Origin of the sequence: Caulobacter sp. Root655, assembly GCF_001427665.1 — a bacterium.
Lineage (GTDB): Bacteria > Pseudomonadota > Alphaproteobacteria > Caulobacterales > Caulobacteraceae > Caulobacter.
In genome coordinates, this window is record NZ_LMHC01000023.1 from 341729 (window position 1) to 398137 (window position 56409).

The 56409-nt window shown below is 69.8% G+C and carries 52 protein-coding genes, 1 tRNA gene and 1 pseudogene (2 of these 54 only partly in view); 27 read left to right on the top strand and 27 right to left on the bottom strand.

Annotated features, from left to right (window positions below):
- The 3 genes from ASD79_RS16515 to ASD79_RS24715 form a co-directional block, all read right to left on the bottom strand.
- On the bottom strand, positions 1 to 1402 hold the 5' portion of the coding sequence (locus ASD79_RS16515) for a transglycosylase domain-containing protein (protein WP_056723543.1). Its footprint begins 494 nt before the window's first position; only the first 1402 of its 1896 coding nucleotides appear in the window; the start codon lies at positions 1400 to 1402; its stop codon lies off the left edge, out of view.
- 298 nt (positions 1403 to 1700) lie between these two features.
- A complete protein-coding gene (locus ASD79_RS16520) occupies positions 1701 to 2723 on the bottom strand; it encodes a sensor histidine kinase (protein ID WP_056724085.1) in 1023 nt (340 codons plus the stop codon).
- Between the two features lie 100 nt (positions 2724 to 2823).
- Positions 2824 to 2994, bottom strand: a complete 171-nt coding sequence (locus tag ASD79_RS24715) for a hypothetical protein (protein ID WP_200952319.1) — start codon at positions 2992 to 2994, stop codon at positions 2824 to 2826.
- A 513-nt stretch (positions 2995 to 3507) separates the two neighbouring features.
- Between ASD79_RS24715 and ASD79_RS16525 the strand changes: the two genes are divergently transcribed.
- Positions 3508 to 5148, top strand: a complete 1641-nt coding sequence (locus ASD79_RS16525; protein WP_056723544.1) for a pectate lyase — start codon at positions 3508 to 3510, stop codon at positions 5146 to 5148.
- A 94-nt stretch (positions 5149 to 5242) separates the two neighbouring features.
- On the opposite strand, the gene ASD79_RS16530 is transcribed toward ASD79_RS16525, so the two are convergent.
- On the bottom strand, positions 5243 to 5674 hold the full coding sequence (locus tag ASD79_RS16530; protein ID WP_056723546.1) for an N-acetyltransferase: 432 nt from the start codon (positions 5672 to 5674) through the stop codon (positions 5243 to 5245).
- Between the two features lie 131 nt (positions 5675 to 5805).
- On the opposite strand from ASD79_RS16530, the gene pcaF reads away from it, so the two are divergent.
- On the top strand, positions 5806 to 7008 hold the full coding sequence (gene pcaF / locus ASD79_RS16535; RefSeq protein ID WP_056723548.1) for a 3-oxoadipyl-CoA thiolase: 1203 nt from the start codon (positions 5806 to 5808) through the stop codon (positions 7006 to 7008).
- Between the two features lie 5 nt (positions 7009 to 7013).
- Positions 7014 to 7156, top strand: a pseudogene (locus ASD79_RS24010) (hypothetical protein); the annotation flags it as partial.
- Here the strand turns inward: ASD79_RS24010 and ASD79_RS16540 are convergent.
- Positions 7137 to 7592 (bottom strand): hypothetical protein, encoded by a 456-nt coding sequence (locus ASD79_RS16540; RefSeq protein ID WP_056723551.1) that lies wholly within the window; start codon positions 7590 to 7592, stop codon positions 7137 to 7139. The pseudogene ASD79_RS24010 and the gene ASD79_RS16540 sit on opposite strands and share 20 nt — an antisense overlap.
- Positions 7593 to 7657: 65 nt before the next feature.
- Entirely contained in the window at positions 7658 to 7957 is a 300-nt protein-coding gene (locus tag ASD79_RS16545) for a hypothetical protein (RefSeq protein ID WP_056723553.1), read from the bottom strand.
- A gap of 115 nt (positions 7958 to 8072) precedes the next feature.
- On the opposite strand from ASD79_RS16545, the gene ASD79_RS16550 reads away from it, so the two are divergent.
- From ASD79_RS16550 to spt, 8 genes are all read left to right on the top strand, one after another.
- Complete coding sequence (locus ASD79_RS16550; RefSeq protein ID WP_056723555.1) at positions 8073 to 8837, top strand: pseudouridine synthase; 765 nt, start codon at positions 8073 to 8075, stop codon at positions 8835 to 8837.
- 96 nt (positions 8838 to 8933) lie between these two features.
- Entirely contained in the window at positions 8934 to 9563 is a 630-nt protein-coding gene (gene lptC / locus ASD79_RS16555) for an LPS export ABC transporter periplasmic protein LptC (protein WP_056723557.1), read from the top strand.
- The gene (locus ASD79_RS16560; protein WP_056723559.1) at positions 9560 to 10729 is read left to right on the top strand and encodes a hypothetical protein; all 1170 of its coding nucleotides are present in this window, start codon (positions 9560 to 9562) and stop codon (positions 10727 to 10729) included. Before lptC ends, ASD79_RS16560 begins: the two co-directional genes overlap by 4 nt.
- A complete protein-coding gene (locus tag ASD79_RS16565) occupies positions 10726 to 12084 on the top strand; it encodes a lipopolysaccharide biosynthesis protein (protein ID WP_056723561.1) in 1359 nt (452 codons plus the stop codon). Before ASD79_RS16560 ends, ASD79_RS16565 begins: the two co-directional genes overlap by 4 nt.
- Entirely contained in the window at positions 12084 to 13799 is a 1716-nt protein-coding gene (locus tag ASD79_RS16570) for a fatty acyl-AMP ligase (protein WP_082584990.1), read from the top strand. Before ASD79_RS16565 ends, ASD79_RS16570 begins: the two co-directional genes overlap by 1 nt.
- Positions 13800 to 13802: 3 nt before the next feature.
- The gene (locus ASD79_RS16575) at positions 13803 to 14768 is read left to right on the top strand and encodes an NAD-dependent epimerase/dehydratase family protein (RefSeq protein WP_056723563.1); all 966 of its coding nucleotides are present in this window, start codon (positions 13803 to 13805) and stop codon (positions 14766 to 14768) included.
- Positions 14769 to 14848: 80 nt separating this feature from the next.
- On the top strand, positions 14849 to 15100 hold the full coding sequence (locus ASD79_RS16580; protein WP_035036900.1) for an acyl carrier protein: 252 nt from the start codon (positions 14849 to 14851) through the stop codon (positions 15098 to 15100).
- A 3-nt stretch (positions 15101 to 15103) separates the two neighbouring features.
- Positions 15104 to 16321 (top strand): serine palmitoyltransferase, encoded by a 1218-nt coding sequence (gene spt / locus ASD79_RS16585; protein WP_056723565.1) that lies wholly within the window; start codon positions 15104 to 15106, stop codon positions 16319 to 16321.
- A 42-nt stretch (positions 16322 to 16363) separates the two neighbouring features.
- On the opposite strand, the gene ASD79_RS16590 is transcribed toward spt, so the two are convergent.
- The 3 genes from ASD79_RS16590 to ASD79_RS16600 are packed head-to-tail and all read right to left on the bottom strand — an operon-like array spanning position 16364 to position 19268.
- Positions 16364 to 17296: a hypothetical protein gene (locus tag ASD79_RS16590; protein WP_056723567.1), complete on the bottom strand. Its 933-nt coding sequence runs from the start codon at positions 17294 to 17296 to the stop codon at positions 16364 to 16366.
- Positions 17293 to 18225 carry a diacylglycerol kinase family protein gene (locus ASD79_RS16595; RefSeq protein WP_082584991.1) on the bottom strand — a complete coding sequence of 311 codons (933 nt, stop codon included), beginning with the start codon at positions 18223 to 18225 and terminating at the stop codon, positions 17293 to 17295. Before ASD79_RS16595 ends, ASD79_RS16590 begins: the two co-directional genes overlap by 4 nt.
- The gene (locus ASD79_RS16600) at positions 18210 to 19268 is read right to left on the bottom strand and encodes a CDP-alcohol phosphatidyltransferase family protein (RefSeq protein WP_235524503.1); all 1059 of its coding nucleotides are present in this window, start codon (positions 19266 to 19268) and stop codon (positions 18210 to 18212) included. Before ASD79_RS16600 ends, ASD79_RS16595 begins: the two co-directional genes overlap by 16 nt.
- Before the next feature lie 158 nt (positions 19269 to 19426).
- Here ASD79_RS16600 and ASD79_RS16605 point away from each other — a divergent pair, with 158 nt between their 5' ends.
- Positions 19427 to 20350 (top strand): metallophosphoesterase, encoded by a 924-nt coding sequence (locus ASD79_RS16605; protein WP_056724090.1) that lies wholly within the window; start codon positions 19427 to 19429, stop codon positions 20348 to 20350.
- On the opposite strand, the gene ASD79_RS16610 is transcribed toward ASD79_RS16605, so the two are convergent.
- Positions 20338 to 20838, bottom strand: coding sequence for a DUF2141 domain-containing protein (locus ASD79_RS16610; RefSeq protein WP_056723571.1), 501 nt, complete (start codon positions 20836 to 20838; stop codon positions 20338 to 20340). The two genes, ASD79_RS16605 and ASD79_RS16610, sit on opposite strands and share 13 nt — an antisense overlap.
- A 62-nt stretch (positions 20839 to 20900) precedes the next feature.
- Between ASD79_RS16610 and ASD79_RS16615 the strand changes: the two genes are divergently transcribed.
- From ASD79_RS16615 to ASD79_RS16645, 7 genes are all read left to right on the top strand, one after another.
- The gene (locus ASD79_RS16615; protein WP_056723573.1) at positions 20901 to 21338 is read left to right on the top strand and encodes an HIT family protein; all 438 of its coding nucleotides are present in this window, start codon (positions 20901 to 20903) and stop codon (positions 21336 to 21338) included.
- Between the two features lie 11 nt (positions 21339 to 21349).
- Positions 21350 to 22567, top strand: coding sequence for an LptF/LptG family permease (locus ASD79_RS16620; RefSeq protein ID WP_056724091.1), 1218 nt, complete (start codon positions 21350 to 21352; stop codon positions 22565 to 22567).
- On the top strand, positions 22564 to 23628 hold the full coding sequence (locus ASD79_RS16625) for an LptF/LptG family permease (protein WP_056723574.1): 1065 nt from the start codon (positions 22564 to 22566) through the stop codon (positions 23626 to 23628). Before ASD79_RS16620 ends, ASD79_RS16625 begins: the two co-directional genes overlap by 4 nt.
- Positions 23629 to 24780, top strand: a complete 1152-nt coding sequence (locus ASD79_RS16630) for a hypothetical protein (protein WP_056723577.1) — start codon at positions 23629 to 23631, stop codon at positions 24778 to 24780.
- Positions 24777 to 25547, top strand: a complete 771-nt coding sequence (locus tag ASD79_RS16635; RefSeq protein WP_056723578.1) for an NTP transferase domain-containing protein — start codon at positions 24777 to 24779, stop codon at positions 25545 to 25547. Before ASD79_RS16630 ends, ASD79_RS16635 begins: the two co-directional genes overlap by 4 nt.
- A gap of 156 nt (positions 25548 to 25703) precedes the next feature.
- On the top strand, positions 25704 to 26063 hold the full coding sequence (locus ASD79_RS16640) for a YciI family protein (RefSeq protein WP_056723581.1): 360 nt from the start codon (positions 25704 to 25706) through the stop codon (positions 26061 to 26063).
- 7 nt (positions 26064 to 26070) lie between these two features.
- Positions 26071 to 27333: an RNA polymerase sigma factor gene (locus ASD79_RS16645; protein ID WP_056723583.1), complete on the top strand. Its 1263-nt coding sequence runs from the start codon at positions 26071 to 26073 to the stop codon at positions 27331 to 27333.
- Positions 27334 to 27521: 188 nt separating this feature from the next.
- On the opposite strand, the gene ASD79_RS16650 is transcribed toward ASD79_RS16645, so the two are convergent.
- A complete protein-coding gene (locus tag ASD79_RS16650) occupies positions 27522 to 29816 on the bottom strand; it encodes a TonB-dependent receptor (RefSeq protein ID WP_056724093.1) in 2295 nt (764 codons plus the stop codon).
- Positions 29817 to 30223: 407 nt separating this feature from the next.
- Positions 30224 to 30682: a DUF3237 domain-containing protein gene (locus ASD79_RS16655; protein WP_056723586.1), complete on the bottom strand. Its 459-nt coding sequence runs from the start codon at positions 30680 to 30682 to the stop codon at positions 30224 to 30226.
- A gap of 192 nt (positions 30683 to 30874) precedes the next feature.
- Between ASD79_RS16655 and ASD79_RS16660 the strand changes: the two genes are divergently transcribed.
- Positions 30875 to 31792, top strand: coding sequence for a LysR substrate-binding domain-containing protein (locus tag ASD79_RS16660; RefSeq protein WP_056723589.1), 918 nt, complete (start codon positions 30875 to 30877; stop codon positions 31790 to 31792).
- A gap of 60 nt (positions 31793 to 31852) precedes the next feature.
- Here the strand turns inward: ASD79_RS16660 and ASD79_RS16665 are convergent, their stop codons facing one another.
- From ASD79_RS16665 to ASD79_RS16675, 3 genes are all read right to left on the bottom strand, one after another.
- Complete coding sequence (locus ASD79_RS16665) at positions 31853 to 32620, bottom strand: sugar phosphate nucleotidyltransferase (RefSeq protein ID WP_056723590.1); 768 nt, start codon at positions 32618 to 32620, stop codon at positions 31853 to 31855.
- A 131-nt stretch (positions 32621 to 32751) separates the two neighbouring features.
- Positions 32752 to 42645 carry an autotransporter outer membrane beta-barrel domain-containing protein gene (locus ASD79_RS16670; protein ID WP_056723592.1) on the bottom strand — a complete coding sequence of 3298 codons (9894 nt, stop codon included), beginning with the start codon at positions 42643 to 42645 and terminating at the stop codon, positions 32752 to 32754.
- 173 nt (positions 42646 to 42818) lie between these two features.
- Positions 42819 to 42893 (bottom strand) — tRNA-Gly (locus ASD79_RS16675).
- Between the two features lie 136 nt (positions 42894 to 43029).
- Between ASD79_RS16675 and ASD79_RS16680 the strand changes: the two genes are divergently transcribed.
- Positions 43030 to 43650 carry an HD domain-containing protein gene (locus tag ASD79_RS16680; protein WP_056723594.1) on the top strand — a complete coding sequence of 207 codons (621 nt, stop codon included), beginning with the start codon at positions 43030 to 43032 and terminating at the stop codon, positions 43648 to 43650.
- A 153-nt stretch (positions 43651 to 43803) separates the two neighbouring features.
- On the opposite strand, the gene ASD79_RS16685 is transcribed toward ASD79_RS16680, so the two are convergent.
- The 8 genes from ASD79_RS16685 to ASD79_RS16720 form a co-directional block, all read right to left on the bottom strand.
- Positions 43804 to 44688 carry a TraB/GumN family protein gene (locus tag ASD79_RS16685; protein WP_056723595.1) on the bottom strand — a complete coding sequence of 295 codons (885 nt, stop codon included), beginning with the start codon at positions 44686 to 44688 and terminating at the stop codon, positions 43804 to 43806.
- A gap of 234 nt (positions 44689 to 44922) precedes the next feature.
- The gene (locus ASD79_RS16690; protein ID WP_056723598.1) at positions 44923 to 45849 is read right to left on the bottom strand and encodes an alpha/beta fold hydrolase; all 927 of its coding nucleotides are present in this window, start codon (positions 45847 to 45849) and stop codon (positions 44923 to 44925) included.
- A 57-nt stretch (positions 45850 to 45906) separates the two neighbouring features.
- Positions 45907 to 46101, bottom strand: coding sequence for a helix-turn-helix transcriptional regulator (locus tag ASD79_RS16695; protein WP_012285713.1), 195 nt, complete (start codon positions 46099 to 46101; stop codon positions 45907 to 45909).
- Positions 46098 to 46508, bottom strand: a complete 411-nt coding sequence (locus tag ASD79_RS16700) for a hypothetical protein (protein ID WP_056723599.1) — start codon at positions 46506 to 46508, stop codon at positions 46098 to 46100. Before ASD79_RS16700 ends, ASD79_RS16695 begins: the two co-directional genes overlap by 4 nt.
- A 25-nt stretch (positions 46509 to 46533) precedes the next feature.
- On the bottom strand, positions 46534 to 46785 hold the full coding sequence (locus ASD79_RS16705; RefSeq protein ID WP_056723601.1) for a hypothetical protein: 252 nt from the start codon (positions 46783 to 46785) through the stop codon (positions 46534 to 46536).
- A gap of 116 nt (positions 46786 to 46901) precedes the next feature.
- A complete protein-coding gene (locus ASD79_RS16710) occupies positions 46902 to 47192 on the bottom strand; it encodes a hypothetical protein (protein WP_056723603.1) in 291 nt (96 codons plus the stop codon).
- A 131-nt stretch (positions 47193 to 47323) separates the two neighbouring features.
- The gene (locus ASD79_RS16715) at positions 47324 to 48217 is read right to left on the bottom strand and encodes a kinase (RefSeq protein ID WP_056723605.1); all 894 of its coding nucleotides are present in this window, start codon (positions 48215 to 48217) and stop codon (positions 47324 to 47326) included.
- Between the two features lie 67 nt (positions 48218 to 48284).
- A complete protein-coding gene (locus tag ASD79_RS16720; protein ID WP_056723608.1) occupies positions 48285 to 49304 on the bottom strand; it encodes a 2'-deoxycytidine 5'-triphosphate deaminase in 1020 nt (339 codons plus the stop codon).
- Between the two features lie 273 nt (positions 49305 to 49577).
- On the opposite strand from ASD79_RS16720, the gene metZ reads away from it, so the two are divergent.
- The 6 genes from metZ to ASD79_RS16750 all read left to right on the top strand — a co-directional run bounded on the left by metZ (position 49578) and on the right by ASD79_RS16750 (position 53779).
- Positions 49578 to 50762, top strand: coding sequence for an O-succinylhomoserine sulfhydrylase (gene metZ / locus ASD79_RS16725; RefSeq protein ID WP_056723611.1), 1185 nt, complete (start codon positions 49578 to 49580; stop codon positions 50760 to 50762).
- A complete protein-coding gene (gene apaG / locus ASD79_RS16730) occupies positions 50743 to 51207 on the top strand; it encodes a Co2+/Mg2+ efflux protein ApaG (protein WP_056723613.1) in 465 nt (154 codons plus the stop codon). The genes metZ and apaG overlap by 20 nt, the downstream gene beginning before the upstream one ends.
- A gap of 77 nt (positions 51208 to 51284) precedes the next feature.
- Positions 51285 to 51665, top strand: a complete 381-nt coding sequence (locus ASD79_RS16735; protein ID WP_056723615.1) for a hypothetical protein — start codon at positions 51285 to 51287, stop codon at positions 51663 to 51665.
- Positions 51666 to 51771: 106 nt separating this feature from the next.
- Positions 51772 to 52425 carry a hypothetical protein gene (locus tag ASD79_RS16740; RefSeq protein ID WP_056723618.1) on the top strand — a complete coding sequence of 218 codons (654 nt, stop codon included), beginning with the start codon at positions 51772 to 51774 and terminating at the stop codon, positions 52423 to 52425.
- Positions 52426 to 52434: 9 nt separating this feature from the next.
- Entirely contained in the window at positions 52435 to 53088 is a 654-nt protein-coding gene (locus ASD79_RS16745; RefSeq protein ID WP_056723620.1) for a hypothetical protein, read from the top strand.
- Positions 53089 to 53128: 40 nt separating this feature from the next.
- Positions 53129 to 53779, top strand: coding sequence for a hypothetical protein (locus tag ASD79_RS16750; RefSeq protein WP_056723622.1), 651 nt, complete (start codon positions 53129 to 53131; stop codon positions 53777 to 53779).
- A 141-nt stretch (positions 53780 to 53920) separates the two neighbouring features.
- On the opposite strand, the gene ASD79_RS16755 is transcribed toward ASD79_RS16750, so the two are convergent.
- From ASD79_RS16755 to ASD79_RS16770, 4 genes are all read right to left on the bottom strand, one after another.
- Positions 53921 to 54844: an Hsp33 family molecular chaperone gene (locus ASD79_RS16755; RefSeq protein WP_056723624.1), complete on the bottom strand. Its 924-nt coding sequence runs from the start codon at positions 54842 to 54844 to the stop codon at positions 53921 to 53923.
- A 181-nt stretch (positions 54845 to 55025) separates the two neighbouring features.
- Positions 55026 to 55265: a DUF2164 domain-containing protein gene (locus tag ASD79_RS16760; protein WP_056723626.1), complete on the bottom strand. Its 240-nt coding sequence runs from the start codon at positions 55263 to 55265 to the stop codon at positions 55026 to 55028.
- A gap of 1 nt (position 55266) precedes the next feature.
- Positions 55267 to 56202 (bottom strand): ornithine carbamoyltransferase, encoded by a 936-nt coding sequence (argF, locus tag ASD79_RS16765; RefSeq protein ID WP_056723627.1) that lies wholly within the window; start codon positions 56200 to 56202, stop codon positions 55267 to 55269.
- 122 nt (positions 56203 to 56324) lie between these two features.
- Positions 56325 to 56409, bottom strand: partial view of an aspartate aminotransferase family protein gene (locus tag ASD79_RS16770; RefSeq protein WP_082584993.1) — the final stretch only. Its footprint extends 1133 nt past the window's final position; only the last 85 of its 1218 coding nucleotides appear in the window; its start codon lies off the right edge, out of view — the gene reads right to left on this strand; it ends in the stop codon at positions 56325 to 56327.

Genomic DNA, 56409 nt, shown 5'->3' on the forward strand with positions numbered 1-56409 from the left:
GCTCCAGCAGGTTGGTCTCGGCCGTGCCCAGGGCCAGGGTGGCGTCGTCCTCGCGCAGCGGCGAGGTGATCCCCAGGTCACGCGCCGCCTTCACCACCGCTGGGCCACCGGCCGTCCGGTAGACCCGCGCGGCGATGACGTTGTTGGACTGGGCGAAGGCGTCGCGCAGGGTCAGGTCGCGCCCGCCGCCGCCTTCGTAGTTGCTGGGCGTCCAACCGCCGATGGTCACCGGGGCGCCGACCACCAGGCTGTCGGGGCCGGCCCCGTCGCGCAGGGCGGCCAGATAGACGAACAGCTTGAAGGCGCTGCCGGGCTGGCGCTTGGCCTGGACGGCGCGGTTGAACGGGCTCTGGCGGTAGTTTCGCCCGCCGACCATCGCCACCACCCGGCCGTCCGGCCGCATCGCCACCAGGGCCACCTGCCCGGCCCTAGCCTTCCCGGACGACGCCATGCCCCGCGCCACGGCCCGCTCCGCCAGGCGCTGCAGGCGGGAGTCCAGGGTGGTGGGAACCTTGACCTCGCCATAGGCCGCGCCGTCGAAGGCCGACTTGACCCGTGGCGAGATCCAGTCAGCGAAATAGCCGCCCACCGGCAGGGCGGCGCGGGCCACGGGGACCTTGACCTGGCCGGCCTCGCGCGCCTGTTCGGGCGTGATGGCCTTGGTGTCGACCATGGCGTCCAGCACCAGCCGGGCCCGCCGCCTCGCCGCCTCGGGGTGATCGACGGGGTCGAGGTCGACCGGGGCCTTGACGATCCCGGCCAGGATCGCCGCCTCGCCGATCGTCAGCTGTTCGGGCGGCTTGCCGAAATAGTGCCGGGCCGCCGCGCCCAGACCATAGACGCCGTCGCCGAAATAGATGCTGGAGAGGTAGCGCGACAGGATCTCGTCCTTGGACAGCCGCAGTTCCAGCCACAGGGCGATCATCGCCTCCTGGCCCTTGCGGCGCAGGCTGCGCTCGGGCGCGAGGAAGGCGTTCTTGGCCAGTTGCTGGGTGATGGTGCTGCCGCCCTGGACGGTGTGGCCGGCCTTGGCGTTGACCACGAAGGCGCGGGTGACCCCCACCAGGTCGATCCCCAGGTGGTGGTAGAAACGGCGGTCCTCGATGGCCAGGAAAGCGGCCGGCACAGGCTTGGGCAGCGCCTTGATCACCACCGGCGGTTCCTTGTAGGCGCCGCGCCGGGCGAAGGGCTGGCCCCGGTTGTCGAGCAGGATGATCGCCCGGCTGGGCAGCGGTTCCAGGGCACGAGAGATCGGCAGGCTGGAGCCCAGCCAGACCAGCGGCGCGACCAACGCCAGCAAGCCCCCGAGCCCCGCCCCGAACAGCAGCCGGTGGCGGATCACGAAGGCGCGCGTGGCGATCCAGGCCGAGGCCAATCGGGCCTTCACATCCTCGGGGACCATATGCGCCGCGCCTCCTCGGCTCAGCGCCGCTCAAGCCCGCAAAACGAACCGGAGGCAACGGATCAAGAGAGGGCGGCGATTCAAAGGCGGGACGCGCCGCGTCCTAGGCTCGAACTCAATTGACGCTCCCCTTTTGTTGTCATCCCGGCTGTAGCGAAGCGAAAGGCCGGGACCCAGGGCAACCGCGGTGCGCCGGCCCCTGGGTCCCGGACAGCCTCTGCGAGGCTTCCGGGATGACAACCAAATTTAGGGCGCTGATATCTTGAGAGTATTTCGACAGGCCAATTGAGTACGGACTCTATTCCGCCGGCAATTGCATGAAGGCGTCGACCCGGTCCAAGGCCGACAGCGGCGAGCGGATGCTGCAGCGCAGCCCCTCGGCGCGGTAGTCGACATCGACCTGCCCGCCCAGTTCTCCCGGCAAGGCCAGTTCGACGATCCGCGAGCCGAACCCGCGTCGCTCCGGCGGCCGGACCGTGGGACCGTCCCGCTCGACCCACTCGATGTTCAGCCGGTCGCCGCCCTCCACCGACCAGCGAATGTCCACGTGGCCCGCCGCCACCGACAGGGCGCCGTATTTCAGGGCGTTGATCGCCAGTTCGTGGAAGGCCAGGGCCATGACCACCGCCGGCTTGGGCGAGACCAGCAGGTCATCGCCGGTGATGGTCAGCTGGCCGGGATTGGAGCGGTAGGGCGTCACCGAGCCGTCGATGATCTGGCGCAGGCTGGCGGCCGACCAGTTCTCGTCGGTCAGCACGTTGTGGGTGGCGGCGATGGCCATCAGCCGTCCTTCGAACGCGCCGCGCACCGCCAGGTCGACGCCGGCGTTGCGCAGCGACTGGCTGGCGATCGACTGGATGGTGGCCAGGGTGTTCTTGACCCGGTGGTTCAACTCGTTGACCAGAAGTTGGCGTTGGGCCTCCGATCGCATCTCGCCGGTGACGTCGCGCGAGGTGGCCAGCACCCGAGTCACCCGTCCCTCGTCGAGGATCGGCGAGACCGTGGTGTCCCACCAGCGCAGGGCGCCCTTGGCCGTGGGGCAGATGGCCCTGAAGGCGGTCGCTTCCCCGATCAGCGCGCGGCGCAGTGCGTGTTCGACGGCGGGGCGGCTCTCGGCCGGCCACATGTCGGGCCAGTATTTCAGGCGGTTGCGACCCTCGAAATCATCGATCTCGAACACCGCCTGGCCCTGGGCGTTCATGTACTCGACAAAGCCCTCGGCGCTGATCACCCGGATACAGTCGCGGCTGGCCTCGACGATGCTGAGGAAGTACGCGCCCGCGCCTTCCAGAACCGCCCTGTCAGATCCCTCGTCCGCCACCGGGGTCTCCTCGCACGGCTCCATGATCACCCGCCCTGGCGACAATTCAAGCGATGCGTGTATTTCGGACGGGCTTTTGGCGCCGGGGCGGCCCGGCGGCCTAATCGGCGCGCTCTTCGCGGCTGGCTTCCAGCATGCCAACCACGGCCGCTGACAGGCGCGAGGTCTGGGCCATGCGGCGCAGGGCCTCGCGGGCGTGATCGCTCTCGGCGCATTCGGCTTGGCGCTCGAGGCGTTCGGCTTCGTCCAGGTGGTCGAGTTGGCTGGGCATGGAAATTATTTACGAGGGATGAATGGGTCGGACCATGTGACCACTGGTCGCAGAACGGTGTAACTTCACATAAAAACAACGCCTTATGCCGTTACCGGTCCCAGAGATGAAAACGGCCCCGAGGCCATTTCTGACCCCGGAGCCGTCGTCCTGTTCCCCAACAGGACGGCGTCGCGCGCAGCCGAAACGGGCGCGGCGGCGTCGCCTCAAAGAACGTGGCGCTGTTCTCGCCGAACCCCCGTTCCGGCACAAGGTGACGCCCTGTCGCAGGTGACGCGGCGTCATCAACCGTCGCTATGCGAAAAGCCTCTGGTCAAGTCATGACACCGGTATCATAACTGGCGCCAACAACGCGCCGGCCAACGGGCGACAAGGGTTTCGGCACGACCGGACCGGGAGGACGCCAAGGGATCGCGGGGGTGGAAGGCCCCTCTCGCTCCCCCTCGCCGGTGGTCATGGCGCGTCCTTGCGTCGCGGTTCGACGTGACAGGCCCTGGGAGAGTTTTGACCGCCATGCCGCTGAGCCCGCTGACCCGTCGCCGCCTGCTGGCGACCACCACCGCGACCTTCGCCGCCGCCGCGGCCCTGGCTCCGCTGCAGGCCCTGGCCCAGGGCGTCGCCCCGGCCAGGGACCAGGTGCTGGCCACCATGAAGAAGGCCACCACCTTCATGGCCGAAAAGGCCGCCTACGAAGGCGGCTACGTCTGGAGCTACCTGCCCGACTTCTCCCGCCGGTTCGGCGAGATGGAAGCCTATCCGACCATGATCTGGGTGCAGCCGCCCGGCACGGCGACCATGGGCCACCTGTTCCTCGACGCCTACCACGCCACCGGCGATCTCTATTACTACGAGGCCGCCAAGAAGGCCGCCTCGGCCCTGATCAAGATCCAGCACCCGGCCGGTGGCTGGAGCTACATGGGCGACCTGGCCGGCGAGGCCTCGCTGAAGAAATGGTACGACACCATCGGCAAGAACGGCTGGCGGCTCGAGGAATTCCAGCACTACTACGGCAACGCCACCTTCGACGACGAAGGCACCTCCGAGAGCGCCCAGTTCCTGCTGCGGCTCTACCTGGAAAAGAAGGACAAGGCCTTCAAGCCGGCCCTCGACAAGGCCATCGCCTTCGTCCTCGACAGCCAGTACCCGGTCGGCGGCTGGCCCCAGCGCTTCCCGCTGTCGGGCGGCTTCGAGAACCACGGCCACGCCGACTACACCGGCTACATCACCTTCAACGACTCCGTGGCCGACGAGAACATCAAGTTCCTGATCATGGTCTGGCAGACCCTGGGCGAAAAGCGGGTGCTCGAGCCCATCCGCCGGGCCATGGACTGCTTCGTCGCCGCCCAGCAGCCGATGCCGCAACCCGGCTGGGGCCTGCAGCACACGGTGGCCGACCTCAAGCCGGCCGGCGCCCGCACCTATGAGCCGAAAGCCTTCGCCAGCCACACCAGCGCCGGCAACCTCGAGAACCTGATGGATTTCTACGAGCTGACGGGCGACCCGAAATACCTGGCCCGCATACCCGAATGCATCGACTGGCTGGCGTCGCTGAAGCTCGACGACAAGATCGCCCCGGGCAAGCCGCGCTATCCCACCTTCATCGAGATCGGCACCAACGAGCCGCTCTACGTGCACCGCCGCGGCTCCAACGTGTTCAACGGCGAGTACTTCGTCGACAAGCACTGGGAAAACACCATCGTCCACTACTCGTCGTTCCGGTCGGTCAACATCGACAAGCTGCGCAAGCGCTATGCGACGCTGAAGGCCACCCCGCCCGACGTGGTCAGCAAGGCCTCGCCCCTGAAGGGCGGCGCCAAGCCCCTGCCGCGCTATTTCACCACCGGCGACATCTCGGTGTCGGACCTCAACATCGGCACGCTGAAGGCCGCCGACGGCAAGACCACCGCCGCCGACGCCGCCGCCCTGATGGCCGGCCTCAACAGCGAGGGCTGGTGGCCCACCGAGATGAAGGCGGTCAGCAACCCTTATATCGGCGACGGCTCGACCACCGTAACCCCGGGCGAGTTCTCCCAGACCCGGGTCGGCGACCCCACCGACACCTCGCCCTACCTGGCCGACGTGCCGAAGGTGGGCATCTCGACGGGGGCGTATATCGAGAACATGGCGGCGCTGATCCGGTATGTGACGGCGTAAGACCGGGGACGATCCGGGGGACACACACTCACGGCAGGACCAGTTCGGTCCAGGCGAAGGTCGTGGAGTGAGTGTGTGTCCCCACGCCTACCTCTCACCCCAGCCCCTTGCGCATGAACCAGCGCGGATAGAACGGCGCCGGGCCTTCCATGGTCGCGAACACCTCAAACCCCAGCCGCTCGTAGAACGGCCGGGCCTGGAAGGCGTAGGTGTCGAGCCACATCAGGTGGCAGCCGCGCCGCCGGGCCTCGGCCTCGGCGCGCGTCATCAGGTCAGTTCCGACGCCTGTCCCGCGCAGAGCCTCGGGCACCACGATCATGTCGATATAGAACGCGCCCCACCGCGACTGCGCCCACAGCCCGCCCAGCACCGCCGTCTCGCCCGGCGCGGTGATCAGCAGGGCGAAGTCGTGGTTGTCGGGCGGCCCGACCTGCTGGCCCGTGAAGGCGCGCAGCACCGCCAGGCCTTGCTGGTAGGACTCCAGCGACGGCGTGTCGGTCTCTCGGATCACCGGCTCGAACGGCATCGCGCTTCACCCTCTTTGGCGTGAGGCTAGCCCGCTTTCGCCTCTCCCGTAAAACGGAGCGGCCAAGGACATCTTGATCGTCCGCGACGGGCGGCTAGGTTGGGTCAAACATCTGTTCGCGAGACCACCCCATGACCGACGCCTTCATCTGCGACGCCATCCGCACGCCGATCGGCCGCTACGGCGGGGCGCTGGCGAGCGTTCGGGCCGACGACCTGGCGGCGATCCCGCTGGCCGCCCTAATGGCCCGCAACGGCGGCGTCGACTGGAGCGCGCTGGACGACGTGGTGCTGGGCTGCGCCAACCAGGCCGGCGAGGACAACCGCAACGTGGCGCGCATGGGAGCCCTGCTGGCCGGCCTGCCGACCACCGCTTCGGGCTCGACCGTCAACCGGCTGTGCGGCTCGGGCCTGGACGCCCTGGGCGTCGCCGCCCGCGCCATCAAGGCCGGCGAGGCCCAGTTGATGATCGCCGGCGGCGTCGAGAGCATGAGCCGCGCGCCGTTCGTGATGGGCAAGGCCGACAGCGCCTTCTCGCGCAGCGCCGAGATCTTCGACACCACCATCGGCTGGCGGTTCGTCAATCCCCGCATGCGGGCCGCCTATGGCGTCGACGCCATGCCCGAGACCGCCGAAAACGTCGCCGACGACTGGCAAGTCACGCGAGCGGACCAGGACGCCTTCGCCCTGCGCAGCCAGGCTCGCGCGGCGGCCGCCCAGGCCAGCGGCCGGTTCGACGCCGAGATCGTCCCCGTCACCCTGCCCCAGCGCAAGGGCGACCCGGTGGTGGTGTCCCGGGACGAGCATCCGCGCGCCACCACGATCGAGGCGCTGTCGGCCCTCAAGCCCATCGTCCGGCCGAACGGCACGATCACCGCCGGCAACGCCTCGGGCGTCAATGACGGCGCCGCCGCCCTGATCGTCGCCTCCGAGGCGGCGGTGAAGCAGCACGGATTGACGCCCCGGGCCCGGGTGCTGGGCGTGGCCGCCGCCGGGGTCGAGCCGCGCGTCATGGGCATCGGCCCCGTGCCGGCCACGCGCAAGCTGCTGACCCGCCTGGGCTTGTCGATCGGCGACATCGACGTGGTCGAGCTGAACGAGGCCTTCGCCGCCCAGGGCCTGGCGGTGCTGCGCGACCTGGGCCTGCCCGACGACGGCGAGCACGTGAACCCCAACGGCGGCGCGATCGCCCTGGGCCATCCGCTGGGCATGAGCGGCGCGCGGCTGGGGCTGACCGTGGTCGAGGAACTGCACCGGCGCGGCGGACGCTACGGCCTGGCGACGATGTGCATCGGCGTGGGCCAGGGCATCGCGATGGTGGTGGAACGAGTTTAGGGCCGCGCCTTGCGTCCTTCGAGGCTCGCCTCCGGCTCGCACCTCAGGATGAGGGATGCTTTTCAGAATTCCTCATCCTGAGGCGCCCGCGCAGCGGGCCTCGAAGGACGCAGTGCGGCGTCGACAGACTAGGCGCGCGCCGCCTTGATCGCCTGCTCCAACCTGGCCCGCCGTTCGGCGAAGCCCTCGTTCGCCGCCGCCTCCTCGGCCTCCAGCGCGCCGCGCCGCTCGGCGAAGGCCACTTCGGACGCCTCGGCCTCATCCTCCAACGCTTCGAGCTGGGCCCGCAGCGCCGCCAGCGCCTCGGCCCGCGCGATCTCCGCCTTCGACGGCTTGCGCCGCGCCCTGGCGGGCAGCGCCTTCAACGCCGCGCCCAGGCCGCCGGCCGGGGTGGTGATGACGGTGTCCGGCGCGGCCATGGCGGCCTCATGGGCCGCGCCCTCGCCGATCTCCCGCGCCGTGCCGTCCTTGAACAGGTCGCGGCCGACGTCCCAGGCCTCCAGCGCCTTGGCGCGCGAGGTCGTGGCCACCGTGTAGTCGTGGAGACCGTCCGACCAGGCAAAGACCTTGAGCTTGCGCGCCATCCGCTTCGATGTGGCTAGGGTTGAGGACGGGGACGCGCAGAGGTGCGTGTCCCCAAACGGTTCGTCTACTTGCGCAGATTCATCCCCAGGGTCGGGCCGATGCCGTCCGGATGGTCGCCGAACGGGTTGCCGGCGTGATGCCTGGCTACCTTCTCCAGCCGGCGGCGCAGGTCGTCGTCGAGCGGCAGTTCGGCCCTGGGGACCGGGTCGTCCTCGTCCACGGGTTCATCGACGATCGAAGCGGCCAGGACCTGGCGCAGGCGCGCGCCGAACCGGGCGTCGTCCGGCGAACCCGGGATGGGCGGCTCCTCCAGGAAAGCCATGACCTCCTCGAGGGCGGTGTCGTTGTCGACGGCGTCGATCATCGCGGGTCTCCAAGCCAAGTTTCACCGATCATCAAACGATCACCAGTCCATGGCGGTTGCGAAGCGGCCCCTCGCGGCCCTAGACAGGCCCGCTCACCTCTCTGGACGCCCGACCATGGCCTGGACCCGCCTGTACGAAGAAGCCGAGCCGCAGCGGGTCAACCGCTGGCTGGCCCAGAACGGCGTCTGCTCGCGGCGAGAGGCCGAGGCGCTGATCCTGCAGGGCCTGGTGTCGATCGACGGCCTGCGCGTCGACGACGTCGGCCGCAAGATCGAGCCCGGCCAGACCCTGGTGCTGTCCGACCGCGCCCAGGCCCAGTTGGAGGGCGCCCTGACGGTGATGATCCACAAGCCGGTGGGTGTCGTCTCGGCCCAGCCCGACACCGGCCAGGTTCCGGCCGTGCGCCTTCTCACGCGCGACGCCTTGTACGGCCAGAGCCCGGTGATCCCCGGCTTCGAGAACAAGCTGGCTCCGGTCGGCCGCCTGGACATGGATTCGCGCGGCCTGTTGATCCTGTCTGAGGACGGTGTGGTGGCCAAGGCGGTGATCGGCCCGGCCTCGGAGATGGAGAAGGAATATCTGGTCTGGGTCGACGGCTGGATCACCGACGACAAGCTGGCCCTGCTGCGCCACGGCCTGGAGCTGGACGAGCGCCCGCTGCGCCCCGCCCAGGTCGAGCTGGTCGGCCGCCAGCAGCTGAAGTTCATCCTGCGGGAAGGCCGCAACCGCCAGATCCGCCGGATGTGCGAGCTGGTCGAGCTGACCGTTGTCGACCTGCTGCGGATCCGCATCGGCGACCTGTTGCTGGGCGACCTGCCGGAGGGCCGCTGGCGTCCGTTATCCCCCATCGAACGGTCAAGCTTGATCAGCGGCCGTTGACCCCCGGCCAAGCGGGGGGCAGGGTCGCATTACCTCTTGGGGGATCGCCCCGGGAGGACTAAGTCCGGTCGTCCGCCGCCGACAGTTCGTACAGTCATGATCGCCATCAGCCCGACCGCCGCCAAAGAACAGAAGACGCCCCCGCGCAAGAACCGCAACCGCCACCGCAAGCCGGTGCGCGCGCTGCGGACCATCCTGCCGACGATCGCCCTGGGCGTCGCCGTGGCGATCGTCGGCCAGGGCACGATCCGCGCCATGGCGGCCAAGGACGCGCCGCTCGCCGCCAGCGGCGCGCCGCTGCGGATGGAAAACCCCCGCTTCACCGGCACGCTGAAGGACGGCCGCGCCTTCCTGATCACCGCCACCTCGGCGACGCGCGACCCGAACAACGCCGACCAGGTGTTCCTCAAGAGCCCGCAGCTGACCCGCGGCTACGGCTCCGAGGCCCCTACCCACGTGGTGTCCAAGGACGGCGCCTACCAGGAGGAGAAGGGCTCGCTGCTGCTGACCGGCGACGTCAAGATCGACAACGGCGCGGGTTACCGCTTCGCCTCGCAGAAGGCGCTGATCGACACCCGCACCGGCGATCTGGTGGGCAACGCCGCCATCCAGGGCGCGGGCCCCAACAACAGCCAGGTGCAGGCCGACAGCTACACCGTCGGCGACAAGGGCGACCGGGTGATCTTCAAGGGCCGGGTGCGCACGCGCCTTCAACCGCAGCAGTGATCCAGTCCAAAGCCAAGACACGCGGATCCAGGGCCAGGGTCTGCTTCCTCTATATCGCCCAGACCCATCAGATCCTGCACAGCCTGCCGATCGCCATCGCCATGGCCCGCGGCTGGCCCGACATCGACGTCGAGATCGCCGCCACCTCGCAGGAGCACCTGGATTATGTGCGCGGCCTGCTGGACTCCCTGGGCGCCCCGCCGATCACCTCGCGCCTGCTGCCGCCGACCTGGCTGCGGAACCTGCGGCTGAGGGACGCCACCACGCCGCCCAAGGCCCTGATGCTGGCCGCCAACGCCCGGCGGCTGAGCCGCTACGACGCCATCGTCACGCCCGAGCGCACCACCGCCCTGCTGCGCAAGCTGGGGGTCAAGGACAGCCTGCTGGTCTACACCCAGCACGGGGCCGGAGATCGCGGCGGGCCGTTCGAGGCGCGGCTGCGGACGTTCGACCTGGTCATGGCCGCCGGGCCCAAGCAACGCGACCGGATGATCGACGAAGGCTGGATCGCCCCCGGGGCCTGCGCCATGGTCGGCTATCCCAAGTTCGACATCATCGACGCCCTGCCACCCTCGCCCCTGCCCGTCTTCGACCAGGCCAGGCCGGTGGTGCTCTACAATCCCCATTTCCACCCGACCCTGGGCTCGTGGACACGCTGGGGTCGGCGGGTGCTCGAGCAATTCGCCGCCGACCAACGTTACAATTTGGTCTTCGCTCCCCATATCCGCCTCTTCGAAGGCGCCGATCCGAAGACCGTCGAGGCCCTGGCCCCGTTCGTCGATCATCCGCGCATCCACATCGACCTGGGGGGACCGGCCGCGATCGACATGACCTATACCCGCGCGGCCGACATCTATCTGGGCGACGTCTCCAGCCAGGTCTACGAGTTCCTGCGCACGCCCAAGCCCTGCCTGTTCCTCAATGCCGAGGGCGCCGCCTGGGAGGGCGACGAGAGCTTCCACCACTGGCGCTATGGCCCGGTCCTGGACAACGTGGACGGCCTGGCCGACGCCGTCGACTCGGCCCGGCGGACGCACGGCGACTATGTCGAGATCCAGAAGCGCGGCTTCGCCGAGAGCTTCGACCTGCAAGAGACGCCGTCGTCGACGCGCGCCGCCCAGGCGATCGCCGACCGGCTGCCGAAGTTGAACCGTCGGCCCAAATGACCCAGGATTCCAACGTTCTGAAGCGGGTTCTGGCCAATGCCGGAACGCTGCTCGGCGGCCGAACCGTCAACGCCCTGGTCGGCCTGGCCTATATCGCCATGACCGCGCGGGGCCTGGGCGCGGTGCAGATGGGCATGCTGGTGTTGATCAACGCCTACGCCCAGTTCCTCGGCGACGTGGCCAAGTTCCAGTCCTGGCAGACGGTGCTGCAGTACGGGACTGGCGCCCTGCTGGAGGACGACCGCCCGCGCTTCCAGCAGGTGCTGCGCTTCTCGATGCTGCTGGACCTGATCGGGGCGGCGGTCGGGGTGGCCCTAGGGGTCGGCGGCGCGCTGCTGCTGGGCTCGGCCTTCGGCTGGCCGAAGGAGCTAGCCCCAGCCGCCGCGCTCTACGCGCTGTCGATCGCCATGATGACCTCGGCCACCTCGGTGGGCCTGCTGCGCCTGTTCGACCGCTTCCGCTTCCTGGCCGCCGAACAGGCCGTCAGCTCGACCGTACGACTGATCGGCTGCGCGGTGGCCTTCGCGTATGACGCGTCGATCGGCTGGTTCCTGGCCGCCTGGGCGGCCGGCACCGTGGCCTCGTTCCTCTATGTGCTGGGCGTGGCCTGGTGGGACCTGGCGCGCCGCGAACTTCTGCAAGGCTTCACCCTGGCCGGTCCGCTGAGCGAGGGCCTGCCCGGCGCCTGGCGCTTCGCCTGGGCGACCAATTTCAACGGCAGCCTCGACACCGCCTTCACCCACGTCATCACCCTGGTGGTCGGCGCCGTGCTGGGCCCGGCCCAGGCGGCCCTGTGGCGGGTCGGCCGGCAGGTGGCCGACGGCATGGCCAAGCCCGCCAAGCTGCTGGTGCCCGCCCTCTATCCCGAACTGGCCAAGCTGAAGGCCACCGGCGGGGAAAAGGAGATGCACAAGCTGGCCGGCCAGATCGGCGTGATGGGCGGCGCGGTGGCCGGCGTGCTGCTGCTGGTCTGCGTGCTGTTTGGCGGACCGTTGCTGACCCTGGTGATGGGCAAGCCCTTCGCCGCCGCCGCCCCGATCATGACCTGGCAGGTCGCCGCCGCCGCCATCGGCATGCTGGCCCTGCCGCTGGAGCCGATGCTGGTCTCGATGAACAAGGCCGGTTTCGCCCTGCGCGTGCGCGGAGCGGTCTGCGCCATCTACCTGGTGGCCCTGGTCCCGATAATCCGCGCTCTGGGCCTGACCGGGGCCGGCGTCGCCCTGGTCGCCGCCGCCGCCGCCATGGCCCTGGGCATGTTCTGGGCCCTGCGGCGAAGCCTGGCGCAAACCTCCGCCGCCAAAGACGACGAACAAACTTGCGCCGACCGTGAAAACGGCGCCAAAGGCCTTTCCTGATGATGACTCCCCAGATTACCCCCACGTCCTCCTCGCGAACCGTGCGTTTCGCCGATTTCCCCACCCTGACCGCCGCGCTCGACTTCGCGGCGACCGGTGAAACCGGGGTCAACCTCTATTCGCTGCGCGGCGAACTGGTCGAGGCCCTGCCCTACGCCAAGCTGCGCGAGCAGGCCCTGGTTCTGGCCCAGCGCCTGCTGGCCACCGGCGCCAAGCCGGGCGACAGCGTCGGCCTGATCGCCGACACCGACGCCGATTTCGTGCGCGCCTTCTTCGCCTGCCAGTACGCCGGCCTGGTCCCGGCGCCCCTGCCCCTGCCCGCGCCGCTGGGCGGCCGCGAGGCCTATGTCGAACAGATCGCCCGCATGCTGGGCTCGGCCCACGCCAAGCTGCTGATCGGCCAAAACGGCATGAAGGACTGGGTGGCCGAGATCGCCGCCAAGACCGCGCTGAGCTTCGCCGGCGTCCTGGCCGACCTGCCCGAGGCGGCCGGTCATGCGCTGCCCGAGGTCACGCCGGACAACACCTGCTACCTGCAGTTCTCGTCGGGCAGCACGCGCTTCCCGACCGGGGTGCTGGTCACCCACCGCGCCCTGATGGCCAACGCCGTCGCCATCACCCGCGACGGCCTCCAGGTCCGACCGACCGACCGCGCCGTCTCGTGGCTGCCGCTCTATCACGACATGGGCCTGATCGGCTTCCTGCTGAGCCCCATGACCAGCCAGATGTCGGTCGACCTGCTGCCCACCGGGGCCTTCGTGCGCCGGCCGCTGCTGTGGCTGGACCTGATCACCAAGAACGGCGGCACCATCTCCTACAGCCCGACCTTCGGCTTCGAGCTGTGCGCGCGTCGCGCCGAGGTGGCGTCGATCGAGCACCTGGACCTGAAGAACTGGCGCAGCGCCGGCCTGGGCGGCGACATGATCCGCACCGGTCCGCTGAAAGCGTTCTCCGAGCGCTTCGCGGCCGTCGGTTTCTCGGACACGGCCTATGTGGCCAGCTACGGCATGGCCGAGGCGACCCTGGCCCTGTCGATGGCCCCACTGGGCGGCGGCCTGAAGACCGAACGCCTGGATGTCGAGCGCCTGGAGCAGCACGAGGCCGTCGTCACTGAAGACACCGAGCGCTCGCGCGAGTTCGCCCGCAACGGCCCGGCCCTGCCCGGCCACGAGTTGGAAGTGCGCGACGAGAACGGCGCGGTGCTGCCCGAGCGCGGCGTCGGCCGCATCTATGCCCGCGGCCCCAGCCTGATGCGGGAATATTTCGAGCAGCCCGAGGAGACCGCCCGCGTGCTGTCGGCCGACGGCTGGCTGGACACCGGTGACCTGGGCTTCCTGATCGACGGCGAGATCGTCATCACCGGTCGCGGCAAGGACCTGATCATCCTCAACGGCCGCAACATCTGGCCGCAGGACCTGGAATGGACCGCCGAGGCCGAGGTCGAGAGCCTGCGCAGCGGCGACGTCGCGGCCTTCTCGGTGCCCGGCGATGGCGAGGAGACAGTCGTGGTGCTGGTCCAGGCGCGCGGCGGCGACACAGACACCCGCACGACCCTGGTCGAGAAGATCACCGGCGTGCTGCGTTTGCGCCACCAGGTCGAGGCCCAGGTCCAACTGGTCGGGGCCCACGCCCTGCCCCAGACCTCGTCGGGCAAGCTGAGCCGCTCCAAGGCCAGGACCGCCTATCTGGCCGGCGCCTACGCCGAGCGCGTCTAAGCCATGAGCCGGGCTCCGACCGGAGCCGTGGTAGCCGTCACCGGCGCCACCGGTTTTCTGGGCCGTCGCCTGGTCAAGGTCCTCGCCGATGACGGCTGGACGGTGCGCGTGCTGGCCCGCCGCGACATCGCCGATCCGGCGTGGCTGGGCCTCGAACCTCAACTGGTGATCGGCGACCTGGCCAACACCCGGGCTCTGGCGGCGCTGTGCGACGGCGCCGAGGTCGTGGTCCACGTGGCCGGCCTGATCAAGGCCTCGTCCCGCGCCGTGTTCGACCGGGCCAATGTCGAGGGCTCGCGGCAGGTCGCCCTGGCGGCCAAGGCGGCCGGCGCGCGACTCGTCCTGGTCTCCAGCCTGGCGGCGCGCGAGCCGCAATTGTCCGATTACGCGGCCAGCAAACGTGGCGGAGAAGACACGGCCCGCGAAATATTCGGCGAAAGCCTGACCATTGTCCGACCGCCCGCGATCTACGGTCCGGGCGACATCGAAACGCTCAGACTGTTCAAAATGGCCTCCGAGGCGGCGATTTTGCCGGTCCTGGACCCCGCCGCCCGCATGGCCTGGATCCATGCCGACGACGCGGCCGCCTGCATCGCCGCCTTGGTCAAAACGCCGCGCCCCGGGCTCTACGCCTTGTCCGACAACCGTCCGGACGGGTATGGCTGGCGAGAATTGATGCAAACCGCGTCCAAAGCGGTCGGCGCTTCGCCCAGGCTGGTCCGGATTCCGGCGTGGGTGATCAAATCTTTGGCGAAACTGTCAAAATGGGCTTCGATCGCCACAGGCAAGGATACAATTCTCACGCCAGGCAAGGCTCGGGAGTTGCTTCACGCCGATTGGGCCCTATCTAGCAACGATCCGATTCCGGACTTTCCCCCGACGCGGTACCCTCTCGAAGAGGGATTCGCGCAAAGCGTGCGCTGGTATCGCTCGGAAGGCTGGTTGAAGGATAAAAAAGCTCGAAAGTAGCCGATTACGGCGATTTTCTGGCAAGACGCCTGTTACAATTCGGTTATGTAGGACTTTGGTCGGGGATGTCGGCGCGTTCGATGGAAGCTGTTACGGATCTCACTCTGCGTGAAATCGGCTTGGCTACGGGCAAGGTGCTCGGACGCTCGGTCGATGTGACGAACGACACACATATCGGCCGCGATTTGGCTGTAGATTCCTTGGCCCTGATGAACATCATCATGGAGCTCGAAGATAGCTTCGACATCTCCATTCCTCTGGATCGCCTGGCTTCGGTCGAAACGGCCGGAGACCTCGCAAACCTGATCAAAGATCTCCGGAATAGGGCCTAAGCAATGGGGCTGTTCGACAAGCACATCGCATATCGCGACGCATACAACGCGATCCGGCAAGCCGGCGCCGATCCCTTCAGCGTGCGCTTCGACGCCGTGGTCTCGCCGACCGAAGGCGTGATCAACGGCAAACGCACCATCCTGCTGGGCACCAACAACTATCTGGGCCTGACCTTCGACCCCGAGGCGATCGCCTCCTCGGTCAAGGCCGTGCAGGAGCGTGGCACCGGCACGACCGGTTCCCGCATCGCCAACGGCAGCTTCGAGGCCCACGTCGAGCTCGAGACAGCTCTGGCCAAGTTCTACAAGCGCAAGCACGCCATGGTGTTCACCACCGGCTACCAGGCCAATCTGGGCGTGCTGTCGACCCTGGTCGGCCGCGGCGACCACCTGATCCTCGACGCCGACAGCCACGCCAGCATCTATGACGGCGCGCGCCTGGGCCACGCCGAGGTCATCCGCTTCCGCCACAACGACCCGGAAGACCTGTACAAGCGCCTGCGCCGCATGAAAGACGTTCCGGGCGAGCGCCTGATCGTCGTCGAAGGCATCTATTCGATGATCGGCGACATCGCGCCGCTCAAGGAAATCGCCGCCGTGAAACGCGAGCTGGGCGGCTACCTGCTGGTCGACGAAGCCCACTCGATGGGCGTGCTCGGCGAAAACGGCCGCGGCCTGGCCGAACTGGCCGGCGTCGAGGCGGACGTCGACTTCGTGGTCGGCACCTTCTCCAAGAGCCTGGGGGCCATCGGCGGCTTCTGCGTCTCCGACATGGACGACTTCGACGTCATGCGCGTCACCTGCCGTCCCTACATGTTCACCGCTTCCCTGCCGCCGTCGGTGGTCTCCTCGACGGTGACCGCCCTGCGTCGCCTGGAAGAGCAGCCCGAGCTGCGCCACAAGCTGATGGCCAACGCCCGTCGCCTGTACGACGGCCTGAGCTCGATGGGCTTCATGACCGGCCCGACGTCCAGCCCGATCGTGGCGATCACCATGCCCGACACCGAGCGCGCGATCGGCATGTGGAACGCCCTGCTGCAGAACGGCGTCTATCTGAACCTGGCCCTGCCGCCCGCCACCCCGGACAGCCGTCCGCTGCTGCGCACCAGCGTCAGCGCCGCCCACACCGACGAACAGATCGACCAGGTCCTGGCCGTGTTCGCCGAGGTCGGCGCGGCCATGGGTCTGATCGAAAGCCCGCTGCAGCGCGTCTCGGCCTAACCGCCGCTAGATCCAGGAACCTGAAAAGGCCTGAGGGAAACCTCAGGCCTTTTTGGCGTTCTGGGCCTGGCGCGTGCGCCAGAGCCGCCAGAGCACGCCGGGCGCGGCCAGCACCGGATGGCGTTCGCGCCACGGCGTCAGCGGCACCGACAGGCCCGTGTGGCGCTCGATCTTCCAGGCCGCATAGCGCGCCGCCCCGTCGAAGGTGAAGGCGGCCTTGATCAACCGCGCGTAGTTCAGCGGCCGGCCCAGGCGACGGCGCAGCACCCAGGCGGCCTTGATCCGCTTGCGCGCCTCGGGCGGCAGGTTCGGCTGCACCGCGCCCCTCGACACGATGTCCAGCAGCCCCTCCTCCCGCCAGCAAGCGATCAGCAGCCGCTCGTAGCGCGCCACGTCGAAGGCCAGGATCGACTGCTCGCGCCCGCCCTTCTCGACCCGGAACTCGGCGGCGTAGGTCTGCTGGAACAGCGCCGACCAATAGGCCTGCGGCGGCCCCTCCTCGGGACCCAGGGCGGCGGCGAAACGGGCGGCGGTGCGGGCGGCGTCGGCGACCGCGTCGATCACCGCCGGGGCGATGGCCGGGTCGGCGGTCCAGACCAGGGCCGCGGGCTGGACGAAGCGGGTCCAGATCGTGGTGTCCGCGCCCCGCCCCGTCACGGCCCGCTGGAACTGGGCCAGGGTCATCGCGGCGACCTTGGCGCGCAGCACCCGGCCGTCGAGTTCGATCTCGTGATAGCTGACGTCGGGCCACAGCACCCGGCCCGCCAGACCGCGCAAGCCCCGTCGAGGCCCGGCGGTCAGGACGTAGAAATCCATCACGCCGTCCAGGTCGCCGGTCCGCAGGATCGAGCCGTAGAACAGCACCGCAACCGGCGCGTCGAACAGCGCGACCAGCTTGGCCGCGTAGCCCACCGCCAGGCGCGGCGCGGGGGCCGACAGCTCGTCGCGGGTCAGGCTGGCGACGGTTTCTGTCACGAGGCCAGGAACCGCAGGGCCGGCGCCAGCGCCACGGTCAGGCCGCAGCCGCCGTCATAGACGTCGCCGTCGACCACCAGGGGCTGGTCGGTGGTGATGCGCAGGCGCTCGGCGTCGCCGCGCCGATAGCCGTACTGTTCCTGCCAGGCGGAATCGCGCCCCTTCAGCAGGGCCGGGAAGGCGCCGGGCAGCCGCCGGGGCGGCGCGTCGACCTCGAGATACTTCATGCCCTCGCGCGGCGGTCCGAACGGCTTGAGGTTGAACGGCAGGCGCTTGAGGGTGGTGGCCAGGACGATGAAGCGGTCGGCCGTGCGCTTGTCCTGGTCGTCGACGGCCAGGCACAGGGGCACGCCGGCCCGCCACTCGTCGCGGGCCCCGCCCATCACCGTGCCGATCAGCGCGCCCAGCACGCTCATCGCCACCGAGATGCTGTGGAAGGCGCCCAGCTTGTGGACGTTCTGGGCCAGGCTGGTGGCGCGCACGAAGGCCCCCAGACCGAACACGAAGCCGCGCAGCGACGGCCGCCCGTCGTCCCAGCGCACTTCCAGCGGCGCGCGGAGCTTGATCACGGCATTGCCGGACCGGGCCGCCGCGATGGCGTCCTCCAGGGTCCAGTCGCGCGGCACGCCCAGGTCGATGGCCAGAACGTTGGTCTTGCCCGAGGGCAGCAGGGCGATCAGCGGCGGGTTGTCGCCGAAGGCGCGGGGCAGCAGGCTGAGCACATCGCGGATCGTGCCGTCGCCGCCGTCGATGACCAGCAGGCCGACGCCGCACTGGGCGAAGGCCTCCAGGTCCTGCTCCAGGGCCTCGGGGGTCGCGGGCTCGACCAGCAGCACCGCGTCGGGCGTCGAGGTCTCCTCGGCGCGCCCGATATTGGCGTGGCTCCTGGGATTGCGGACGACCCCGATGCGCATCAGCGCGATAACCATGAGACGACGGAACCCTTGGGCGCGACCAGGCCCTGCAGAATCTGGGCGGCATGGACGAGCAAGCAGATCGCCGTCCAGACCGCGACGGCTGTGAATCCGATGTCGGGACGCCCGACCAGGACCGCAAGGGTCAGCAGGATGAGGTTGGGGTTGCGGCGGGCGGTGATCAGCCGGAAGAAGCTGTCGAACGGCCGCCAGGCGTGCATCTCGACCTTGAACAGGGCCAGGAAGATCCCCTCCTCCACCCGCTGGGCGACATAGCCGCCGACGATGATCGCCAGCATCAGCCCGCCATACGGCACGGTGAAGCCCAGGGCTCCGAGGCCAACGAACCAGGCCCACCACCAGAACGGCGGATGCACCAGGTCGATGCCGTGGTCGAAGACGTTGCCCCATTTCGACGAGGTCAGGGTCACCCGCGCCAGCTTGCCATCGACGGTGTCGAGGAAGGTCATGATCCAGGCGCAGACCAGGCCCCAGCCATAATGGCCCGTCCAGAACAGCCCGAAGGCGGCCAGCACCAGCAGGAAGCCGATCAAGGTCACCTGGTTCGGCGTCATCTTCGCCAGCGCGCACCAACGGGTGACGATCCGGGCCGGCGTCGGCCAGACGTACTTGGTCACCAGGTCGGTGACGCCCTTGTACGAGCCCTGGAACAGGCGCCTCTCGACGGCGACTTGGGTCTGCGGCGTCAGGCGCTCCAGCACCGGCGGCTCGCGCTTGCGCAGGGCGCTGTTGTAGGCCGAACCCAGCTCCAGCGCCGTCAGGCGGGTCATGGCCAGGGCGGTGACGTCCTCGCCGGTGTCCAGCCGCACGATGGCGTCCCGAGCCACGGCGGCGGGCACGTTGACGGCGACCACCCGGCCGCTCTCATCGACCAGGGCCACGCCCGGACGCCCGGCCAGGGCCTTGATCAGCGACTCGTCGAACACCCAGCCGGCGTCGACCACCACCACCTCGCCGCGGATGAACACCGTGTCGGGCGTGGCCTCGACCAGGTCCAGGCGGCGGTAGATTCGCGACAGCCGCTCGGCGGAAGTCATCCCCCAGAGGCGGGTTCTGGCCTGGCCCACCGTGACGGCGGACGGGCTGGAGGCCCCCTTCGGATCATTTTCGACGGTCACGTTAAGACAACCCCTTGAAACCCGAGGCGATTGATAAGCAGCTTCGGCTCCTTCCGCCAGAATCCGTGATCCAAGTCTTGTCGATATTCCGCCTCGCCCACCTCTCCGACCTCCACCTGCCGCCGCCGAAGGGCGCTTTTGGCTGGCGAGACCTGCTGTCCAAGCGGCTGCTGAGCCGCATCGCCTGGCGACGCAAGGGCGAGGAACACCGGCCCGAGGTGCTGGCGGCGCTGGTCGCCGACCTCAAGGGTCAGGCCCACGACCATATCGCCATTACCGGCGACCTGACCAACTTCGCGTCGAAGGTCGAACTCGAGGCCGCCCGCCGCTGGCTGGAGGCCCTGGGACCGGCTCGCGACATCACCGTCAGCCCCGGCAACCACGACGCCCTGATCGACCCCGGGCAGGCTCAACCGTTCGCGTCCTGGGCGCCCTGGCTGGGCGACAGCGGCGAGGCGAACTTTCCGCAGGTGCGGGTCCGCGATGGTGTGGCGGTGTTCAACCTCTGCTCGGCCGTGCCGACCGCCCTGCACCTGGCCACCGGCCAGCTGGGCGCGGCGCAACTGGAGCGCCTCGACGCCCTGCTCGGCGATTCCACCTATCATGACCTGTTCCGCGTGGTGCTGCTGCACCACCCGCCGGTGCCGGGCGCGGTGTCCAAGCGCAAGTCGCTGGTCGACCAGGACGACCTGCGGGCCCTGCTGGCCCGGCACGGCGCGGACCTCGTCCTGCACGGCCACGCCCACGAGGCGATGGTGGCGACGACCCCGGGTCCGGACGGAACGATGATCCCGGTGCTGGGCGTGCCTTCCGCCTCGGCGGCCGGCGGCCTTGGCCATCCCGCCGCGCGCTGGCACGGCGTCGAGATCGCCCGCCAGGCGGACGGGTCGCGCGAGGTCAAGGTCGTGGCGCGCGGGCTCGATCCGAAGACCAGCCAGGTGGCGGAGCTGGGCCGCTACGTCCTCACCCAGGCCGGCCGACTGGCGCCTCAACGCGGATAGCGCATGCGGATCCGCAGGGTGATGTTGTCGGAGCCGGTCCTGAAGCGCGCGGCCTCGAACGTCGGCACGCCGAACTTGGTCGGCGCGTCGTTGGAGAAGCCGTAGCCCTCGCCGGGCAGGCCGACGGCGTTGCGGTCGAAGTCGTGGTTGGCGTTGGTGTCGTGATAGACGGCCACCGCGTAGGCGTCGGGTCTGGGCAGGTAGAAACAGACCTGGGTCACCGGCGCCGTGGTCCGGACCCGCGCCCGCATCAGCTTGCCGCGCGGGGCCATGAAGCGGTGCGAGTCGGACGGATAGAGGGTGACGGCGACCTCGCCCTGGTTGGATCTCAGCTGTCCCACCTGGACGATGAGCTTCATGCCGGTCGGACGCCCCTCGCAGTCGCCGCCGCGCGAGGCGACGCCGTCGGATTCCGCCGCCGACGACGACCCGGCCATGGCCGCGAAACCGGCGACGGCCACGGCGAAGAGTGCGGATCGTACTTCCATCAAAAAGGGCGCATCCCTATTGTAAGACCGACGGCGGCTCACGCCCCGAGGCGAGGCCGACCATGACCAATCCCACCGCGACGAGTTTCGGTTTTCCGCGCACCAGGGTCGCCGAAACCGCCAGTTGGCTCATTCTCGTACGTCCCAAGCAGCCGACATTTGGGTCATTGGTCCTGATATGCAAGGAAGAGGCCGAGGCTTTCTCGAAACTGAGTCCCGCCGCGTTCGCCGACCTGAAGACGGCGACGGACGGTATCGAGCGGATGCTGGGCGAGGTCGTGGCGTATGAGAAGATCAACTATCTGATGCTGATGATGGTCGACAAGGACGTGCACTTCCACGTGATCCCGCGCTACGCGGGAACGCGCGAGCATGACGGCCAGGTGTTCCACGACGCCGGCTGGCCCGCCGTTCCGGCCCTGGGCTCCACCGTCGACCTGGACCTGGACGCCGCCGAGCGTCTGGCCCGGACCCTGGCTCAGGCCTGGTCGGCGGCGTGAGCAAGCACCCGATCCCCGTTCCGCACGGCACGTCGCGCCTGCGCCTGATCGACCGCTACCTTCTGCGCCTGCTGTTCTGGCCGATCATCGGTTGCCTGGGCGTGACGGTGATCGCCCTGCTGCTGGAACGCGTGCTGCGGCTGCTGGACGTGCTGTCGCAAAGCAGCGCCCGCTTCGGCTACGTCACCTCGCTGGCCGCCAACCTGGTGCCGCACTATCTGGGCCTGGCCCTGCCCGTGGCGTTCTTCGTGGCCCTGTTCATCGTCATCACCAAGCTGAGCGACGGCTCCGAGATCGACGCCCTGCTGGCCAGCGGCCAGTCCCTGACCCGCATCGCCGCGCCGTTCATCTGTGTCGGCCTGTTCCTGACGGTCTTCAGCCTGATCGTCTTCGGCTACATGCAGCCCTACAGCCGCTACGCCTATCGCGCGGTGATGCACGAGGCCGTCAACGCCGGCTGGAACGGCAAGCTTTCGGGCGGAGCCTTCATCGACGAGCCCAAGCTGCTGATGACCGCCGACGACGCCGACCCCGCGGGCCAGCGCCTGACGCGGGTGTTCATCCGCCGCCTCGACGCCAACGGTCGCGAGGAGGTGATCACCGCCGCCACCGCCGACTTGGCGGCCGACCCGGGGGTCAAGACCGTCACCATGCTGCTGCGCAAGGGCCAGCGGATCGGCCTGGACGCACGCGGCCAGTACCGCACCCTGGTCTTCGACCAGTTCACCACCCAGGTGCCGTTGGCCGGCGCGGCCGCCCTGCTGCGGACCCGTGGCGGCGACGAGCGCGAGCTGACCCTGGGCGAACTGGCCCGACAGGCCGAACTGCCCAAGCCGGTCGTGCCGCGCGCCACCCTGCTGGCCGAACTCTACGGCCGGCTGGCGCGGGCCTTCTTCCTGCCCTTCCTGCCGCTGCTGGCCTTCCCGCTGGGCCTGGCCGCCAAGCGCGGCAACCGCACGCCCGGCCTGATCATCGCCGGCGTGCTGCTGCTGGCCTTCCAGCACAGCCTGCAGCTAGGCCAGAGCCTGGCGGAGTCCGGCAAGGCCATGCCCCTGGCGGCGATCGGCGCGCCGTTCCTGATCTTCACCAGCTTCAGCGTCTGGATGTTCATCGGCAGCCGCAAGCGGCCCGGCCAGACGCCGGTCACCGAACTGATCCGCCGCATGGGCATCGGCATCGTCCGCTTCCGCCGCATGTTCCGGTCCAAGTTCGAACGGGCGAACGCATGAAGATCCAGCTCTACGTCCTGCGCACGGTCGCCACCCGCGTGCTCGGCGCCGCCGTGGTGCTGTTCTCGATCCTGCAGATCCTCGACCTGCTGGAAGTGACCACGGAAATCCTCGACCGCGGCCTGGGCACGGCGGGGGTGCTGTACTACGCCGCCCTGCGCTCGCCGCGCCTGGTCGAGCAGGTGGCGCCGATCGCCACCCTGGCCGGCGGCCTGTTCGCCTTCTCGCAGCTGGCCCGCGAGAGCGCGATCATCGCCATGCGCGCCACCGGCATCTCGGCCTATCGCATCGTCGGCATGGCCATGCCCGTGGCCTTCCTGGTCATGGCCCTGGACTTCAGCTGCTCCCAGATCATCGCCCCACGCACCGACCCGGTCCTGAGCGCCTGGTGGCAGGCCACCACCCCGGTCGCCGACCGCAAGGTTCCGGGACCGCGCAGCTTCCGGGCCGGCGACGACCTGGTGATCGCCGACGGCGCCTCGTCCGACGGCCGCCAGCTGAACGTCGTGAGGGTCTATCGCCGCGACAAGGCCGGTCGCCTGGTCGAGCGCATCGAGGCGCCGACCGCCACCTACGGCCACGGCGGCGGCTGGACCCTGAACAAGCCGGTGATCGTCCGGTTCAACGGCGAGCAGGTCAATGTCGTGCCCGCCGCCCAGATGACCTGGCCCTCGCCGCTGCATCGCCAGGACGTCCAGGCCCTGTTCGCCGACAGCCCGGTGCCGAGCGCCGCCACGGCCCGCCGGGTCCTGCTGAACGGCGGCGGCGACCGTCCGGCGGCCTATTACGAGACCCAGTTCCTGGCCGCCTTCGCCGGACCGTTCGCGGCCCTGGTCATGCTGCTGCTCAGCGCCCCCGTGGCCCTGGCCAATTTCCGCAGCGGCCAGGGCGCGGTGCTGCTGACCGGCGGCCTGGCGGCGGGCCTGATCTTCCTGGTCGCCAACGGCATGCTGACCGCCCTAGGCGAAGGGGGCGCGCTATCGCCGCTCCTGGCCGTCTGGGGCGGCCCCGTGATCTTCGCCGCCCTCGCGGTCTACGCCTTAGTCGTCTTGGAGGGCTGAATGCCGTTCGACACCGTCGATTCCGACCTTACGGTCATTCCCGTCCGCACCAGGGCGGAGCTGAAGCGCTTCATCAACCTGGCCAATCGCCTCAACGCCAAGGACCCCAACTGGGTCGTGCCGTTGATGATGGAGCGGATGGCCGCCCTGACGCCGAAGACCAACCCGTTCTTCGAGCATGCCGAGGTCCAGATGTGGCTGGCCCAGCGGGCCGGCCGCGACGTGGGCCGGATCAGCGCCCAGATCGACGCCCTGGCGGTCCAGGAGCCCGGCCAGAAGACCGGCAATTTCGGGATGATCGCCGCCGAGGACGACCCGGCGGTGTTCAAGATCCTGTTCCGCACCGCCGAGGACTGGCTGCGGGCCCGCGGCTGCACCAACGCCCTGGGCCCGTTCAACCTGTCGATCAACGAGGAGGTCGGCCTGCTGGTCGACGGCTTCGACACCCCGCCGATGGTGATGATGGGCCACGATCCGGCCTATGCCGCCGCGCGGGTCGAGGAGCAGGGCTACGCCAAGGCCAAGGACGTTTACGCCTATGTCTGCGATCCCACCGCCGCCCTGCCGGCCGTGGTGGTGCGCCGGGTCAAGCGCGGCCTGCCCGAGGGCGTGACCCTGCGCCAGCTCGACATGAGCCGCTATGACGAGGAGGTTCGGTCGCTGACCGAGATCCTCAACGACGCCTGGGCCGGCAACTGGGGCTTCGTGCCCACCACCGAGGCCGAGACCGCTCAGCTGGGCAAGGCCCTGAAGGACGTGCTCGACAAGCGCCTGATCCTGTTCGCCGAGATCGACGGCGAGCCCGCCGGCTTCATTGTGCTGCTGCCCAACGTCAACGAGGCCATCGAAGGCCTGAACGGCAAGCTGCTGCCGTTCGGCTGGGCCAGGCTGCTGTGGCGGCTGAAGGTCAAGCGCGTGAAGTCGATCCGCATCCCGCTGATGGGCCTCAAGCGCAAGTTCGCCGACAGCCTGCGCGGCCAGGTCGTGCCCTTCCACCTGATGAACGCCGGCCGCGACGCCGGCCTGGCCCTGGGCTACGACAAGTTCGAATTCTCGTGGGTGCTGGAAGGCAACCTGCCGATGCGGCGGATCTCCGAGGCCATGGGCGCAGAGATCTACAAGACCTACCGCATCTACGAGAAGGCGCTTTGAGCTTCCAGGCTCTGGTCCTGGCCGGCTCGCGCGGCGGGATTGACCCCGTCGCCGACTATGCCGGCGTCAGCCACAAGGGCCTGATCGTCCTGGGCGGCCAGACCCTGCTGACCCGGGTGCTGACGGCGCTGGACCAGGCCGGGGCGCGGCGGATCGGGGTCTCGACCTCGGACGCGGCGCTCGAAGCGGCCCTGGTGGCGATGCTGGCGGCCCCGTCCCTGGCCGCCGACATCCAGGTGCTGGCTTCGGCCGAAGGTCCCAGCCTAAGCGTCCGCCAGGGCGCGGCGGCCATGGGCACGCCCCTGCTGGTCACCACGGTCGACCACGCCCTGCTGCGGCCCGAATGGCTGACCGAGTTCATGGCCGACGCGCCGCAAGACGCCGACATCGCCATCCTGCTGGCCCCCGAGGCCCTGGTGCGGGCCGCCGCGCCGGAGACCAGGCGCACCTATCTGGCGTTTCGCGACGGCCGCTATTCGGGCTGCAACCTGTTCCTGCTCAAGACCGACCGGGCCCTGCAGGCCATCGACCTGTGGCGCAAGGTCGAGCAGCACCGCAAGCAGCCCTGGAAGATCGCCGCCATGCTCGGCCCGGTGATGCTGGGCCGCTACCTGCTGGGCCGCATGACCCTGGACGAGACCGTCAGCCGCATCGGCGCCCTGGCCGGAGTCAAGGCCGTGGCGGTGCGCGCCCGGCACGGGCTGGCGGCGGTGGACGTCGACAAGCCCAGCGACCTGGACCTGGTGCGCAGCCTGGTCGAGGGCTGAGGAACGCGCTTGTTGGCCGTCGCGCCAAGCTCTCGCACCCTCTCGACGATTTTCTCCAAGCCGCGTGTCGATCCGCCAGGGGCTGGTTCGTCGTCCTCAATAGCGAGACAGTGCAGCGGACGATAACGTTCGCGGCTCGCTCCAGGAGGATGCCCCATGCGCTTCATGTCGTTCGTAAAGTCCGCTCAGCCCGCGGCCCCGACCCCGGAACTGATGGAGGCGATGCACAAGCTCGCCAACCGCGAGATCCAGGCCGGCCGCATGATCGATTCCGGTGGCCTGGAGCCGCTGGCCAACGGCGCTCGCGTCAGCATCATCGACGGCAAGATCAGCGTGCTCGACGGGCCGTTCGTGGAGGCCAAGGAGGTCATCGGCGGCTACGCGATCTTCGAATTCCACAGCAAGGAAGAGGCGGTCGCCTCGGCGGTCGAGTTCATGCAGCTCCACGTCGAGCACATGCCTGGCTGGGAGGGGACCTGCGAGGTTCGGGCGTTCGCCGGGTTCGCCGGCCAGTGAGGCGGCCGTGACGGCCGCCGACGCCCGTCGCGCGATCCTCGCCGTCTGGCGGGTGGAACAGCCCCGGCTGATCACCAGCCTGGCGAGGATGCTGCGCGACGTGCCGCTGGCCGAGGAGCTGACTCAGGACGCCCTGCTGGCCGCCCTCGAGCGGTGGCCGGCGACAGGCGTCCCCGAAAGGCCCGGGGCCTGGCTGATGGCGACCGCCAAGCGCCGGGCCCTGGATCAGCTGCGGCGCGGCAAGATGCTGGATCGCAAGCACCAGATGGTCGCCCGAGACCTGGAGGCCGAGGAACAGGCCATGCCCGATCTGGACTCCGCCTTGGACGACGACATCGGCGACGAGCTGCTGCGCCTGATCTTCACCGCCTGTCATCCGCTGCTGTCGCGCGAGGCCCGCGCGGCCCTGGCGCTGCGGATGATCTGCGGCCTGACCACCGAGGAGATCGCCCGGGCGTTCCTGGTCCCCGACACCACGATCGCCCAGCGCATCGTGCGCGCCAAACGGACCCTTTCGGACTCGGGGCTGGCCTATGAGACCCCACGCGGCGAGGAACTGGCGCGGCGGCTCTCGACGGTGCTGGAGGTCGTCTACCTGATCTTCAACGAGGGCTACACGGCGGCGCGCGGCGAGGACTGGCTGCGTCCCCAGCTCTGTAACGAAGCGCTGCGCATGGGCCGTGTGCTGACCGCCATCGCGCCGCGCGAGCCCGAGGCCCACGGCCTGCTGGCCCTGATGGAGCTGAACGCCTCGCGCGCGGCGGCACGCACCGACCCGATGGGCGAGCCGATCCTGATGCTCGACCAGAACCGTGCCCTCTGGGACCAGCTGCAGATCCGCCGGGGCTTGCGGGCGCTGGAGCGGGCGCGCGGCCTGGGCGGCGCGGACGGCGTCTACGCCCTGCAAGCGGCCCTCGTCGCCTGTCACGCCCAGGCGGGGACGGCGGCGGACACCGACTGGTCGCGCATCGCCGAGCTCTATGCGCGACTGGCCGCCGTCGCCCCCTCGCCGGTCATCGAACTCAACCGCGCGGTCGCCGTCGGCATGGCCCAGGGCCCGGAGGCGGGGCTGGCGATCGTCGACCGCCTCGCGGGCGAGCCGGCGCTCAAGGGCTACCACCTGCTGCCCAGCGTTCGAGGCAACCTGCTTCACAAGCTGGGCCGTTTCGAGGAGGCGCGCGCCGCGTTCGAAGCCGCCGCGGCGCTGGCCGGCAACCGGCGCGAACAGGATCTGCTGAAGCGGCGGGCGGCGGAGGCCGCCCTGCCCTGAACGAAAAACCCCGCTCCCGAGTGTGGGAGCGGGGTCATTCCGCCTTGGAAACAAACCCACCTCTCCGCTTTCCCGGCGAAGGCCGGGATCCAGATTCACCATGAGCAACTCGTGGGTTTCACCTGGGCCCCGGCCTTCGCCGGGGAAACGGGGGATGGAACAGCGATCTAAGCGCTGAGGGATCAGCCCTAGTTCAGCTTCGCCGAGACCGAAATCCCCACGATGCGCGGGTCGTTGTAGACCGCCGCCATGTAGTTCTCGATCACGCCCTTGAGGTTCTTCTCGTTGGTGATGTTGCGGCCGAACAGCGCCACTTCATAGGCGCCGTTGCCGCCTTCGTAGCCGAGCTTCAGCCCGCCTTCGAAGTTGTTCTTCGAGTAGAACTCATCCGTGTCGTAGAGCACGAAGTTCGTATAGCCCTGCACGTTCCAGTCGGTGGCGACGAACAGCTTGCCGTCGGCGCCGACCGGCAGGTCGTAGCGCGCCGTGAAGTTGAAGTTGTACTTCGGCGCGTTGGGCAGCGGCTGGCCGTCGATCTGGGCGAAGGTGCTGGTGCCGAACGGGCCGACGATCGCGATCGTCGGGTTCTTGACCGTGCAGACCACAACGCTGTTGAGGGCGCAGACCTGGGCGTAGACGCGCTTGTCCTTGATCTCGCTGTGCAGCAGGCTGAGGCCGGCCGTCAGCAGCAGGTTGGACACCGGACGCCATTCGGCGTCGGCTTCCATGCCGTAGGCCTGGGCCTTGTCGGCGTTGAACAGCACGCCGTTGCCGTTCGAGTCGTTGCCGTTCAGCTGGATGTCCTTGACCTCATAGGCGAAGGCCGAGGCGTTGAAGCGCAGGCTGTTGTCGAGCAGGGCGCTCTTGAAGCCGGCTTCCCACGACAGGATCGTCTCGGAATCAGCGGTCGTGAAGTCGGCGTTGAACACCGCCGAACGGCCCTGGATGGTCGGGCCGCGGAAGCCCTTGGCGACGCGGGCGTAGACGCTGACGTCGGGGTTCACCTGGTAGAGCGCGCTCAGGTCCCAGCTGGGCTGTTCGTCGGTCAGGCGCACATAGCGACGGCCGCCATAGGTGACGACGCCGGCGGCGGTGTCGGCGGTCTTCTTCAGCACCGTCTTCTTGGCGTCATAGGTCTCGCGCGCGCCGGCGGTGATCGTCAGGGCGTCGGTGACCTTGTAGCTGAGCTGCCCGAAGACCGCCCACGAGGTGTTGAGGTTGTTCAGCCGCACCCAGTTGTTGGGGTTGGTCTTGGTGAAATAGGCGCGCTGGTAGAAGTCGGTAGTGTCGCGCGAGTCGAAGTACATGCCGCCGACCTGCCACTTCAGGCGGTCGTCGCCGTTGCTGGCCAGGCGGATTTCCTGGGTCAGCTGGTCGAGGTCGCGGATCTGGCCCATGGACTGGCCAAAGCCGTTGGGAATGCCGTTCACGGGGTAGTTGGCGGCCGCGCCGCCGTCGGTGTCGCCGCGGCTGTAGCCGGCGGTGGTCTCATAGGCGCTGATCGAGGTCAGGGTCACCGGGCCGAAGTCGTAGGCGACGTTCAGCGACGTGCCTTGGGTGTCATAGGCCTGCGGGTTGTTGGCGGCCTCGTCGAAGGCGACCTGGTCGCGCGGCGCGTTGGGCTTGTTGGAGCCCTTCTTCAGCGCCTGGCGCAGGAACAGGGTCGAGGTGCCCTCGTAGTTGCGGGCGTGGGCCGAGGCCAGGACCGTCAGTTGGTCGGTCGGCGTGGCCAGGATCTGCAGCCGCACGTCCTTTTCGTCGAAGCCGCCCATGGCGTTCTTCTTCGGCGTCACGGTGCCGTCGGCGCTGGCGCCGGCGAAGACGTTGTCGACGTAGTCGTCGCGGTGCTGGTAGAGGGCCGAAACCCGGAAGGCCAGCTTGTCGGCCACGATCGGGCCGCCGATGCCGCCGTCGAAGGTGGTCGTGCCGTAGGTGCCGTACGAGGCGCTGGCGCGGCCTTCCAGGGTCTGGGTCGGCTTGTTGGTGTCGAACTTGACGATGCCGGCCGTGGTGTTGCGACCGAACAGCGAGCCCTGCGGGCCGCGCAGCACTTCCACCTGCTTGACGTCGAACACCGGGTTCGACTTCAGGACCACGTGCTCGAGGACGACGTCGTCCTGGATGATCGACACCGGCTGCGAGGCGCCGAGGTAGAAGTCGATATTGCCCAGGCCGCGGATGTAGAAGCGCGGGAAGATGCGACCCGTGGTGGTCTCGGCGTAGAAGCTGGGCACCTTGCCCGACAGCGAGATGATGTCGTCGCCGCCGCCCTGGATGGCGCGCAGCTGGTCGCCGCCGACCACGGCCACCGACACCGGCACCTTCTGCAGGTTTTCCGAACGGCGCTCGGCCGTGACGACGATCTCGTCCAGCGCGGTCGCCGACGGCGTCGCGTCCTGGGCCAGGGCGGCGCCGCCAAACGACAACGCCGACAGCGCCGCGCCCATCAGCAGGCTGACTTTCTGAGTTCCGAACCTACGCATCATGTCCCTTTGTTTTTCCCCGCCCGACCAAGGGCTCGAATCGTCAAAACGTCCGGAGAGCTATTGGCCCAACCGACGACAGGCTCAAGCCGGCGCGCCAGCTTGAGTTGAAGCCTTCGCCGTATAGGCGCGAGGTGTGACTTGGCGATGACAGGGTAAGAAACGGCTTACTTCCGGCCTTTCGGGCGCGAAACGGCCCGATGCGGCCGCCAAGCCGCATCGCCGGCGGCGAATCCCCCAGGACCTGGAAAATCGCCGCCTGACCAAGCCTTCGGCGCCGGCGCGCAAGGGCTGGGCGCCGGCGAGCCCTCCGCCCCGGCGCGCTGGACGTTCCGCCCGACGTTCCTGGGCCAGATGGTGATCGCGGAAAGCGACGCGGCTTCGAGCGAAGGCGGCGTCACGCCGGGTCATAGGATCTCGTGGATCTCATAACGCACGCCGCCCGGAACCCTGCCGCCCTGCGCGACGGCGACGATGCTGTTGATCCAGCCGTACCGTTCCGACGCGGTCTCGAAATAGGGGGTCGTGCGGAGATAATATTCCGACCGGTCGACGATCTCGCCGCGGGCAAGACGCTGGTCAACCTCCGCCGAAGCCCGGCGGACGCCGCGGTAGGTCATCAGGATATGGGCGTCGTCATCGGTGACGAGGAGCAGGCGCACATCCTGCTGGAACGCGCCGTCGGCCCGCATCAGCAGGAGGTCGGACCCGATGAGCGGGGAGACGTCGCCCTTCAACCGGTCGCCCTCGAAGGCGCCGCCCGAAACCGGGTAGATGCGACGACCGCCGGCCGGTGTCTGGCCAAGGTCGATCATCGGATGCAGGTGAAGGGTCAGGTCGAAGAGCGGACGGGCTTGCAGGGACAAATTCGGAACTCCTATCTATAGCATCGCGCGGAAAAGTGGCCGCTGGTTTTCAGCAATAGCGATGCGAAAACAAATACCTAGAGCCAGTCGTGCGATTCCTATATCGCGCGACTGGCTCTAGGCGGTCTCCTCTGACACCCTCGACGGCGACGGCAAAACGCGGACTTCTTGCGATTACGACAAGGATAACTTGTGAAGCGTCCCTCCCTGGAATCCCTGCGGATCTTGGCCGCGTGCGTGCGGTCCGGCAGCTTCGTCGCGGCGGCCGAGACCCTGTTCCTGACTCCCGCCGCCGTCAGCCTGCGCATTCGCACGCTCGAACAGGACCTTGGAACGCCGCTGTTCGTGCGGAGGGGACCGCGCGCCACGGCGACGGAAGAGGCGATCGCGCTCGCGACGCGCATCGATCGGGCCCTGGGCGAAATCGACCTGGCGCTCGAGGCCTTCCACCACCCCCGTCCGCTTATCCGCATCACGGCGCCGCCGACCTTCGCCGCCCGCTGGCTGGCCCCGCGTCTGGAGCAATATCAAGCCGCCCATCCCGACCTTGCGATCGAGCTCGACGTCTCGACGGACATGCGATCCGGGAACGGCTTCGATGTCGCCATTCGGACGGGAAGCGGTCCCTGGCCCGGCTGGCGATCCCACCCCCTGTTTCCGGTCGACCTGATGCCCATGCTCGACCCGGACCAGGCGGTGCGGCGGCGCATCGTCCAGCCCGCGGATCTGGCGCGCTGCCTGTTGCTGCCTCATCCGGATTGGCCGCGATGGCTGCGCGAAGCCGGCGCGCCCGACGACGGTCGCTTTCAATTCGGCGCTGTCGACTATCCCAGCCACGAATTGAACGCGGACGCCGCCCTTGCCGGCAAAGGCGTGGCTCTGCTTCCCCGCAGCCTGTTCGGGCCGATGCTCGACGCTGGCCGTCTGGTGGCGCCGTTCGAGCAGGCGCTGGTCGACGCCGATTGGCATTTCGCGCTTCTGCACGCGGAGGAGACGCGGCAGGAACCGGCCGACCTGGTGGCGTGGCTCCTCTCCCAGGCTCGAACGGGCGAGGATAGCGCGCGACTTGCGCCTTCGGACCCGCCGCGGTTCGAGGCGTCAGCGCCCTGAGCGGGCCGCGCGATCACGGGTCGTGAGGGCGAGACCGGCCGAAATCAACGCCGCCGACCCCTACTCCCCCGCCGCCACCCAGGCCGCCGCCAGGGCGCGGTTGCCCGGCAGGTCTTCAGGGAAGTCCATCTCGGCCCATTGCAGGCCCTCGATCGACTGGGTGCGAACCACGTCGTGGTCCCCCCCACCGTGTTCCTGGGCGATCTGGTTGATGACGCTGAGGTACCAGCGCTTGAGGCCCTCGGGCGTGCGCAGGGCCTGCTCGACGATGCGGGTGAACAGGGCCGCGCCCTCGGGGTCGAACTTCAGGAAGCCGATCGACTCGGCGTCGTACTGCTCGATGGTCTTGCCGATGGCCCGCAGGGACAGCCCCTCGGTCAGCACCTTCATGTCGTCGGCGTCGTAACCGGCGGCCTTGCGGTCGATGGTGACGGTGATCGGCGCGGACGGCGCGGCGATCAGGCGCTGGGCGATGGCGGTCTCGAACAGGGTGTCGCCGTTCAGCAGCAGGAAGTCGCCGCGCATCTCGCCGCGCGCCAGCCAGCAGGTCGCCAGGTTGTCGGTCAGGGCGTAGAACGGGTTGAACAGGGTCCGCACGGTCAGGCCGGGGATGTCGAGCCCCGCGACCTCCTTCTCGACCGTGTCGGCGGCAAAGCCGGTGACGACCACCGCCTCGGTGATCCCGGCCTGCGCCAGGTGCTTGAGCTGCCAGTGCAGCACGGTGCGGCCCGAAAGCTCGACCAGGCACTTGGGACGGGTGTCGGTGAGCGGCGACAGGCGCTTGCCCTGGCCGGCGCTGAGGATGATGGCTTTGGCCGGTTTCGCCACGGGACGTCTCGTTTCAATCAAGGTTCAGCGCAGAGCGCCAAATAGCGACGACGGGACGGGCCAACAAGCCCGCCCCGTCGTGTTGGGCCGGAGTATCAAGTTTCGCCGGGCCGGCGCAAGCGCGGGTCCCCCTAGAACGGCACGGTGAACTTCACCGCCAGGCTCTGGTTGCTGACCCGGTCACCGAACTGCCCCGACCAGTTGAGCCTGGCGCTGGCCCCCTTGGCCCCCACGATCGACACCCCTAGCTCGGTGTCGAGCGTGGTCTTGTCCAGCCGTCCGGCGACGCTGAACTGGCCCGACGGTCCCGGCGCGCTTTCGAAGGCGGCGGTGAACAGCGGCGCCTTGCCCGACAGGGTGGTGGTCGCGCCGACCCGGGCATAGGGCCGGATCGCCGTGACGCCCTGCATGAACTCGCCGCCGACCTCGAGCTTGGCGCTCAGGCGGGTGGCGCGGTCCTTCTGCTCGGGGCCCACCAGGTTCAGGGCTCCGGCCCCGGTCTCGGCGAAGGCGTCGGTCTTGATCCGGCTGTGGCTCAGCTCGGCGATCGGCTTGGCGTATAGTCGGTCCTCGCCCAGGCGGTAGCTGATCCGGGCGGTCAGGGCCTGGAAGGTCTGTCGCTGCTTGGCCTCCGCCATCCGCAGGCCCGAGGGCAACAGCACCGCCCGGCGGGTCTCCAGCGAGCTCATGCCGGTGTCGAAGGCCAGGGCCGCCGTCAGCGGACCCTGGATGCGCTTGGCGACCACGCCGAACTGATAGCGCTCGCCCGAGCCGTTGGTGCGGGTCTCGATCCCGGTCCGCAGGCTTTCAGCCGAAGCCGCGGCGCCGACCCGCCAGTGTGGGGCCACCTCGCCCTCGAAACCGCCCGACAGGCCCGTCGCGCGCTCCTCGAAGGCCATGTCCTGGGCCGTGGCGTCCAGCTTGACCAGGCGACCGCCGGCCTTGGCCCAGACGCAGCCCTCCGGCGACGCCGCGACCTGGCCGGGGGCCGTGGGGCAGCTCATCAGCGAGTCGGTGAAGCCGGCGATGGCGAAGTTGGTCACCGCCACCTGGTCGGCATAGGCCTCGGGGCTGAAGCTGTCGTAATAGTTCGCCAGGGCCACCTGCGACGGCTCCCAGAACAGTTCGGCCGCCACGGGCGCGAAGCCCGTCGAGCTTCCGGTCAGCTGGATGTTGTTGATGTGGTCGCCGACGGCCGTGCGGTTGACGTTGAACCCGGCCGGCGAGAAGTCGACCACATAGTGCAGGTTCAGGTCGTCGGCCGTGGTCTTCAGTTCGAAGGTGGCGATCGACGAGGTTGGGGCCACCAGTTGCAGGCCGGACGAGGTCAGGGCGCCCACGCCGTTGAGGATCGTGGCGGTGTGGTCGCCCGGCAGGATGTGGCCGGGGTCCATGATCTGCAGGACGAACTTGCCCTTCAGGTCCAGCTTGCCGGTGACGTCCAGGCGGTCGATTTCGCCCGCCTTGCCGGTCTTGCCCAGGTCGAGGTCGGCCAGGAACACGCCGCTGGCCGTCTGGGTGAAGTTGCCCTCGACGCGGGTGGTCTGCACCAGGCCATTGCCGCCCGGGGTGAACACCCCGTCGGTCTTCAGCAGCCCGCCGTTCAGCTTGATGAAGTCCAGCGACTGCAGGACGGCCGTCGACAGGTTGTTGAAGGCGTTGATCCCGCTTCCCAGGTCGATGTTGCCGACCACGCCCTTGTGGCTGTTGATCGTGTCGTTGCCGGTCGTGCCGACGATCGCCAGGTTCGAGGCCGCCGAGACCACGCCCATCAGGTTGATGACGTTGTCCTTGCCGCCGTCGACCAGCACGCCCTTGCCGTAGACCGAGCCGCCGCGCACGTCGCCGTTCAGGGTGGCGACGATGTCCTTGGCGGCGTAGGTCGGACCTGCGGCCGGGGCCAGGGCCAGGCTGTGCAGGCCCGCGGCCGGAACGTCGCCCGCCTGGCTCTGGAAGAAGGCCCCGACGCCGTTCTTGCCGCCGACATAGATATTGCCGTTCTGGACCACGGTGACCGTGCCCGCGTCGCCGGTCCCGCCCAGCGAGCCGGCGAACGACAGGCCAAGGCCGCTGCCGAACAGCCCGCCGCCGCCGCCCACGCTCTGGGCGAAGATGCCGACCGAACCCTCGCCCAGCAGGACGATGTCGCCGGTGTTGGTCACCGTCACGTCGCCGCCGTCGCCGCCATAGCCGTCCAACGGGTTGACGCTCAGCTTGCCATAGCTGCTGTAGTCCTCGCCGCCGTACGGGCCCAGGTCGCCCCACGAGGCGATGCCCAACGACGTGTCGCCGGCCACGCCACCGCCGCCGCCCACGCTCTGGGCGAAGATGCCGTAGGCGCCGTAGCCCGAGGTCTGGATCAGGCCGCTGTTGGTCACCGTCACGTCGCCGCCGTCGCCGGCCGTGCCACCGACGCCGGAGAACACGATCTGGCCGACGCCCGTGATCGTCCCCTCGCCGCCCGTGCCGCCGCCGCCGCCGACGCTCTGGGCCATGATGCCGTGCGACAGCCGGCCGGAGGTGTAGATCGCGCCGCTGTTGTCGACCTTGACCACGCCGCCGTCGCCGGCCGAACCGCCCGTGCCGCCGATGCTGACGCCCCAGGCCGGCTCGCTGAACGAGTCGATCAGGTCCTTGGTGGCGGTCAGGTTGCCGACCACCTTCATGGTGTCCGACAGGCCCTTGCTGTAGGAATAGGTGTCGTCGCCGTCGTAGTCGGTGGCCCCGCCCGTGCCGCCGCCGCCGCCCACGCTCTGGGCGAACACGCCGCGCGACAGAGCCCCTTCGGTGACGATGGTCCCGCTGTTGGTCACCCGGACCTCGCCGCCGTTCCCGGCCACGCCGCCCTGGCCGCCGATGCTGACCTCGCCGGCCAGGCCCGAACCGCCGTCGCCGCCGCCGCCGCCGACCGATTGGGCGAACACCCCGTGGGCGTCCTTGCCCTTGGTCCAGATCAGGCCGCTGTTGCCGACCGTGACCAGGCCGCCGTCGCCGCCGCCCGCGCCCGAACCGCCGATGGCGATCTGGCCGCCCTTGGCCTCGCCCTTGTTGGCCATGTCGAGGAAGGTGACGACCTCCTCGCCCTGGGTCGAAATCAGGCCGCCGCGACCGCCGCCGCCGCCGACCGACTGGGCGAACACGCCGTGCGAGTCGCCGCCCAGGGTCAGGATCTGGCCGCTGTTGGTCACATTGACCTCGCCGCCCTGCCCGGCCGCGCCGCCCTGGCCGCCGATCGACAGGTTGACCGAGGTCGCCTTGCTCGTGCCGGCCGCCTTCTTGGAGAAGCTCAGCGAGAAGCCGCGGGCGTCGCCGCCGCCACCGCCACCGCCGCCCACCGACTGGGCCACGATGCCGGTGGCGTTGCCGCCGACCGTGCTCAGCGAGCCGCTGTTGAACACCTGGACCAAGCCGCCGTCGCCGGCCGCGCCGCCCGTGCCGCCCAGGGCGATGGCGTAGGTTCCGTTCCTGCCCTGACCGAAGCTGCCCGAAGCCGCCGTGGACACGCCGGCGTCGCCGCCACCGCCACCGATGCTCTGGGCATAGATGGCGTTGGCCTGGGACTCGCCGGTGGTGGCCACGACGCCGCTGTTGGTCACCTTGACCACGCCGCCGTCGTTGCCCGTTCCGCCGGCCCCGCCCAGGGCCACCGAGATGTTGTTGCTGCCCGAGCCCAGGCTGACCGTGCCGGCCCCGCCGGCCATGTAGTCGGACCACTGGTTCTCGTCGATGCCGGCCATGCCGCCGTGGCCGCCGCCGCCGCCGATGCTCTCGGCGAAGATGCCGTGCGACTGCTCGCCGTGGGTGACCACCGTGCCGCTGTTGACGACCGTGACGTCGCCGCCGATCGAGCCCGTGGCGCCCGAGCCGCCCATGTTCATGGCCAGGTTGGTTGAATTGCCGCCCGACACCGCCAGGGCCCCGGCCGCGCCGCCGGCCCCGCCGCCACCGCCCACGCTCTGGGCGAAGATGCCGATGGCGTCGTCGCCCTCGGTGACCACCAGGTCGGTGGAGGTGACGTGGACGTCGCCGCCCTTGCCCCCGCCGCCGCCCGAACCGCCGAACGCCAGCGAGATGTTCTTGGACTTGGCGCCGCCCAGGGCCGCCGAGACGGCCATGCCGCCCGTGCCGCCGCCGCCGCCCACGCTCTGGGCGAACACCGCCGTGGCGCCGTCGCCCGTGGTGCCGACCTTGCCGTTGTTGGTCACATAGACGTCGCGGCCGATGCCCGCCGAGCCGCCGGAGCCGCCGATCGACACGCCGATGGCGATGTTGTCGGTCGAGGACAGGCCGCCGGTCAGGGCCCCGGCGAAACCGCCGTCGCCGCCGCCGCCGCCCACGCTCTGGGCGAACACGCCGTAGGCGCGCGCGCCCTCGGTGGTGGTCACGCCGTCGGTGGTGACCCGGACGACGCCGGCGTCGCCTGCCGAACCGCCCGCGCCGCCGATGCTGGCCGAGACGCCGATCGTGCTGGTTCCCGCCGTCAGCGCGCCGCTGATCGAGAAGCCGCCGCTGCCACCGCCGCCGCCGATGCTCTGGGCGATCAGGCCGTGAGCCGCCTCGCCATGGGTCACCGCGCCCAGGTCGCTGGTCACCGTGACGTCCAGGCCGTCGCCGCCCGCCCCGCCAAAGCCGCCGATCGCGGCGCCGACGCCCACCGGCTTGCCCGACGACAGCGCCGCCGTCACCGCGGCCGAGAAGCCGCCATTGCCGCCGCCGCCGCCGATGCTCTGGGCCTGGACCGCATAGGCGCGGTCGCCATGGGTCTCGATCAGGTCGCGGCTGTGGACGGCCACGACGCCGCCGTCGCCGCCGACCCCACCGCCGCCGCCGATGCTCAAGCTGCCCGCGCCGGTGCTCTTGCCGACCGAGACGCCGGCCGCCAGCGAGAAGCCGCCGCTGCCACCGCCGCCGCCGACCGACTGGGCCAGGATGCCCACCGCGTCGTCGCCGTGGGTTTCGATCTGGCCGAAGCTGTCGACCGTGACATCCAGGCCATCGCCGCCACCGGCCCCGAAGCCGCCGATGCCGACCGCCACCGCGCCGCTGGTCTGGCCCGCGGCGACCGCCACGGCCCCTGTCCAGCCGCCGGCCCCACCGCCGCCGCCGATCGATTGCGCCTGCAGGCCGTTGGCCCGCGCGCCGGTCGTTGAAATGTCCGCGTGGCTGGTCACCGTGACCGTCTTGCCGTCGCCGGCCGCGCCGCCGAAACCGCCGATGCTGAGCGAGCCCGAGCCGGCCGTCTGGCCCGCCCCGACGCCCGCCGCCAGGCTGAAGCCGCCGCTGCCGCCGCCGCCGCCGATCGACTGGGCCAGCACCGCCGTGGCGTCGTCGCCCAAGGTCAGGATCAGATCGATGACATCGACCTGCACCTCGCCGCCGTCGCCGCCCACGCCGCCAAAGCCGCCGACGCCGACCGTGACCGCCGCGCCGGTCTGGCCCGCGCCCACGGCCAGCGAACCGCTCCAACCGCCGCTGCCGCCACCGCCGCCAACGCTCTGGGCCTGCACGCCGTACGACCGGAAGCCGTCCGTCGCGATCTGGCCTTCGCTCTTCACCTTGACCAGCTCGGCGTCGCCGCCCGCTCCGCCCGCGCCGCCGACGCTGACGCTGGCCGCCCCGGCCGTCTGGCCCGCGCCGACCCCAGCCGACAGCGAGAAGCCGCCCGTGCCGCCGCCGCCGCCGATGCTCTGGGCCAGCAGGCCCGCCGCGTCGTCGCCCTCGGTGGTCACATTGCCCTTGCTGCCGACCGTGACGGCCTTGCCGTCGCCGCCCAGTCCGGCCGAACCGCCGACGCTGACGCTGACCGCCCCGGCCGTCTGGCCCGCGCCGATGGCGAGCGAACCGCTCCAGCCGCCGTCGCCGCCGCCGCCGCCGACCGACTGGGCGTAGACGCCCGCCGCCCGGTCGCCGCGCGTATGGATGTCGCCTTCGCTGCCGACGGTCACCGCCTCGGCCGAGCCGCCGCCCGTGCCGCTGCCGCCGACGCTGACGCTGCCCGCGCCCGCCGTCTGTCCGCCGGCGACCCCGGCCGCCAGCGAGAAGCCGCCCGTGCCGCCGCCGCCGCCGATGCTCTGGGCCAGGATGCCGTGCGAATCCGCGCCCACCGTGTCGATGTCGCCGAGGCTGTCGACGTCGACGATGTTGCCCGCGCCGCCATTGCCGCCCGAGCCGCCGACCCCGACCGCCACCGTGCCGGCCCCGACGCCGCCGGCGATGCCCAGCGCGCCCGTCCAGCCGCCTCCGCCACCGCCGCCGCCCACGCTCTGGGCATAGATCGCCGAAGAGCGGTCGCCGAGGGTGACCAGGTCGCCCGTGCTGTCGACGTCGACCGCCCCGGCCTTGCCGCCGCCGCCGCCCGAACCGCCGACGCTGACCGCCGCCGAACCGGCGAACTTGCCGCCCGCCAGGCCCGCCGCGAGGCTGAACCCGCCCGTGCCGCCGCCGCCGCCGACCGACTGGGCCATCAGACCCGCCGCGTCGTCGCCTTCGGTGGTCACCGCGCCGTGGTTGATGACGGTGACCGCCTCGCCCGCGCCGCCCAGGGCGGCCGAGCCGCCGACCGAGACACCGACCGCGCCCGCGCCCAGGCCGCCGGCCCCGGCCAACGAACCGCTCCAGCCGCCGTTGCCGCCGCCGCCGCCGATGCTCTGGGCGAACACGCCCGCCCCGCGGTCGCCGCGCGTATGGATCGCGCCGGTGGTGTCGACATCGACCGTCTTGGCCGCGCCGCCGCCGGCCCCCGAGCCACCGACCCCGACCGAGCCGCTCACCGCGCCCACGCCGCCGGCCAGGGCCGCCGCGATAGAGAACCCGCCGCTGCCGCCGCCGCCGCCCACGCTCTGGGCGAAGATGCCGCTTGAATCGACGCCGTAGGTGTCGATGCCGCCGATGCTCTTGACGTCGACGATGCCGCCGGCTCCGCCCGTGCCGCCGGAGCCGCCGATCGACACCGCTACCGCGCCGCCCGCCACGCCGCCGGCCCCGGACACCGCGCCGGTCCAGCCGCCCGTGCCGCCGCCGCCGCCGACCGCCTGGGCGTAGATTCCCGACGAGCGGTCGCCTTCGGTGAGGATGTCCGTGGCGCTGAGCACCGTGACGGCGCCGGCGTCGCCGCCGCCGCCGCCCGTGCCGCCGACCCCGACGCTGGCCGAGCCGGCCATGCCGCCGCCCGCCACCGCCCCGGCCAGGGCGAAGCCGCCCGTGCCGCCGCCGCCGCCGACGCTCTGGGCCAGCAGGCCCGCGCTGTCGACACCGCGCGTGTGGACGGTCCCGGCCACGTCGACCGTGACCTCGTCGCCGAACCCGCCGCCGCCGGCTCCGCCGCCGACCGCCACGCCGATCGACGCGCTGAGCCCGCCCGAGGCCGCCCCGGCGATCGCGCCGCTCCAGCCGCCGTTGCCGCCGCCGCCGCCGACCGACTGGGCGAAGATCCCGGCCGAACGGTCGCCGCCGGTGTCGATGGTCACGCCGCTGGCGTGGTCGATCTTGACCTTGCCGCCCTTGCCGCCCGAACCGCCCTTGCCGCCGACCGAGATCGCGCCCGAGGCCGCGCCGACGTCGCCGCCCGCCAGGGCCGCGGCCACCGCGTAGCCGCCCTCGCCGCCGCCGCCGCCCACGCTCTGGGCGAACACGCCGCGCGAATCCGCGCCGCTGGTGGTCAAGACCCCGTCGGCCGTGACGTGGACGAGGCCGCCCTCGCCGCCGCCGCCGCCGGCTCCGCCGACCCCGATGCTGACCGCGCCGTAGACGCCCGCCGCGCCGCCGGCCCCGAAGCCGCCGCTGCCGCCGCCGCCGCCCACGCTCTGGGCGTAGATCGCCGAGGCGCGCTCGCCGCCGGTGACGATCGAACCGCTGTTGGCCACCGTGACGTCACCGCCGTTGCTGGCCGTGCCGCCGGCCCCGCCGATCGACAGGTTGACGAACAGGCCGAAACTCGTGGAGTCGCCGCCGCTGCCGCCGCCGCCGCCGACGCTCTGGGCGAACACGCCGCCCGAGCCGTCGGCCTCGGTGACTATGGTTCCGGTGTTGCGCACCGTGACCGCGCCGCCGATCCCGCCGCCCGCGCCGTCGCCGCCGATGGCGAACATCGCGCCCGCGCCGCCGCCGTTGCCGCCGCCACCGCCGACGCTCTGGGCGAACACCGCGTAGGAATCATAGCCATGGGTGGTCAGGTCGCCGTTGTTGGTGACGCCGACCGCGTCGCCGGCCCCGCCGGCTCCGCCTGAACCGCCGATGGCCACCAGGCCGCCGGAGCCAGCGCCGTTGCCGCCGCCGCCACCGATGCTCTGGGCGAACACCGCCTGCGAGAGCTTGCCGTCGGTCTCGATCGAACCGTCATTGATCACGTCAACCGTACCGCCCTTGCCCGAGGCGCCGCCGCCGCCGCCGATGCCGACCAGGCCGCCGGCCCCGGCCCCCGCGCCGCCGCCGCCGCCGACGCTCTGAGCGAAGACGCCCTGGGCCAACTCGCCGTGGGTCTCGACCCGGCCGGTATTGTGGGCCGAGACATTGCCGCCCGTACCGGACGCCCCGCCGCCGCCGCCGATCGCCACCAGGCCGCCGGCCCCGCCGCCGACCCCGCCGCTGCCGCCGACGCTCTGGGCGAACAGGCCGACCGAGCCGAGGCCGCGGGTGTCGATCACTCCGCCGTTGAACACCGTGACGTCGCCGCCCGCGCCGCCGCCGGAGCCGCCGCCGCCCAGGGCCGCGATGCCGGCGGCCCCGCCGGCCGCTCCGCCGCCGCCGCCGATGCTCTGGGCCAGGACGCCGAAGGAAAAGTCGTTGTGGGTGAGGATGCCGCCGTTGTTGGTGACGTCGACCGAGCCGCCCGCGCCCGCCGCGTTGGACCCGCCGGCGAAGGCCCCGATACCGCCGGCCGAGCCGCCCGAACCGGACAGGCCGGCGATGCTCTGGGCCAGGATGCCGTTGGACCGCTCGCCGAAGGTCTCCAGGTCGCCGTCATTGTCGACCCCCGCGAAGCCGCCCGGACCGCTGCCGCTGCCGGCCCCGCCGGCCCCGACCACGCCGGAGCCCGATCCGCCATCGCCGCCCGCGCCGCCCGCGCTCTGCACGCGGATGGCCGAGGAGTCCGCGCCCTGGGTGGTGACCGTCGCGTGGTTGGTCAGGTCGGCCGTACCGCCCGCCCCGCCATGGTCGCCGTCGCCGCCCTCGCCATAGGCCCCATAGCCGTCGCCGCCGTCGCCGCCGCCCGAGGCGCGGCTCAGCACCTCGATCCCGGCCGCGCCGGTGCCGGTGGTCGCCACCGCGCCGCTGACCGTCAGATGGACCGTGCCGCCGTCGCCGCCCGCGCCGCCGTCGCCGCCGAAGCCGACCAGGATGAGCGGCGGCACCAGATAGCCGTCACCGCCGCTGCCGCCGTGGCTGCCATTGGCCGTGGCCTGCACCGCCGGCGCGCCGTTGCCGTCGTAGCTGCCGCTGATCGACTGGTTGATCGTCCCGCCGGCATTGCCGTCGTCGCCGTCGCCGCCGCTCGCCGGATAGGAGCCGCCGCCGCTGACGCCCCCGCCATTGGCCTGAACCACGTAGTCGCCGGCCGCCGCGGGCACGGCCGCCAGGACCGTGGCGCTCACCGCCCCGGCCGCCAGCACCCGGCCCAGACCCTTGAGCAGCTTGCGGGCGGCGCTCTCCAGGCGAACGGCCTGGGCGCGGCTCTTGAAATCGATGACCGGGGCGTCCGCCTCTTGCGCCAGCACGGGCCGCGCGGCCGCCAGCCCGGCCAGCGACGCCAGGGCGTCATGCAGGCGCAGCAGCAGCTTGGGCGGCAGGGCTCCGGGGGTCCCGAACGAGGCGGCCAGCAGGCAGGCGACGGCGTCCTGGGTCGCCAGAAGCTCCGGCGCGGCCGGGCCGAACCGCTCGCTCAAAGCCGCGGCGACCCGCGGATCGCGCGCCTCGCGCGCCCAGCGGCCGGCCAGTTGCTCCAGCCCCTCGGCGAACCGGGCCAGACGATCGGCACGCGAAGATTCAGCGCCGACGGCTTTCGCCGTCTCAGTCGCGAACTGGCTCATGGATCGTCCCCCCGGATGCGGACGGTCGAAATCAGATCGATCCGCACGCTGTAGTTTAACCGTTCCTATCGCCGACTCGGACCGGTTTCGCCATCTGGGAGAACAAGGTTCTTGATCCCGAAACGAAACAGCGATCGCCGACAGTCACGCTTGATGCAATTTCGAGGGGAAATTGGAGCGGGCGATGGGAATCGAACCCACGACATTCTGCTTGGGAAGCAGACGCTCTACCTCTGAGCTACGCCCGCATTGGACGGAAGCGACGCGCCGTCCAAGCGCTGCGCTCGTCTAGCTGGTCTGATCCCGCAGCTCAAGACCATCCGTTGACGCCGACTGTGGAGCGGCGCACGATCGGGTCAAACAAGCGTTCGGGAGGACGACGCCATGGCCGACGGTCACCAGCATCCAGACGAGCATGCCCGGGCTCAGTTTCACGCCATGACCGAGGGCACGCCCCAGGACTGGGCGATCATCGCCAACGCCTCGATGGCGTTCGGCCGCGAGCTGCCCACGCGGCTGGTCTCGCACCTGAAACTGCTGCAGGGCGACTGCGGCGGCTTCGCCATCGACCGGCTGGACCACAGCCTGCAGACCGCCACCCGCGCCTTCCAAGACGGCCGCGACGAGGAATACGTGGTCTGCGCCCTGTTGCACGACATCGGCGACATCCTGGGCCCGCGCAATCACGCCGACATCGCCGCCGCGATCCTCCAGCCCTTCGTCTCGGAGGAGAACCACTGGATGGTGGCCCACCACGCCATCTTCCAGGGCTACTATTTCTTCCAGCACCTGGGCCTGGACCGCGACATGCGCGACCAGTTCCGGGGTCATCCCAGCTTCGAACATACCGCCCAGTTCTGCCACATCTACGACCAGGAGGCCTTCGACCCGGCCTACACGTCGATGCCTCTGGAAGCCTTCGAGCCGATGCTGCACCGGGTGATGTCGACGCCCAAGCGGTCGATCTACCTGCGCAAGGAGGCAGCGGCGGCGGCGGGAGCTTAAACTAAAGCCTCCCCCCGTGGGGGAGGCGGCCGAAGGCCGGTGGGGGGATAGGATGGCCCCGACCAGGCATGGGATTGGTTGCCCTAAAACTCCCCCCACCGATCGCTACGCGATCGCCTCCCCCACAGGGGGAGGACCTTGAAAACCGAAGCCCTACTCCACCACCTCTGCCTTGATGCCCAGCTTCGCCAGCTGAGCCTGCAAGCTGTCCGGCCCCGTCAGGTGCCCCGCCCCCACCGCCACGAAGCTGACGCCCGAGCCGGCCAGCCTGGTCTTCAGTTGCCCCGCCCAGTCGCGGTTCCGGTCGACCAGCAGCAGTTGGTAGAGGTCGGGATAGTCACGCTGCATTTCGTCGACCATCTGGCGTTCCAGTTCGCCCTGGTCGCCCGCCGCCCAGGCTGTCACCAGGGCGTCGACCTTGCCGGGCCCCTCGTCGACGTCGTCCAGGGTGGATTCCAGCAGCTCCCGCTCCTGGTCCGGGGTCATGTCGGCGAAGAACCGCACCTGCTGCTCGGCGGTCTCGAAGGCCGAGATCGGCTTGCCCGCCGCCTTGGCCTGGGCGGTCAGCAGCTTCTCGACACCGCTTTCGGGATCGTAGCCGGCCTGTAGCAGCGGAGTCAGCGACACGGTCAGGGCCGCCAGCCAGGGCCGCATGACGTCGATGGCCTGAGGCGGAAAGCCCATGCCCTGAGCCGCCGCTTGCAGCTTCCGGTACGTCTCCGGACTGAGCTTGCTGGAGAGCGGCGTGGCCCGGTCGACCCCGTATTGCAACATCAGCGGCTGCATCGCCTTGGGGTCGTCGGGCTGCTCGATCTCCATCACCACGTCGTCGGCCTGGGTGAAGGCCTTGGCGATCCGGGCCGAGCGCCACTGGGTCTGGGGCTTGAGCACGTGGACGGTCCCGAACAGGTAGATCGTCGAGTCCTTGTCCTTGATCGCCCACAGCGAGGGTTCGGCGAAAGCAGGAGCCGCCCCCACCGCCAGAAGGGCGATGAGGGCGAGCGCGACGTGGCGGGCGGCGTTGAGCAGAATCATCATCCGCCGAGTGTTTCGGCCAGACGGCGGCGGAGCAAGGCCGCGTCTGACTCGCCCCCACATAGGATAGCAGACGGGCGAGGTCGGGAAGCGCCCTGCGTCCTTCGAGGCCCTCCCTTGGAGGGCGCCTCAGGATGAGGAATTCAGCAACAACGCTCCTCATCCTGAGGTGCGTAGCGCAGCGAAGCCTCGAAGGACGCAGGACACTCGCCAAAAGAACCTTACCGTCGCCTCTCCCTAGCGCAGGAAGCTCTCCACCTCGGCGGCGAAGGCGGCCGGCTGGTCCAGCATGATGAAGTGCAGCGAACCGTCGATGCGCTTGACCTTGGCCGAGGCCATCGGGGCGTAGGCCTGGGTGTAGAGGTCGTCATAGGCCGCCTGCGGCGCGCCGGTGGCCGCGTCCCACGGATAGAGCATCACGGTCGGGGTCTTGATGGCCGCGATCTCGCCGCGCAGGTCGGTGGTCAGGTCGTCATAGAGGGCGCGGCCGGTCACCGAGGGGTCGGAGGCGATCGCGGCGGCGGTGGCGGCCTTCAGGCCCTCGGGCGACTTGACCAGGCGGGCCATGGTCCGGGTCTCGCCGGCGGCCCAGGCTTCGGGCGTGGACTTCGCGGCCACGTCGCGCATGGCGGTCGCCTGGGGCTTGACCGCCTCGACGGTGGCGGTCGGCGAGAAGACCACGGGGTAGAAGGGCAGGCTGTCGACCACCATCAGCCGGCCGACGTCCTCCGGGTGCTGACGGGACAGCATCAGGCCCATCAGCCCGCCCATCGAGTGGCCGATCACGGCCGGCGACTTCAGGTGGGCCGACTTGATGTAGCCGTCCAGGGCGTCGAGCGTCGGTTGCAGGACGGGCCCCTCGGCGTTGGCGCCGACCGGGGCTCCGGCGAAGCCCGCCACCTGGACGACGTGCAGGCGGTAGCGGCCTTCCAGCTGCTTGACGGTGGCGTCCCAGACGGCGCTGGACGAGGCCAGACCGGGGATCAGCACCACGTCGGGCCCCTTGCCCGTCACCGTGACGGTCAAGCGGGGCGCGGCGGCCGAGGGGGCGGCGACGCGGGCGGCGACGGGGGCGGCCTGGGCCGGATGCAGGACGGCGGCGAAGGCGGTGGCGGTGACGGCGCAAGCGAAGGCGGCGCGCGCCAGGATATGGCGGACGGTCATGATGGTCTCCGTGGGTGGGGTTTGGTCTAGGTCAGGGCTTTGGACGGCGGGACGAGGTCAGGCCTCGTCCTGGAAGATGGTCTCGATCGGCAGGCCGAACAGGCGGGCGATCTTGAAGGCCAGCGGCAGGCTGGGATCGTACTTGCCGGTCTCCAGGGCGTTGATGGTCTGGCGCGAGACCTCCAGCCGGTCGGCGAGATCCGCCTGGCTCCAGTCCCGCTCGGCCCGCAGGACCTTGAGGCGGTTCTTCACCGGTACCTCCATTTCACCAGAGGCTGGGCCAGGCCCATCGCGGCGCAGAAGACCGGGAACACCATGTAGAGCGGCAGGTGGGGCACGAGGTCGGCGTTCTCCAGGAACCCCCAGGCGGTGCAACCGGCCAGGGTGACGCCGATGCCCCAGAGCATGGCCTGGACCAGCATCGAGCGCAGGAACTCGTCGGTCTCCTCCACCAGATAGAGGCCCATGATGGCGATCACCGCGATGATCGGCAGGGCGGGCGCGATGGCCAGCCCCCACAGCAGCGCCCCTTGAGGGGCCCAGGCCTTGATCATCCAGATCGAGGCGAACAGCACCGCGACATAGGCGCCCATCGCCGGAAAGAACCGGACGAGATAGCGCTTGGCGGCCGGGCTCATGGTCTTGGGTTTGCGGATCATCTCGCTAACTCCCGATGGACAAATGTCAGGACCGGCCGGCCAGCCAACGGCTGATAGGGCGGACCAGGCGGCCGGCGACCTTCAGGACGCCCGCGGCCAACAGGGCCGCGAACACCGGTCCTTGCGACGCTGGCGGGAAGGACAGGCTCAGGGTGGAGGTGGCGGCGTCGAGGGCCAGGCCTCCGGTCGTCAGGAACGCGACGACGGCGATGGCGCCGGCCACCATGGATCCGGCCAGCGCGGCCTTGGCGATCCGGTTTTCAGCTTCGTGATGCATGACAAGCTCCCTCGTCTAAGTGACAAGGACACTTGTCTTACATCGTCACGATCATGTCAAGCGAGCTTGTCAAATTATCAAGGAGAGGCGACAGGCTACAGGAGCAGCGCTACCCGTCAGGCGGCCTTGCGCGAGGGCTGCGCGTCGAGTTGGTTGGCCAGGTTCAGATGGACGGGCCGGCCCGTCGACATGCCGAAGGTCTGGGCCAGCCGGCTTTCACGCGGGGCGCGGGCGATCGTCCAGCCGTAGCGCGAGAAGCGGTCGCCGTAGTCGGCCCAGCGGATGACCCGGCCCTGGTCGTCACAACGCCAGATGGCCTTGTCGCAACCCGGGATGGGGACGGCCTTGCTCCAGATCGCGACACGCTTGGCGTGGGTCGAATAGGTCCCGCCGAAGAGTGCGTTCATGATCAAGCCTTCCACCGCGTCGGCGCCCCGGTGAGTCGCGGCGCCGACAAGGGGAAACTAGCACTAGTGGGACCCCATTTGAGGCCCCACCACATCTAGTGCGACGCCGTGACGCGCGACCGAATGGCCGGTCAGGCGATCGACGAACGACGGTCGCGGTCCAGGCGGACGACGATATCGGCGCGGGCCGGCATTTCGCGGGCGATGTGGCGGGTCAGGCGCTCGTAGTGCTGGACGAAGGCGGCGACCTGGGCGTCGTCCATGGCGCGGGCGCTCCCCTGCCCGCCCCCCTGCCTGGGCGCCGCCAGCCGGTCGCGCAGCTTGCGCTCCTGCTCCTGGCGCCAGGCGAGCACGGTCTCGAAATCGGGGGCCACGAACTGGATCAGCAGGTCGAGGCGCGCGAACAGCGTCCTGTAGGGCCCGGCCAGGGCGGCGTTGACATGGGCCCGCCAGGCGCCGTCCTTGTCGCTTTCGCGCTCGAGCGTGTTGACGGGCTTGCGCAGGGCCGCCTCCGGTTCCGGACGGGCGCCGACGCACCAGCCCTCGAACAGCACGATGTCGACCGGCCCTTCGACCACCGGCCAGCTTTCGACGGGCGCGCGGGTGTCGGTCGCCTTGTCGAAGCGCGGTATCGCCGTCGCCCCGTCGCTCGCCAGGCCGTCCAGCACCGCCAGGCCCAGGGCGACGTCGTGCGTGCCGGGCGCGCCGCGCGTCCGCAGCAGGGGATGGACGTCGCGCGCCAGGGCCTCGCGGGCCTCGATCGGCAGGTAGAGGTCGTCCAGCGACAGCGTCGCCACCCGCAGCCCCCGCTGCTCCAGCAGCCGGCGCACGACCAGGACGGCCGTCGACTTGCCGCTGCCCTGCGGTCCGCAGATCCCGACCACGAAGGCCGGCCCCATGGCCACCGCCGCGATGCGGGCGGCCAGCGGCGCGTGCAGGGTCTCGACCTCGGCGGCGAAGCCGGGCGGCAGGGCTTCGTCGCGGAGCAAGGCGGCCAGCCAGTCGGGATCCAGTGTCGTCGTCATGATTCCCTTATGCCAGGGAATGGCGACAAGCCGACGGATGAGAGCGCCCCGGCCAAGTCCACGAACCCTAGCGCCACGCCTTGAAATGCTTGGACAATTTCAGCCCCTGGCGCTGGTAGTGCGAACCGCCCTCGCCATAGAGGCGGTCCGGTCGGGCGGTCAGGGGCTCATAGACCAGCCGGGCGACGATCTGGCCGTCCTCCAGCAGGAACGGGGTCTCGTGGCTGCGCACCTCGAGCACGCCCTTGGAGCCGACGGCGCCGGCCTCCTCGGTGCCGAATCCGGGGTCGAAGAAGCCGGCGTAGTGGACGCGGAACTCGCCGACCGACGGGTCGATCGGGGTCATTTCGGCCGCTTCCATCACCGGGATCTGGATGTCGTCCTTGGAAGCCAGGATGTAGAACTCGCCCGGGTCGAGCAGCAGTTCGCCGTGGCGGGTCTCCAGTGGCTCCCAGAAGTCGCGCGGGTCGTGGCCGTCCTCGTGGTCCAGGTCGACGACCCCGGCGTGGCGGCGGCCGCGGAAACCGACGACGCCGGTGGTCAGGTCGACGCCGACGCTCTTGATCGCCAGCTTGGCCGGTTCGCCACGCTTGAGGCGCAGCTGGTTCAGCCGGGTGCCGGCCCGCACCAGCACCGAGAAGGTCTGCGGCGCGATCTCGATGAACAGCGGCCCTTCATAGCCGGCCTCGACGTCGTCGAAGGCCTTGCTGTGGTCGGTCAGCAGGCGGACAAACACGTCCACCCGACCGGTCGAGCTCTTGGGATTGCCGCGCGCCGCCACATTGGCCGGCAGGGCCAGGCTCTCCTGGATCTGGGCGATGTAGACGCAGCCCTTTTCCAGCACCGCGCCCTTGGTCAGGTCCAGCTCGTGCATCGCAACATCTTTGAGGCGCTCGGGCACGCGGCGGGCCACGCCGGGCAGGAACGAGGCCCGCACCCGCCAGCACCGCGCGCCCAGGCGCAGGTCAAGGCTGGCCGGCTGCACCTGGTCGGTGTCGAACGGGGTCTGCGAGGTGATCGCCTCTTGCGCGATCAGGTCCTCGATGGATTGGCAGGGCAGAATCCCCGCTGCGTGGGCGTCGGTCATCGGGGCGACACTCGCTAAACGCCGCCTGGAAGGCAAGGCTTGGACGCCGTCCGTCGCCGTACAACTCGCCTTTGGCAATTCTAATGTTGAAATAAGGTTCGCGCGGCTTGACCCTGGGTTCCGCAAAACCCTTTATGCCGGCCGTTTCTAGAGCGTGGCAGCCGAAAGTGGATGCCGGTTTCGGCGCCGGCCACGCTCCAATGTTTGTAAAGAGAGCCTGTTTATCCGTTTCTCCGAAACGGACAGGCTCTCGCGTCGAAGAGAAGGACCGCCATGGCCGAGGACCCGAAGGACTGGGACGTCGCCACCAAGCTGATCCGTGGCGGCCTGGCGCGCTCGCAATATATGGAGACCGCCGAGGCGCTCTACCTGACCCAGGGCTTCACCTATGACACCGCCGAGGGCGCCGACCGCCGGTTCTCGGGCGAGGACCCGGGCTTCGTCTATTCGCGGTTCAACAACCCGACCGTGAAGATGTTCGAGGACCGCCTGGCGCTGCTGGAAGGCGCCGAGGTCTGCCGCGCCACCGCCACCGGCATGGCCGCCGTCCATGCGTCGCTGATGGGCCTGGTCCGGGCCGGCGACCATGTGGTGGCCGGCCAGGCGCTGTTCGGCTCGTGCCGCTGGCTGGTGGCCGAATGGCTGCCGCGCTTCGGCGTCGAGACCACCTTCGTCGACGCCACCGACCCCAAGGCCTGGGAGGCGGCGATCCGCCCCAACACCAAGGCCGTACTGATCGAGACGCCTTCGAATCCGGTGCTGGAGATCACCGACATCGCCGCGGTGGCGCAGATGGCCCACGCGGTCGGCGCCAAGGTCATCGTCGACAACGTCTTCGCCACCCCGATCTTCCAGCAGCCGCTGCAGCTGGGCGCCGACATCGTGGTCTATTCGGCCACCAAGCACATCGACGGCCAGGGCCGGGTGCTGGGCGGGGCGATCTTGACCAGCGAGGCGATCAACGAGGAATTCTACCGCGACGCCCTGCGCCACACCGGCCCATCGATGTCGCCGTTCAACGCCTGGGTGATGGTCAAGGGCCTGGAGACCCTGGACCTGCGCGTCCGCCGCCAGACCGACACCTGCGCCGCCCTGGCCGACGTCATCGGCGAGCACAGGAAGACCCGGCAGGTGCTCTACCCCTTCCGCCACGACCACCCGGGCCACAACGTCGCCAAGAAGCAGATGAGCGGCGGCGGAACCGTGCTGGCCCTCGACCTCGGCTCGCGCGAAGCGGCGTTCAAGTTCCTCAACGCGCTGGAGATCGTCGACATCTCCAACAATCTGGGCGACGCCAAGTCGATGGCCACCCACCCGCCGACCACCACCCACCGCTCGGTGCCCGAGGAGATGCGCCCGTCGCTGGGCGTGGTCGAGGGTGGCGTGCGCCTGTCGGTCGGCCTCGAAAGCCTGTCGGACCTGACCCGAGACGTGACCCGTGCGCTCGATCAGGCGTGAGTCCTCCCCCCCGCTGAAGCGGATCCGTCGCCGTCGCGGCGCGGATACGGGTATCTATGAAGCGCGCACCCGCGACGTCGTGGTGCGCGTCTCGCCGGTGTTCCAGCCGGAGGAGTCCGCGCCCGAGGAAGGCCTGTGGATGTGGGCCTATACCGTGGAGATCGAGAACCACGGGATCGAGACCGTGCAACTGATCGCCCGCTCCTGGACCATCACCGACGGCCTCAACCGCAGCAGCGAGGTCGAAGGCTCCGGCGTGGTCGGCGAGCAACCGGAGCTGCGGCCCCGCGAAGCGTTCCGCTATGTCAGCAACTGCCCGCTGCCGACCCCGTCGGGCGCCATGGTCGGGCATTTCCAGATGATGACCGAGGCCGGCGAGGTGTTCGACGCCGCGATCCCGGAATTCTCGCTGCACCTGCCGGGCGCGGCGCGACGGGTGAACTGAGCCCGCGCGCGGCTTGGTTGCATTGTCGGGACAACTGAGCGACGGTCCCTGCTTTCGGCGAGCGGGGGGACGGCGAAATGGCGACCTACACGATCACGGTCCGCAACCAGAGCAGCCAATCGAAGAGCTATGTCGTCTTCATGGCGCCGCCCCCGGCAAGGGGACTGGACAGCGGGCAGCCGCCCTACGCCAACGTCTGGGCGTCTCTCGATAATGTCACGGGCGGTTCCTACGACAGCGTGGTCTACGCGGAGGCTGACGTCATGCCCGGCAGCCTCGCCGCCCCCGGGCCGGCGCCCAGCTTCTATGTGTCGGAAGACGACGACGCGCCCGGCCAGGTGATCGACCCGTCCCAGGCTTCGGACACCGCCGTGGTCGATTTCACCGGGCGGCCACAGACCTCGGCGACGGTGACCCACGGCGCCGATGGCGGCTTCCTGGTCCAGTACAACGGATGAGCGGCCTGCTCCGGCCGTCCTGAACGGCCAAGCGTCGCTGTAGCGTTGCATTCGCCCAATAATTGTTGGACCTCTCCTACACAACCTCGCGCAGGAGGCTTCGGCCATGACCACCCACACGCTGCAGATCTTCAACCAAAGCGGCTTGTCCAAGAGCTACGTCATCTTCATGGAGCCGCCGCTCACCTCGACGGGCGGCGACGTGCCGCAGGCCTTCACGAATGCCTGGATGACGTTCGACAGCATCACCAACGGCGGCTTCGACAGCATCACTTTCGACGACGCGGTCTATGCCTACTGGGGCACGACGCCGGACACGTGCGGGCCGGGCACGATCGTGACCAACGGCGGCGTCGCCACGGTCGACCTGTCGCAGCAGGACGAAGTCGCCTTCAGCGGCGGGCCGCCGACGGGTTTCGGGCCGGTGACGCCGGGCAAGGCGCAGACCGGTTCGTTCAGGATCGTGGCTGGAGCGGACTTCACCCCCGCCGCCGGCCACGTGTTCGGCTGGGCCAAAGGCGCCGCCACCCCGATTCCCGTCCCCGTGTCGACCGTCCTGGCCGTACCGAACATGACCTACGAGATCACGCCGGTCCTCAACAAGTTCTACGTCTCGGAAGGCGAGCACAGCCCGGGCGAGGTGATCGACACTTCGATGAACACGAACTTCGTCATGGTCGACTTCACGGGGCTGCCGCAGACCACGGCGACGGTGATCCAGAGCGCCAATGGCACATACAACGTCCAGTACAGCAACTGAGGGCTGGCCATGGCGATCCTGACAATCGAGATCTTGAACGACAGCGGCGCGGCGCGAAGCTACGCGGTGTTCAGCGCCCCGCCGGAGGTGAGGTTCGAAAACCGTCCCGTGAAGGCCCATCCCTGCGCCTGGCTGGTCTTCGACCAGACGCCGGCCGGCGGTCGCGTGACCTCGACCTTCAGCGAAAGCGTCTACGCCTTCCTGAACTGGCCCGCGTCCCTGGCCCCGGGGGTCGTGGTGCAGGACAACAGCTACGTCTCGGCCGACCCCCGGGCCCGCGACTGGATTCCCGTCGTCCAGGAGCGCGACCATTTCGCTTTCGGCGAGACCATCCAGGACAGGTCGGCCTACGGGACGTTTTCGCTGATGACGGACGAGCACGTCACGGCCCAGAACCAGGTCGTGCTCGGCGTCGCCAAGTTCGGCGACAGTTCACTGGCGGTCCCGATCGCCTGTTTCGTCGGCCAGCCGCACGGCCTCTTCGAGATCAAACCAGTCCTGAAGTTCCATGTCGTCGAGGGAACCTATGCCCGCGGCGAGGTGATCGGGCTGGACGGGCCAGGCGACGGAGCCGTCGTCGACTTCACCGGCAAGGGCGACGTCAAGGCTGTCGTGACCCATCACGCCGACGGGACCTACACCGTGCAATACGGCCCGAACTGACCCTTCCACCTGGCGACGCGCCGAGGCCAGCGAGGCGAGCATGGCGATCTGGACAATCGAGGTTCTGAACGACAGCGGCGGGGTCAAGAGCTATGCAGTGCTCGCCGCGCCGCCCGAGGTGACCCAGGGGGGCCGCCCCGTGCCGGTTCATTCCACCGCCTGGATTCCGTTCGACTATGTCGAGCCCGGCGACCGCGGGACCGCGACCTTCAGCGAGGCCGTCTACGCCCTCTTCACCTGGCCGGTGACCCTGGCGCCGAAGGTCGTGGTGCCGCGCGGCTTCACGCAGGCGGTCAACCCCGTGGCCCGGGACCTGATCACCATCAAGGAGATGGGGCGCCGGAGCATGTCCGCCGTCCCCACGCCGGGCGCGGCGCCGCCAGACTCCTTCTCGATCTTCACCGAAGCCGACTTCCCGGCCGACGGCCCGGTGGTGCTTGGCATGTCCAAGCTGGGCGCCCACCGGTCGCCGGCGCCGGTCGCCGCCTTCGCCGCCCAGCCGCACCTGACCTTCGACATCAAGCCCGGGGCCAGGTTCCATGTCGTCGAAGGTCGCTACGTGCGCGGCAAGGTGATCGACATCGCCCGCACGCCCAACGCCGTTATCGACTTCGCCGGCAGGGAGAAGGCCGTCGCGACCGTGACCCAGGGGGCCGACGGCGCGTTCACGGTCGTCTACGGCCAGGGCTGATCGGCATTCAGCGCTCCGGGCTGCTCGATCGCTCCCCGAACTTTCCCTTTAATATCCGTCATTCCCGCCCTTGTGGCGGGAATGACGACAAAAAGGGGATCAAGTGTCATAGCCCTCCCCCAAGGGAAGAGCGCCCGCCCCTCAGCCCGCCGCCGCTTCCGGCGCCAGGGCATAGACCCGCGAGCAGTATTCGCAGGTCACGTGGATCTTGCCGTCGGGCTCGACCATCTCGGCGACCTCCTCGGCGGTGAACGAGCCCAGCACGCCGGCGATGCGGTCTTCCGAGCAGCGGCAGAAGGCGCGCAGCGGCTTCTCCTCGATCAGCCGCACGCCGTCCTCGTTGAACAGCCGCCACAGCAGCAGCGTCGTCGGCACCGTCGGGTCGATCAGTTCGTCCTCGCCGGTGGTCTCGAACAGGGCCTGGGCGTGGGTCCAGGCGTCCTCGGTGTCGCCGCGCGCCGCGTCGCCGGCGATCGACTGGATCAGGATGCCGCCGGCCCGCCATTTCAGGCCCTCGCCGGTGTCGGCCTGGCCGACGGCCAGGCGCACCCGGGTCGGGGTCTGTTCGGACTGGGCGAAATACTGCTCGGCGCACAGGGCCAGGGTCTCGCCCTCGATCGGGGTGATGCCCTGGTAACGGTCCATGTCCGCGCCCTGGTCGACGGTCATCATGAAGGTGCCGCCGCCCAGCAGGGTCCGGGCTCCGGGCCGCACGAAACCTTCCGACACCTTGGCCACCGCCTCGGGGTCGAACCGGCAATAGCCGCGCAGGCCGCCGCTGGTGTCGTAGTCGACGACCACGTAGCGCACCGGGCCGTCGCCCTGGGCCTGGATGATCAGCCGGCCCTCGAACTTCAGGCTGGAGCCGACCAGCGCCGCCAGGACGCAGGCCTCGCCCAGCAGGTTGGCGACGGGCTCGGGATAGTCGTGACGGGTCAGCACCTCGTCGACGGCGCCGCCCAGGCGCACGATCCGGCCGCGCACGGGCAGGCCCTCGATCTGGAAGGCGGAAACGATGTCGTCGGGGGCGGGCTCGGGGGCGGTGTGTGCGGCGATGTCGGTCATGGGGCGGTTAGATAGGAGGTTCCAGGGAAAATGCGAGCCCCCAAGTCCTCCCCCTGTGGGGGAGGTGTCGGCGAAGCCGACGGTGGGGGGAGTGATAGGACATCGACCACATCCAAGATCAACGGTCCTAAAACTCCCCCCACCGGTCGCTGCGCGACCGCCTCCCCCACAGGGGGAGGACTCAATCCACGAACGGCTTCTCGATCTCGTAGACGGCGTCTTCCAGCTTGTCGCGGAACAGCTGCTGGGCGTCCTGGACGCCCTGGTTGTAGTAGTACGGCCCCATCTGCTCGGAGATGAAATCCAGCAGGAAACCGGCCTGCAGCGGGCTGGCCTCGCAGTCGAGTTCGCGGTCCAGATAGCGCGTCAGCCTGTCGAGCAAGGCGTCGCGCTTCTGCTTGTTGAACTCGATCTTGGCCATGCTACCCGATCGCCCCGAAGCACCAGGCCAGCACCGACTTCTGGGCGTGGATGCGGTTCTCCGCCTCGTCCCAGGCCAGCGAGCGCGGGCCGTCGAGCACGCTGTCGGTGACCTCCTCGCCGCGATGGGCCGGCAGGCAGTGCAGGAAGACGCCGTCCGGGGCCGACAGGTCCATCAACGCGTCGTCGACCTGATAGGGCTCCAGCGCCGCCAGTCGCTCGTCGTGGTCGGTGTCGCCCATCGACACCCAGGTATCGGCCACCACCACGTCGGCGCCGCGCACGGCCTCCCTGGCGTCGTCGGTCATGGTGATCTGGCCCTGCAGGTCGGCGGCGCGGGCCAGGTCGACCAGGTCGGGGTGATAGACCGCCGGGCAGGCGATCTTCAGCTTGAAGCCCAGCAGCGGCGCGGCGTGGATGAAGCTGGAGCAGACGTTGTTGCCGTCGCCGACCCAGGCGATGGTCTTGCCGCCCACGTCGCCGCGATGCTCTTCGATGGTCAGCAGGTCGGCCATGATCTGGCACGGGTGGCTCTTGTCGGTCAGGCCGTTGATCACCGGCACGGTAGAGACCTGGGCGAAACGTTCGACGTCGGCGTGGCTGTTGGCGCGGATCATCACCGCGTCGACCATCCGCGACAGCACCTTGGCGGTGTCCTCGATGGTCTCGCCGCGGCCCAGCTGCATGTCGTTGGACGTCGAGATGATGCCGCTGCCGCCCAGCTGGCGGATCGCCGCGTCGAACGAGAAACGGGTGCGGGTCGAGTTCTTCTGGAAGATCATCGCCAGCACGCGATCGCGGGCCGGGGCGTCGGCGTCGACCTTGCCCTTCGGCCAGCCCGCGCGGGCGGCCTTGCGAGCCTTGGCGTCCTCGAGCATGGCGCGCAAGCTGGGCCCGTCGAGCTTCCACAGGTCGATGAAGTGCCGGGGGGTGGTCATCTTGGGCCACGTTTCGGGATGCCGCCCTCGTCCTTCGACGGGCTCAGGATGAGGGCGAATGACAGTCCAAGTTTCCTCACCCTGAGCTTGTCGAAGGGCGAGGAAACGGTTGCGAAGGTTCTCTAGGCCGCGACCTTCGCCCGAGCGGCCTCGCAGGCCTTTTCGAGCTTGGCGATGGCTTCGGAGGCTTCCTCGACGGTGAGGTTC

Excerpts from the sequence above, each read along its gene's own strand:
- ASD79_RS16595 (WP_082584991.1), bottom strand. The coding sequence starts at position 18,225 with ATGGTTATCGCGCTGATGCGCATCGGGGTCGTCCGCAATCCCAGGAGC.
- ASD79_RS16740 (WP_056723618.1), top strand. The coding sequence starts at position 51,772 with ATGACCACCCACACGCTGCAGATCTTCAACCAAAGCGGCTTGTCCAAG.
- ASD79_RS16720 (WP_056723608.1), bottom strand. The coding sequence starts at position 49,304 with ATGACCGACGCCCACGCAGCGGGGATTCTGCCCTGCCAATCCATCGAG.
- ASD79_RS16735 (WP_056723615.1), top strand. The coding sequence starts at position 51,285 with ATGGCGACCTACACGATCACGGTCCGCAACCAGAGCAGCCAATCGAAG.
- ASD79_RS24715 (WP_200952319.1), bottom strand. The coding sequence starts at position 2,994 with ATGCCCAGCCAACTCGACCACCTGGACGAAGCCGAACGCCTCGAGCGC.
- argF (WP_056723627.1), bottom strand. The coding sequence starts at position 56,202 with ATGACCACCCCCCGGCACTTCATCGACCTGTGGAAGCTCGACGGGCCC.
- ASD79_RS16705 (WP_056723601.1), bottom strand. The coding sequence starts at position 46,785 with ATGCATCACGAAGCTGAAAACCGGATCGCCAAGGCCGCGCTGGCCGGA.
- ASD79_RS16755 (WP_056723624.1), bottom strand. The coding sequence starts at position 54,844 with ATGACCGACATCGCCGCACACACCGCCCCCGAGCCCGCCCCCGACGAC.
- ASD79_RS16650 (WP_056724093.1), bottom strand. The coding sequence starts at position 29,816 with ATGCGTAGGTTCGGAACTCAGAAAGTCAGCCTGCTGATGGGCGCGGCG.
- ASD79_RS16745 (WP_056723620.1), top strand. The coding sequence starts at position 52,435 with ATGGCGATCCTGACAATCGAGATCTTGAACGACAGCGGCGCGGCGCGA.
- ASD79_RS16670 (WP_056723592.1), bottom strand. The coding sequence starts at position 42,645 with ATGAGCCAGTTCGCGACTGAGACGGCGAAAGCCGTCGGCGCTGAATCT.
- ASD79_RS16610 (WP_056723571.1), bottom strand. The coding sequence starts at position 20,838 with ATGGAAGTACGATCCGCACTCTTCGCCGTGGCCGTCGCCGGTTTCGCG.
- pcaF (WP_056723548.1), top strand. The coding sequence starts at position 5,806 with ATGACCGACGCCTTCATCTGCGACGCCATCCGCACGCCGATCGGCCGC.
- ASD79_RS16545 (WP_056723553.1), bottom strand. The coding sequence starts at position 7,957 with ATGATCGACGCCGTCGACAACGACACCGCCCTCGAGGAGGTCATGGCT.
- ASD79_RS16575 (WP_056723563.1), top strand. The coding sequence starts at position 13,803 with ATGAGCCGGGCTCCGACCGGAGCCGTGGTAGCCGTCACCGGCGCCACC.
- spt (WP_056723565.1), top strand. The coding sequence starts at position 15,104 with ATGGGGCTGTTCGACAAGCACATCGCATATCGCGACGCATACAACGCG.
- ASD79_RS16700 (WP_056723599.1), bottom strand. The coding sequence starts at position 46,508 with ATGATCCGCAAACCCAAGACCATGAGCCCGGCCGCCAAGCGCTATCTC.
- ASD79_RS16710 (WP_056723603.1), bottom strand. The coding sequence starts at position 47,192 with ATGAACGCACTCTTCGGCGGGACCTATTCGACCCACGCCAAGCGTGTC.
- ASD79_RS16580 (WP_035036900.1), top strand. The coding sequence starts at position 14,849 with ATGGAAGCTGTTACGGATCTCACTCTGCGTGAAATCGGCTTGGCTACG.
- metZ (WP_056723611.1), top strand. The coding sequence starts at position 49,578 with ATGGCCGAGGACCCGAAGGACTGGGACGTCGCCACCAAGCTGATCCGT.
- ASD79_RS16685 (WP_056723595.1), bottom strand. The coding sequence starts at position 44,688 with ATGATGATTCTGCTCAACGCCGCCCGCCACGTCGCGCTCGCCCTCATC.
- ASD79_RS16760 (WP_056723626.1), bottom strand. The coding sequence starts at position 55,265 with ATGGCCAAGATCGAGTTCAACAAGCAGAAGCGCGACGCCTTGCTCGAC.
- ASD79_RS16615 (WP_056723573.1), top strand. The coding sequence starts at position 20,901 with ATGACCAATCCCACCGCGACGAGTTTCGGTTTTCCGCGCACCAGGGTC.
- ASD79_RS16565 (WP_056723561.1), top strand. The coding sequence starts at position 10,726 with ATGACCCAGGATTCCAACGTTCTGAAGCGGGTTCTGGCCAATGCCGGA.
- ASD79_RS16570 (WP_082584990.1), top strand. The coding sequence starts at position 12,084 with ATGATGACTCCCCAGATTACCCCCACGTCCTCCTCGCGAACCGTGCGT.
- lptC (WP_056723557.1), top strand. The coding sequence starts at position 8,934 with ATGATCGCCATCAGCCCGACCGCCGCCAAAGAACAGAAGACGCCCCCG.
- ASD79_RS16625 (WP_056723574.1), top strand. The coding sequence starts at position 22,564 with ATGAAGATCCAGCTCTACGTCCTGCGCACGGTCGCCACCCGCGTGCTC.
- ASD79_RS16630 (WP_056723577.1), top strand. The coding sequence starts at position 23,629 with ATGCCGTTCGACACCGTCGATTCCGACCTTACGGTCATTCCCGTCCGC.
- ASD79_RS16525 (WP_056723544.1), top strand. The coding sequence starts at position 3,508 with ATGCCGCTGAGCCCGCTGACCCGTCGCCGCCTGCTGGCGACCACCACC.
- ASD79_RS16530 (WP_056723546.1), bottom strand. The coding sequence starts at position 5,674 with ATGCCGTTCGAGCCGGTGATCCGAGAGACCGACACGCCGTCGCTGGAG.
- ASD79_RS16690 (WP_056723598.1), bottom strand. The coding sequence starts at position 45,849 with ATGACCGTCCGCCATATCCTGGCGCGCGCCGCCTTCGCTTGCGCCGTC.
- ASD79_RS16540 (WP_056723551.1), bottom strand. The coding sequence starts at position 7,592 with ATGGCGCGCAAGCTCAAGGTCTTTGCCTGGTCGGACGGTCTCCACGAC.
- ASD79_RS16550 (WP_056723555.1), top strand. The coding sequence starts at position 8,073 with ATGGCCTGGACCCGCCTGTACGAAGAAGCCGAGCCGCAGCGGGTCAAC.
- ASD79_RS16600 (WP_235524503.1), bottom strand. The coding sequence starts at position 19,268 with ATGACTTCCGCCGAGCGGCTGTCGCGAATCTACCGCCGCCTGGACCTG.
- ASD79_RS16640 (WP_056723581.1), top strand. The coding sequence starts at position 25,704 with ATGCGCTTCATGTCGTTCGTAAAGTCCGCTCAGCCCGCGGCCCCGACC.
- ASD79_RS16680 (WP_056723594.1), top strand. The coding sequence starts at position 43,030 with ATGGCCGACGGTCACCAGCATCCAGACGAGCATGCCCGGGCTCAGTTT.
- ASD79_RS16750 (WP_056723622.1), top strand. The coding sequence starts at position 53,129 with ATGGCGATCTGGACAATCGAGGTTCTGAACGACAGCGGCGGGGTCAAG.
- ASD79_RS16715 (WP_056723605.1), bottom strand. The coding sequence starts at position 48,217 with ATGACGACGACACTGGATCCCGACTGGCTGGCCGCCTTGCTCCGCGAC.